General features: G+C 38.8%; 58 protein-coding genes and 1 pseudogene (1 of these 59 running past the window's edge). 28 read left to right on the top strand and 31 right to left on the bottom strand.

Annotation, left to right across the window (positions count from 1 at the left end; genetic code table 11):
* Positions 1-759 carry the 3' portion of a DUF58 domain-containing protein gene (locus tag AC559H_RS10150; protein ID WP_026788934.1) on the top strand. The gene continues 594 nt to the left of window position 1, outside the view, so the window shows 759 of its 1,353 coding nt (coding positions 595-1,353); its start codon lies off the left edge, out of view; it ends in the stop codon at positions 757-759.
* Entirely contained in the window at positions 756-2,747 is a 1,992-nt protein-coding gene (locus AC559H_RS10145) for a transglutaminase-like domain-containing protein (protein WP_036833119.1), read from the top strand. The genes AC559H_RS10150 and AC559H_RS10145 overlap by 4 nt, the downstream gene beginning before the upstream one ends.
* A 17-nt stretch (positions 2,748-2,764) precedes the next feature.
* Here the strand turns inward: AC559H_RS10145 and AC559H_RS10140 are convergent, their stop codons facing one another.
* Entirely contained in the window at positions 2,765-3,142 is a 378-nt protein-coding gene (locus tag AC559H_RS10140) for a PH domain-containing protein (RefSeq protein ID WP_026794488.1), read from the bottom strand.
* Positions 3,143-3,503: 361 nt separating this feature from the next.
* Here AC559H_RS10140 and AC559H_RS10135 point away from each other — a divergent pair, with 361 nt between their 5' ends.
* On the top strand, positions 3,504-4,676 hold the full coding sequence (locus tag AC559H_RS10135; protein WP_339373192.1) for an RNA-guided endonuclease InsQ/TnpB family protein: 1,173 nt from the start codon (positions 3,504-3,506) through the stop codon (positions 4,674-4,676).
* Positions 4,677-4,796: 120 nt separating this feature from the next.
* On the opposite strand, the gene AC559H_RS10130 is transcribed toward AC559H_RS10135, so the two are convergent.
* Together AC559H_RS10130 and AC559H_RS10125 are read right to left on the bottom strand one after the other, a co-directional pair.
* Positions 4,797-6,365: an NAD(P)H-quinone oxidoreductase subunit N gene (locus tag AC559H_RS10130; RefSeq protein ID WP_026794486.1), complete on the bottom strand. Its 1,569-nt coding sequence runs from the start codon at positions 6,363-6,365 to the stop codon at positions 4,797-4,799.
* Positions 6,366-6,691: 326 nt separating this feature from the next.
* Complete coding sequence (locus tag AC559H_RS10125; RefSeq protein WP_081693651.1) at positions 6,692-8,530, bottom strand: WD40 domain-containing protein; 1,839 nt, start codon at positions 8,528-8,530, stop codon at positions 6,692-6,694.
* A 293-nt stretch (positions 8,531-8,823) separates the two neighbouring features.
* Between AC559H_RS10125 and AC559H_RS10120 the strand changes: the two genes are divergently transcribed.
* The 4 genes from AC559H_RS10120 to AC559H_RS10105 all read left to right on the top strand — a co-directional run bounded on the left by AC559H_RS10120 (position 8,824) and on the right by AC559H_RS10105 (position 9,678).
* Complete coding sequence (locus tag AC559H_RS10120) at positions 8,824-9,048, top strand: addiction module protein (protein ID WP_026788938.1); 225 nt, start codon at positions 8,824-8,826, stop codon at positions 9,046-9,048.
* A complete protein-coding gene (locus AC559H_RS10115) occupies positions 9,038-9,214 on the top strand; it encodes a hypothetical protein (RefSeq protein WP_193372509.1) in 177 nt (58 codons plus the stop codon). The genes AC559H_RS10120 and AC559H_RS10115 overlap by 11 nt, the downstream gene beginning before the upstream one ends.
* A 96-nt stretch (positions 9,215-9,310) precedes the next feature.
* Positions 9,311-9,502 carry a type II toxin-antitoxin system HicB family antitoxin gene (locus AC559H_RS10110; RefSeq protein ID WP_026788939.1) on the top strand — a complete coding sequence of 64 codons (192 nt, stop codon included), beginning with the start codon at positions 9,311-9,313 and terminating at the stop codon, positions 9,500-9,502.
* A complete protein-coding gene (locus tag AC559H_RS10105) occupies positions 9,499-9,678 on the top strand; it encodes a type II toxin-antitoxin system HicA family toxin (protein WP_026788940.1) in 180 nt (59 codons plus the stop codon). The genes AC559H_RS10110 and AC559H_RS10105 overlap by 4 nt, the downstream gene beginning before the upstream one ends.
* Positions 9,679-9,740: 62 nt before the next feature.
* Here the strand turns inward: AC559H_RS10105 and AC559H_RS10100 are convergent, their stop codons facing one another.
* From AC559H_RS10100 to AC559H_RS10060, 9 genes are all read right to left on the bottom strand, one after another.
* Positions 9,741-10,064: a hypothetical protein gene (locus AC559H_RS10100; protein ID WP_026794485.1), complete on the bottom strand. Its 324-nt coding sequence runs from the start codon at positions 10,062-10,064 to the stop codon at positions 9,741-9,743.
* Between the two features lie 25 nt (positions 10,065-10,089).
* Positions 10,090-10,881: an SDR family NAD(P)-dependent oxidoreductase gene (locus AC559H_RS10095; protein WP_026794484.1), complete on the bottom strand. Its 792-nt coding sequence runs from the start codon at positions 10,879-10,881 to the stop codon at positions 10,090-10,092.
* 78 nt (positions 10,882-10,959) lie between these two features.
* Positions 10,960-11,487, bottom strand: a complete 528-nt coding sequence (locus AC559H_RS10090) for a pentapeptide repeat-containing protein (RefSeq protein WP_026794483.1) — start codon at positions 11,485-11,487, stop codon at positions 10,960-10,962.
* 54 nt (positions 11,488-11,541) lie between these two features.
* Complete coding sequence (locus AC559H_RS10085) at positions 11,542-11,730, bottom strand: hypothetical protein (protein WP_026794482.1); 189 nt, start codon at positions 11,728-11,730, stop codon at positions 11,542-11,544.
* A complete protein-coding gene (locus AC559H_RS10080; protein ID WP_026794481.1) occupies positions 11,727-12,077 on the bottom strand; it encodes a type II toxin-antitoxin system RelE/ParE family toxin in 351 nt (116 codons plus the stop codon). Before AC559H_RS10080 ends, AC559H_RS10085 begins: the two co-directional genes overlap by 4 nt.
* Positions 12,070-12,378, bottom strand: coding sequence for a UPF0175 family protein (locus tag AC559H_RS10075; protein WP_026788945.1), 309 nt, complete (start codon positions 12,376-12,378; stop codon positions 12,070-12,072). Before AC559H_RS10075 ends, AC559H_RS10080 begins: the two co-directional genes overlap by 8 nt.
* Before the next feature lie 106 nt (positions 12,379-12,484).
* Positions 12,485-13,402, bottom strand: a complete 918-nt coding sequence (locus AC559H_RS10070; RefSeq protein ID WP_026788946.1) for an ABC transporter permease — start codon at positions 13,400-13,402, stop codon at positions 12,485-12,487.
* 9 nt (positions 13,403-13,411) lie between these two features.
* A complete protein-coding gene (locus AC559H_RS10065) occupies positions 13,412-14,368 on the bottom strand; it encodes an ABC transporter permease (protein WP_026794480.1) in 957 nt (318 codons plus the stop codon).
* A gap of 65 nt (positions 14,369-14,433) precedes the next feature.
* Positions 14,434-16,167 (bottom strand): peptide ABC transporter substrate-binding protein, encoded by a 1,734-nt coding sequence (locus AC559H_RS10060; protein WP_026798490.1) that lies wholly within the window; start codon positions 16,165-16,167, stop codon positions 14,434-14,436.
* Between the two features lie 256 nt (positions 16,168-16,423).
* Between AC559H_RS10060 and AC559H_RS10055 the strand changes: the two genes are divergently transcribed.
* The 4 genes from AC559H_RS10055 (at position 16,424) to AC559H_RS10040 (ending at position 19,266) form a co-directional block, all read left to right on the top strand.
* Entirely contained in the window at positions 16,424-16,864 is a 441-nt protein-coding gene (locus AC559H_RS10055; RefSeq protein ID WP_026794479.1) for a cupin domain-containing protein, read from the top strand.
* A gap of 82 nt (positions 16,865-16,946) precedes the next feature.
* A complete protein-coding gene (locus tag AC559H_RS10050) occupies positions 16,947-17,180 on the top strand; it encodes a DUF167 domain-containing protein (RefSeq protein ID WP_026788950.1) in 234 nt (77 codons plus the stop codon).
* Between the two features lie 43 nt (positions 17,181-17,223).
* Positions 17,224-17,487 (top strand): hypothetical protein, encoded by a 264-nt coding sequence (locus AC559H_RS10045; protein WP_026788951.1) that lies wholly within the window; start codon positions 17,224-17,226, stop codon positions 17,485-17,487.
* Between the two features lie 36 nt (positions 17,488-17,523).
* The gene (locus AC559H_RS10040; RefSeq protein ID WP_051319691.1) at positions 17,524-19,266 is read left to right on the top strand and encodes a trypsin-like peptidase domain-containing protein; all 1,743 of its coding nucleotides are present in this window, start codon (positions 17,524-17,526) and stop codon (positions 19,264-19,266) included.
* Positions 19,267-19,492: 226 nt separating this feature from the next.
* Here the strand turns inward: AC559H_RS10040 and AC559H_RS10035 are convergent, their stop codons facing one another.
* A complete protein-coding gene (locus AC559H_RS10035) occupies positions 19,493-21,688 on the bottom strand; it encodes an O-linked N-acetylglucosamine transferase, SPINDLY family protein (protein ID WP_026794477.1) in 2,196 nt (731 codons plus the stop codon).
* Between the two features lie 304 nt (positions 21,689-21,992).
* Between AC559H_RS10035 and AC559H_RS10030 the strand changes: the two genes are divergently transcribed.
* Positions 21,993-23,393: a TldD/PmbA family protein gene (locus AC559H_RS10030; protein WP_026794476.1), complete on the top strand. Its 1,401-nt coding sequence runs from the start codon at positions 21,993-21,995 to the stop codon at positions 23,391-23,393.
* A gap of 16 nt (positions 23,394-23,409) precedes the next feature.
* Here the strand turns inward: AC559H_RS10030 and AC559H_RS10025 are convergent, their stop codons facing one another.
* Together AC559H_RS10025 and patX are read right to left on the bottom strand one after the other, a co-directional pair.
* The gene (locus AC559H_RS10025; RefSeq protein WP_026788955.1) at positions 23,410-23,646 is read right to left on the bottom strand and encodes a hypothetical protein; all 237 of its coding nucleotides are present in this window, start codon (positions 23,644-23,646) and stop codon (positions 23,410-23,412) included.
* A 194-nt stretch (positions 23,647-23,840) separates the two neighbouring features.
* Complete coding sequence (gene patX / locus AC559H_RS10020) at positions 23,841-24,020, bottom strand: heterocyst-inhibiting protein PatX (RefSeq protein ID WP_026788956.1); 180 nt, start codon at positions 24,018-24,020, stop codon at positions 23,841-23,843.
* A gap of 162 nt (positions 24,021-24,182) precedes the next feature.
* Here patX and AC559H_RS10015 point away from each other — a divergent pair, with 162 nt between their 5' ends.
* The gene (locus AC559H_RS10015; protein ID WP_026788957.1) at positions 24,183-24,464 is read left to right on the top strand and encodes a DUF3288 family protein; all 282 of its coding nucleotides are present in this window, start codon (positions 24,183-24,185) and stop codon (positions 24,462-24,464) included.
* 190 nt (positions 24,465-24,654) lie between these two features.
* On the top strand, positions 24,655-24,879 hold the full coding sequence (locus tag AC559H_RS10010) for a ferredoxin-thioredoxin reductase variable chain (RefSeq protein ID WP_026794475.1): 225 nt from the start codon (positions 24,655-24,657) through the stop codon (positions 24,877-24,879).
* Between the two features lie 46 nt (positions 24,880-24,925).
* Here AC559H_RS10010 and AC559H_RS10005 read toward each other — a convergent pair whose 3' ends face one another.
* From AC559H_RS10005 to AC559H_RS09990, 4 genes are all read right to left on the bottom strand, one after another.
* Complete coding sequence (locus AC559H_RS10005) at positions 24,926-25,150, bottom strand: hypothetical protein (protein ID WP_026794474.1); 225 nt, start codon at positions 25,148-25,150, stop codon at positions 24,926-24,928.
* A 141-nt stretch (positions 25,151-25,291) separates the two neighbouring features.
* Positions 25,292-26,086, bottom strand: a complete 795-nt coding sequence (locus AC559H_RS10000) for a YdcF family protein (RefSeq protein WP_026794473.1) — start codon at positions 26,084-26,086, stop codon at positions 25,292-25,294.
* Positions 26,087-26,095: 9 nt separating this feature from the next.
* Positions 26,096-26,419 carry a hypothetical protein gene (locus AC559H_RS09995; RefSeq protein ID WP_026788961.1) on the bottom strand — a complete coding sequence of 108 codons (324 nt, stop codon included), beginning with the start codon at positions 26,417-26,419 and terminating at the stop codon, positions 26,096-26,098.
* A gap of 57 nt (positions 26,420-26,476) precedes the next feature.
* On the bottom strand, positions 26,477-27,367 hold the full coding sequence (locus AC559H_RS09990) for a hypothetical protein (protein ID WP_036831785.1): 891 nt from the start codon (positions 27,365-27,367) through the stop codon (positions 26,477-26,479).
* 444 nt (positions 27,368-27,811) lie between these two features.
* Between AC559H_RS09990 and AC559H_RS09985 the strand changes: the two genes are divergently transcribed.
* Together AC559H_RS09985 and AC559H_RS09980 are read left to right on the top strand one after the other, a co-directional pair.
* Complete coding sequence (locus tag AC559H_RS09985) at positions 27,812-29,482, top strand: AAA-like domain-containing protein (protein ID WP_026794472.1); 1,671 nt, start codon at positions 27,812-27,814, stop codon at positions 29,480-29,482.
* Positions 29,483-29,499: 17 nt separating this feature from the next.
* Complete coding sequence (locus AC559H_RS09980) at positions 29,500-32,982, top strand: GAF domain-containing protein (protein ID WP_036831790.1); 3,483 nt, start codon at positions 29,500-29,502, stop codon at positions 32,980-32,982.
* Positions 32,983-33,203: 221 nt separating this feature from the next.
* Here the strand turns inward: AC559H_RS09980 and AC559H_RS09975 are convergent, their stop codons facing one another.
* Both AC559H_RS09975 and AC559H_RS09970 read right to left on the bottom strand, forming a co-directional pair.
* Positions 33,204-33,518 carry a hypothetical protein gene (locus tag AC559H_RS09975; protein ID WP_026788963.1) on the bottom strand — a complete coding sequence of 105 codons (315 nt, stop codon included), beginning with the start codon at positions 33,516-33,518 and terminating at the stop codon, positions 33,204-33,206.
* Positions 33,519-33,605: 87 nt separating this feature from the next.
* Positions 33,606-34,739 (bottom strand): peptidylprolyl isomerase, encoded by a 1,134-nt coding sequence (locus AC559H_RS09970; RefSeq protein WP_026794470.1) that lies wholly within the window; start codon positions 34,737-34,739, stop codon positions 33,606-33,608.
* A gap of 134 nt (positions 34,740-34,873) precedes the next feature.
* On the opposite strand from AC559H_RS09970, the gene efp reads away from it, so the two are divergent.
* Together efp and accB are read left to right on the top strand one after the other, a co-directional pair.
* Positions 34,874-35,431, top strand: a complete 558-nt coding sequence (gene efp / locus AC559H_RS09965) for an elongation factor P (protein WP_026788965.1) — start codon at positions 34,874-34,876, stop codon at positions 35,429-35,431.
* 118 nt (positions 35,432-35,549) lie between these two features.
* Positions 35,550-36,086 (top strand): acetyl-CoA carboxylase biotin carboxyl carrier protein, encoded by a 537-nt coding sequence (accB, locus tag AC559H_RS09960; protein WP_026788966.1) that lies wholly within the window; start codon positions 35,550-35,552, stop codon positions 36,084-36,086.
* On the opposite strand, the gene AC559H_RS09955 is transcribed toward accB, so the two are convergent.
* From AC559H_RS09955 to AC559H_RS09945, 3 genes are all read right to left on the bottom strand, one after another.
* On the bottom strand, positions 36,083-36,697 hold the full coding sequence (locus AC559H_RS09955; RefSeq protein ID WP_026788967.1) for a GerMN domain-containing protein: 615 nt from the start codon (positions 36,695-36,697) through the stop codon (positions 36,083-36,085). The genes accB and AC559H_RS09955 overlap by 4 nt on opposite strands.
* A gap of 206 nt (positions 36,698-36,903) precedes the next feature.
* On the bottom strand, positions 36,904-37,086 hold the full coding sequence (locus AC559H_RS09950) for a CsbD family protein (protein WP_026788968.1): 183 nt from the start codon (positions 37,084-37,086) through the stop codon (positions 36,904-36,906).
* A 246-nt stretch (positions 37,087-37,332) separates the two neighbouring features.
* Positions 37,333-38,001 carry a class I SAM-dependent methyltransferase gene (locus tag AC559H_RS09945; protein WP_026794469.1) on the bottom strand — a complete coding sequence of 223 codons (669 nt, stop codon included), beginning with the start codon at positions 37,999-38,001 and terminating at the stop codon, positions 37,333-37,335.
* A gap of 483 nt (positions 38,002-38,484) precedes the next feature.
* Here AC559H_RS09945 and AC559H_RS09940 point away from each other — a divergent pair, with 483 nt between their 5' ends.
* Together AC559H_RS09940 and trxB are read left to right on the top strand one after the other, a co-directional pair.
* Entirely contained in the window at positions 38,485-39,048 is a 564-nt protein-coding gene (locus tag AC559H_RS09940) for a Uma2 family endonuclease (RefSeq protein WP_026794468.1), read from the top strand.
* 94 nt (positions 39,049-39,142) lie between these two features.
* On the top strand, positions 39,143-40,504 hold the full coding sequence (gene trxB / locus AC559H_RS09935) for a thioredoxin-disulfide reductase (RefSeq protein WP_026794467.1): 1,362 nt from the start codon (positions 39,143-39,145) through the stop codon (positions 40,502-40,504).
* 140 nt (positions 40,505-40,644) lie between these two features.
* Here trxB and AC559H_RS09930 read toward each other — a convergent pair whose 3' ends face one another.
* The 3 genes from AC559H_RS09930 to upp form a co-directional block, all read right to left on the bottom strand.
* Positions 40,645-40,932: a YggT family protein gene (locus AC559H_RS09930; protein WP_026794466.1), complete on the bottom strand. Its 288-nt coding sequence runs from the start codon at positions 40,930-40,932 to the stop codon at positions 40,645-40,647.
* Positions 40,933-41,034: 102 nt separating this feature from the next.
* Positions 41,035-41,331 carry a ssl2009 family thylakoid membrane protein gene (locus tag AC559H_RS09925; RefSeq protein ID WP_026788972.1) on the bottom strand — a complete coding sequence of 99 codons (297 nt, stop codon included), beginning with the start codon at positions 41,329-41,331 and terminating at the stop codon, positions 41,035-41,037.
* Positions 41,332-41,362: 31 nt separating this feature from the next.
* Positions 41,363-42,040: a uracil phosphoribosyltransferase gene (gene upp / locus AC559H_RS09920; protein WP_026794465.1), complete on the bottom strand. Its 678-nt coding sequence runs from the start codon at positions 42,038-42,040 to the stop codon at positions 41,363-41,365.
* A gap of 115 nt (positions 42,041-42,155) precedes the next feature.
* On the opposite strand from upp, the gene cobQ reads away from it, so the two are divergent.
* Entirely contained in the window at positions 42,156-43,622 is a 1,467-nt protein-coding gene (gene cobQ / locus AC559H_RS09915) for a cobyric acid synthase CobQ (RefSeq protein ID WP_026794464.1), read from the top strand.
* A 36-nt stretch (positions 43,623-43,658) separates the two neighbouring features.
* Entirely contained in the window at positions 43,659-43,892 is a 234-nt protein-coding gene (locus AC559H_RS09910) for a 2Fe-2S iron-sulfur cluster-binding protein (RefSeq protein WP_026794463.1), read from the top strand.
* Between the two features lie 214 nt (positions 43,893-44,106).
* On the opposite strand, the gene AC559H_RS09905 is transcribed toward AC559H_RS09910, so the two are convergent.
* The 4 genes and pseudogenes from AC559H_RS09905 to AC559H_RS09890 form a co-directional block, all read right to left on the bottom strand.
* Positions 44,107-45,105, bottom strand: a complete 999-nt coding sequence (locus AC559H_RS09905) for an RNA polymerase sigma factor, RpoD/SigA family (protein ID WP_036831795.1) — start codon at positions 45,103-45,105, stop codon at positions 44,107-44,109.
* 790 nt (positions 45,106-45,895) lie between these two features.
* Positions 45,896-47,662: a helicase HerA domain-containing protein gene (locus AC559H_RS09900; protein WP_026794462.1), complete on the bottom strand. Its 1,767-nt coding sequence runs from the start codon at positions 47,660-47,662 to the stop codon at positions 45,896-45,898.
* A gap of 251 nt (positions 47,663-47,913) precedes the next feature.
* Entirely contained in the window at positions 47,914-49,641 is a 1,728-nt protein-coding gene (gene ribBA / locus AC559H_RS09895; RefSeq protein WP_237745554.1) for a bifunctional 3,4-dihydroxy-2-butanone-4-phosphate synthase/GTP cyclohydrolase II, read from the bottom strand.
* 135 nt (positions 49,642-49,776) lie between these two features.
* Positions 49,777-49,926, bottom strand: a pseudogene (locus tag AC559H_RS09890) (XRE family transcriptional regulator); the annotation flags it as partial.
* Between the two features lie 146 nt (positions 49,927-50,072).
* Between AC559H_RS09890 and AC559H_RS09885 the strand changes: the two are divergent.
* The 6 genes from AC559H_RS09885 to AC559H_RS09860 all read left to right on the top strand — a co-directional run.
* Positions 50,073-50,321, top strand: coding sequence for a hypothetical protein (locus tag AC559H_RS09885; protein WP_026788979.1), 249 nt, complete (start codon positions 50,073-50,075; stop codon positions 50,319-50,321).
* Positions 50,318-50,737, top strand: a complete 420-nt coding sequence (locus AC559H_RS09880; protein WP_052338637.1) for a type II toxin-antitoxin system VapC family toxin — start codon at positions 50,318-50,320, stop codon at positions 50,735-50,737. The genes AC559H_RS09885 and AC559H_RS09880 overlap by 4 nt, the downstream gene beginning before the upstream one ends.
* Positions 50,738-50,800: 63 nt before the next feature.
* Positions 50,801-51,367 carry a Uma2 family endonuclease gene (locus tag AC559H_RS09875; RefSeq protein WP_026788980.1) on the top strand — a complete coding sequence of 189 codons (567 nt, stop codon included), beginning with the start codon at positions 50,801-50,803 and terminating at the stop codon, positions 51,365-51,367.
* Positions 51,368-51,862: 495 nt separating this feature from the next.
* Complete coding sequence (locus tag AC559H_RS09870) at positions 51,863-55,360, top strand: helicase-related protein (protein WP_026794460.1); 3,498 nt, start codon at positions 51,863-51,865, stop codon at positions 55,358-55,360.
* Entirely contained in the window at positions 55,350-56,003 is a 654-nt protein-coding gene (locus AC559H_RS09865) for a hypothetical protein (protein ID WP_036831800.1), read from the top strand. Before AC559H_RS09870 ends, AC559H_RS09865 begins: the two co-directional genes overlap by 11 nt.
* A gap of 29 nt (positions 56,004-56,032) precedes the next feature.
* Positions 56,033-57,414 (top strand): DUF1156 domain-containing protein (locus AC559H_RS09860; protein WP_193372587.1); only part of this gene is annotated, 1,382 nt, incomplete at its 3' end.

Here is a 57,414-nt window from a genome sequence, read left to right as displayed (position 1 = left end):
TTGGGTCTTATCTATGCTCGAAAGACGATTTTTTTACCTCAATCTTTATTAATTCTTCCTCCATTTTATCAGGTTCCACCGATTAAACTTCCCGGCTCAAAACAATATCAATCCGGTGGTGTTAGCCTCGCTTCTTCCGTTGGAGATTCGGAAGAATTTAGAGCTTTACGAGATTACCGTCCTGGGGATTCTTTAAGGAAAATTCATTGGAAAAGTTGGGCAAAATTAGGCAAACCAATTGTTAAAGAGGAACAGGATGAATTTTTTGTCCGCCATGCTTTAATTTTAGATACCTTTCATCCTTTAAAATATAGTGAATGTTTGGAAGAAGCGATCGCCATTGCTGCTTCTGTTGCCTATGAAATTCAAACTCAAGAATCTTTATTAGATTTAATGTTTGTCGGTCATGAAGCCTATTGTTTTACCTTTGGTCGAGGGTTAAGTCATACAGATAAAATGTTAGAAATTTTAGCCTCTGTTGTTTGTTGTCAGGATAAAACCTTTGATTCTATTATTCCGATTATCATGGATAGGGTTTCCCTATTAAGTGGGTGTATCTGTATTTTTATTGATTGGGATGAACACCGCAAAACCCTAATTAATCATCTTAATAGTATGGGGATTCATACTTTGGTTTTAGTAGTGACAGATGATCAAAATTCTGAACAACAGATTGACTTAGAATCTCTCAATAATAATTTTACGACTTTTTATCCATTACATTTAGGCAAAATTCAAGAGGAGTTAATGAAACTATGAAAACCCCACCCTTGCTGTTAGGTGTAACTTTAATCTTTTGGGGATGGCAAACAGGGCTATTAATTTTTGCCCTACCAATGGCTTTAATTATTGAAGGTTCCCGGTGGATTCAATGGCGGTGGGATCTATCCTCTAAAGATATTAAAAATATAGCCTATTTTTGTTTAATTCTTATAATTTTATTTACCTTTATTTTAATTATTATTAATCGCTCAATTGAATTTATTTATACTCTATTACAATGGCTGCCCATCCTGCTTTTTCCCCTGATCATTGCTCAAATTTATGCCATCAGCGATCGCTTTAATATTCGTTATCTATTTTTATTCTTAAATTCTTTTTTGTCCTCACAAAAACAAGAAAGTTTTTATCTTAATTTAACCTATCCCTATTTTATTCTTTGTATGATCTCGACCAGTGCGGTAAATATTCAAGATATATCGTTTTACGTTGGGATGTTTTTATTGGTAGCAATTACCCTCTTTTCTGGTCGATCTAAACGATTTTCTCCCCTAATTTGGACAGGGTTAATAATCATTTCAGGAAGTTTAGGCATGGTTGGATTTATGGGACTCCACCGTCTCCATTTAACCTTTGAACAAGCCGTAATTGAAAAATTAAGCGGTTTATCTTCCCAAGATGCTGATCCCTTTCAAAGAAGGACAGCCATGGGTGATATCGGAGTTTTAAAACGTTCTAATAATATATTTTTTAGAGTAGCTACGGAGGACAAAAAAACAACACCTATTCTTCTGAGACAATCTAGCTATAATAAATATAATTTATCCAGTTGGTTAGCAGCAGATTCTCAATTTCAGCCGATTCAACCTGCTCAAAATTCAACAACTTGGTTATTAGCAAAACCTCATTTTAACTATTCTCAAATCACAATTTCTGGACAGCTAAAGGATGGAAAAGGGTTATTAAAACTTCCCAATGGAGCATTTCAAATTGATCAATTACCTGTTTTAAGTTTAGAAAAAAATCAATATAGTACAGTTAAAATAGAAAGTAAACCAGATTTAATATCCTATCAAGTTTTATTTAATTCTAGTATTAGTATTGATAGTTCTCCCACGCCAGCCGACTTACAAATTCCTAAATCAGAAAAACCAGCCATTGCTCAAATTGCCCAGGAATTAAATTTAAAAGGAAAACCCCCTCAAGAAATTTTAAAACAGGTTCAAGATTTTTTTAATAATAATTTTGATTATTCTTTGAAATTATTAGGACAAGACCAAAAGACCACACCACTCTCTACTTTTTTACTCAAAAATCGGTCGGGACACTGTGAATATTTTGCCACAGCAACAACACTGTTATTGCGGGAAGTTGGAATTCCAGCCCGTTATGCGATTGGGTTTTCTGTTAGTGAATTTAGCCCCCTAGAGAATCAATTTATTGTTCGAGGTCGGGATAGTCATGCTTGGACTTTAGTTTATTTAGATGGAGTTTGGCAAAATTTTGATACCACTCCGGCGGGATGGTCTGCTTTTGAAGATGGGACGGCATCTAAATGGGAATTTATCACCGATATTGGGTCTTTTTTATGGTTTCAATTGACTCTATTTTTAAAATCTATCCCCACCATAAATCTATTAAAATATAGCGGGTTATTTATCATTCCTATATTGTTAATTGTTGGGTTTCAGGCGAAAAAAAGAGTCCATCGTTTCAAGTCTAAAAAAATCCGATCACAACCTATTTTACCTGATCCAAAACCGGGTACAGATTCAGAATTTTATAGGATTGAGAAATCTCTCAATAATTTAGGTTTTTTTCGTTATCCCTCTGAGTCTTTAAAATCTTGGATGAAACGATTAAAATGGGAGTTACCTCAAAATATGTTAATAGATGATTTATCCTCTATAGTTGAACTTCATTATCGTTATCGTTTTGATCCTCAAAGCATTAATCAAGCCGAAAAACAAAAATTAAAGGAGATGATTGAATCTTGGTTAAATCTTTATCAAAAACTAGATCAATGAAGATATGAAATCGTGGTTTACTTCAATACATAATAGGCTAAAACACTTTGAACTTCATAGATATTTAACCTTCTGTTAAACTCCCTTTCTATGGGTGCAGAACTTCCCGATATCCAGATTTTTAATTCAGCATCGAGGTCAAAGTGTCCCGATGTTTCAATGCTAAAATGAATAATACTGCGGTAAGGAATAGAATGATATTCAATTTTTTTTCCGGTGATTCCTTGTTTATCAACAAAGATTAATCGTTTATTGGTGAATACAATTAAATCCCGAACTAACTGATAAGCCCTTTCTACAGACTCACCCTCTGCTAAAAGTTTCACCAGTCCCGCCTGTAGCTTTTCTGAATCGATTTCAGATGCGTTACCTAACAATCCATCCATTAGTCCCATGATTAACTCCTAACTCAAATTAAAGAATATGTCTTTTAAAGGTTATCTACATGATATCCCTCTTCTGTCACTCTCCAAAAACTTTTGCCATTTCTGAATTATAGAGCTTTTGCAGGCGAGGCGATCGCAAGATTTCTTTCTACCAACAAATACAAACCTGATAGTTTTATCCTTAAACTTTAATTCCTATTATCAGAAAAATGGGTTTAAAACCCCGTCCCTTCGACATGCTCAGGGCAGGCCGTTCCACGACGGCTTTTTATTCAATTGTAGTGTATACTGAAGAAGAAGATTTTAAGCGCAAAGAATGAAGTTAAGGTATCGGTATAGAATCTACCCAACTGACCAACAAAAGAGGCTAATGTCCCAATTGTTTGGTTGTTGTCGTGTGGTTTTTAACGATGCCTTAGCTTACTGTCAAGAACAACATCGTGCTGGTAATAAAAAACCTTCCAGTAATGAACTTTCTAAAAGACTTACAGAACTCAAGAAAACCGAGGAAAAAGAATGGTTAACAGAAGTTTCCTCTGTTCCCTTGCAGCAGTCTTTGAGAGATTTAGAGCAGGCTTATTCAAACTTTTTTAAATCCTATAAAGGGCAAAGAAAAGGCAAGAAAGTTAAGCCGCCTAAATTTAAGAAACGTAAATTTAAGCAATCCGCTAGATTTATGGATAACGGGTTTAAACTCTATCCTAATTCTGATTACATTCACCTAGCTAAAATAGGTGATATCAAAGTGATTTGGAGTAGAGAGTTACCCGCAACGCCTTCTAGTGCTACCCTAATTAAAGATAGTGCCCACAGGTACTTTGTTAGCTTTGTAGTTGAATTTAATCCTCAACAATTAGCAAAGAATGGAAGAAGTGTTGGAATTGACTTAGGGATAACTGATTTTGCTACACTAAGTAATGGCGAAAAAGTTAAATCTCCTAAACCTTTAAAGAAACAGTTAAAGCGTTTAAGGAGATTACAGCAAAATTTGTCAAGAAAACAGAAGGGTAGTAAAAGAAGGGAAGTTGCTAGAAAGAAACTAGCTAAACTTCACGCTAATATTTCTGATACTAGAAACGATTTTTTACATAAATTGTCAACTAAGATTATTCGTGAAAACCAAACAATAGTCTTGGAAGACTTGAATGTTTCAGGGATGGTTAAGAACAGAAAATTATCTCGCGCTATTTCTGATTTAGGTTGGCGTAGTTTTAGAACTATGTTAGAAGCTAAGTCATTGATGTACGGGCGTGATTTTCGAGTGATTAATAGGTGGACTCCAACTTCTCAAATTTGCTCTTGCTGCGGTTTTCGCGGTGGCAAAAAAGAGCTAAATATTAGAGAGTGGATTTGTCTTAATTGTGGCACTTCTCATGATCGAGATGTCAATGCCGCAGTAAATATTTTAGTCGCCGGAGGGCTTTCGGAGACTCTAAACGGACGTGGAGAGAAGGTAAGACTTTCTGCAAAGAAAGCACATCTCGGCGAAGCGTCAACCCTTCCAGAATTTCAACAATTGTCAATCTTTGATTTGTTGAAATAGATGGAATCACCGCCCGTTTTACGGCGGGGTGGATGTCAAAAACCCCCCTAAAATAAAAATAGGGGGGAGGGGGGAAACAAAAGATCAAAGTCCCCATTGTTAATAGGAATTTAAGGGTATCTAATCTCGTTGGGAAATTAACGGAGATTTTGTTAGATGAGCAACGGTTTTTGTTTTCACCAATACACCGTCAAACATGGTGCTGTGGGTAACAGCTTCGGTGGATAAGGTAAATAACGGATTTGATAAAATCCCCGCCAAAGAAGTTGCTACCAAAGTTAAAACTAAACCCACTTGTAGGGGACGCATTCCAGGTAAATTCCACTGAACTGCGGGATAGTTTTTCACCACATCCGACATTTCTTGGGGTTCTTTGACCACCATCATTTTTACGACTCGAATATAGTAATAAATCGAGATCACACTGGTGACTAAACCCAACAATACTAAACTATATAGACCCGCTTGCCAACCTGCCCAAAACAGGTAAATTTTGCCAAAAAATCCAGCTAAGGGGGGAATACCACCCAGGGATAATAGACAAATACTTAAACACAGGGTTAATAGGGGATCTTTTTGATACAATCCACTATATTCACTAATTTGATCGGTTCCGGTTCTCAAGGAGAATAGAATCACACAAATGAAGCCACCCAAGTTCATAAACAGATAAATCAACAGGTAGAATACCATGCTGGAATATCCCGCTTCAGTTCCGGCAATTAACCCAATCATCACAAACCCGGCTTGGGCAATGGAAGAATAGGCTAACATCCGTTTCATGCCCGTTTGCGCCAAGGCTACCACGTTTCCTAAGATCATACTCAGGATGGCTAGGGCGGTGAATACAAACCGCCATTCATCGGCAACGGAGGGGAAGGCGTTAATTAGTAAACGAATGGCTAGGGCAAACCCTGCGGCTTTGGAACCGACGGATAAAAATGCCACCACTGGAGTTGGTGAACCTTCATAAACGTCCGGTGTCCATTGGTGAAAGGGAACCGCAGAAATTTTAAAAGAAATTCCAGCAATTACGAAAACTAAAGCGATAACCACCGCTAAAGATTCGCCATTTGATTGGGCTAAAACCTTGGCAATTTCGGTTAAATTGGTTTGACCGCCCGATAGTCCATATAGTAGGGATAAACCATAAAGAAATACGGCGGAACTGGCGGCTCCAATTAATAAATATTTCAACGCAGCTTCATTGGAACGGGGGTCACGTTTGGTATATCCTGTTAATAAATAAGAGGAGATACTTAAGGTTTCCAAAGCCACAAAAATGGTGACTAATTCATTCGCCCCGGAGAGGAACATTGCCCCTAATGTTGCGGTTAATAGAATGGCGATAAATTCAGCTAAGGCGGTTCCCGTCTGTTCAATGTAGCGAATGGACATCAAAATAGTGACGGCTGAAGTTATGGCAATAATCCCCCGAAACACGATGCTCAGGTCATCGCCATTGAAACTGCCGAGGAAGGCGATGGTATTTCTATTGTCCCATTGAGTGTATAATACGCCGACGGAAATCAGTAAACCCGCGATCGCCGCATAAGGTGTCCACAGAGAAGACCGACTGCGCCCGACAATTAAATCACCCACCAACACCACCAAGAGGGTAATAATCACAATCCCTTCTGGCCAAATAACCCCAGTATTCAACTGGGCTACAAGAGTCGAAAAATCCATAGTCTAACCTAAATGGATAATACCGTTTACAACTAATGGGACTTTGAGAATTCCTCTCAATTCCCAATAATTTGACCACGTTTTAACATCTGTTTAAGGATAGCAGACAGGGGCCTCCGTAGTAAGCCCGACCGGGCTTAATCAGGGGCCTCCGTAGTAAGCCCTTCAGGGCTTAATCCCCTAAACCTAATACTAATAAATTTAATTTCTTGTTATTGGTTTTGGGTTTTGTTACTAATTCTGGGGAATGAAGCCCTAAAGGGCTTACTACTTTTAGGAGTGTGATTTTTTCTCTAAGTTTGGGGAATGAAGCCCTAAAGGGCTTACTACGTTTGTTGCCAAATTTTAATTGTGCCATCTCCATGACTACTAGCAAGAGTATGACCATCTTGGGTAATAAATGTAACTGAATAAATTGCACCGCCTTGAGGGTTTAAACTATCAATTAATTCTCCGGTGTGTAAATTCCATATATTAATGGTTTGATCAGCACTACAACTAGCTATTATATTACCATCGGGACTAATGGCAACAGTATAAATCCAATTTTTATGATGATTTAAGGTGTGGAGGAGTTGACCTTTTTGCAGATTCCAAATAAAGATTTTACCATCATCGCTACTGGTGACAATGAATTGATTATCGGGACTAATTGCTAAGGATCTAATATAAAATCGTTGAATTAAAGTCCGGCAAATTTTCATATTTCTCAAGTCCCAAATAATTACTCGTTTATCCCGGCCTCCACTAACAATAAAATCCCAATTGGAAGTCATATCAACACAATCAACTTCGCCAGAATGTCTATAAAGAGTTCTCAGGTTTTCTCCGGTTGCGACTTTCCATAACTGCACGGTATAATCCCAACTACCACTAATTAAGTTTTCGCCATCGGGAGTGAATTTTAAACTGGTGATATAATGGGAATGAATTGTAATAGTTTTAATTAATTCTCCGGTTTTTAAATTCCAGAGTTTTATGGTATTATCACAACTACCACTGGCAATTAAGGAATTATTCGGACTAATCGCCACGGCATAAATATAATCTCGATGTCCTGTAAAACTGTGTAATATTTCTCCAGTTTTGGGATTTAAAACCTTAACGGTTTTATCTTTACTTCCGGTAACTAAAATTTGACCGTTGGTGCTAATAGTACAGCAAAAAATATGAGCAGAATGGGCTTTTATGGTTTGGATACAATTCCATTTTGGCAAGGAAGGGAGAACTTGATTAATTTTTTGAGCATCTCTAATCATTAAATTAATATTTTGAACTGCGTTAATATTGCCTTGTTTTGAATATAAATCGGAAGCATCTAATAAATCATCAATTGCTTCGGTGTTTTTGCCTAATTTAAAGTAAGCCAAGCCGCGATAGCGATAGGCGTCTGCATAAGTTGGTTGCAGTTTTAGTGCTTTGGTATAGTTTTTAATCGCTGAGGTATAATCTTTCTGTTGTTCGGCACAATTTAAGCCTGATTCTAGGTAAAATTCAGGATTATTAGTTAATCCTTTTAAGAAATTTCTTAGACCATCGCCATAATGTAAGTCACTAATATTCAATTTAACAATACTTTTATTCTGATGATATTCTAAACCGATTTCTTTTTGTTCTATACGTTTCTGAAGTAAACTTGCGGGTATAAACCCGGCAATAATTGCGGAATATTCTGATTGAAACTCATCAAATCTAACAATATTCGGAGAATTAGAATAAATTAATATACAAACAATAGCTTGATTTTTAGTGATTTCTTCCCAACTTACCCACCATTGCGCTGAAGTTGGGAAACTATAGCGAGTTTTAACTTGAATTCCGATAGAATCATCCGTACCAATACGGAGATCAATTCGACCATCACCACTTTCGGGGATAATTTCATAGTTAATATTACTGACAAAATCCCCTAAATATTTCTTAACTATTTCTTCTCCCAATTTTCCCATCATCGTATTCCTGAAAACCACCTGGGGGTCAGCTTTCCTATATTTTCTAACCATATCCCAAGCGTGTTGACGAATGGGGTTTAAGTCTTGACCAGAAAGGGTTTTAATCTCTCCATAGATTCCCTGTCTTTGATAACAGAGTAAACTGCTTAATCCAGTTTTGAGGCGATGAATAAATTCTGCTTGTTTGTCTTTGAGATAATCATTCATGTACATGGGTCTATCAATCCCCTCTGATTTGGTGAAATCACTGATTTTATTTTAATTGATTGGGGTGATAAAATTATTAAAAATATAGATGCTCCATCGCAGCGATCGCACCACCAACTCCCCCACACTAAAGAGCGATCGCACCTCAACCTTCCCTAAATCCTAAAGAGCGATACCTACGGTAAGCTGCGCTAACGCACCACTAACTCCCAAGAGCGATTTGCAATCATTAAAAATGACACAAAATGATAAAAATCAGTTAAGCTAAGGTAAGATTATCAAGTTACATGGTTTAATTTATGAATAGTCTCTTGTCTGAACAAATTTTACCCCTAACTATTCCCGAAAAGATTAAATTAATAGAAGATATTTGGGATAGTATTGTTATTAATGCGGATCAAATTCCTTTAACTCAATCTCAGAAACAAGAATTAGATCGGCGTTTAGCATCCTATCAAAATATTGAAAATCAAGGTGAATCTTGGGAAGTAGTTAAGCAAAGAATTATTAAAAATGATATATAAAATTAAAATTTCAGAGGAGGCTGAATTAGATTTAGATGAGGCTTATCAGTGGTATGAATCACAAATTAGTCAACTGGGATCGGAGTTTATTAGAGTTGTGGAAAAGACGTTTATAGCGATCGCACTTTTAACTCACTTACATCCCAAAAAGCGATCGCACCACTAACTCCCCTTTACCTCAAAAAGCGATCGCAAAAGTTCTTAATTTCATTATTTTGTTGATATAATATTTGGCATAGCTATCAAAATTAACATTAAAGCAATGGATAAGAAAAAATACATTTATTGGCAAGATGAGGATATGTTTATTGGTTACTTAGAAGAATATCCTGATTATTGGACTCAAGGAACTTCTTTAGAAGAATTACAACAAAATTTATTAGACTTGTATCACGAATTTAGTAGCAATAATATTCCTTCTGTCAGAAAAGTTGCAGAATTGGAGTTATTATGAAAAGGAGAGATTTAATTAAACAATTAGAAGAAATGGGCTGTGTTTTTATTAGACATGGTGGAAACCATGATTGGTATCAAAATCCGATGACAAAGATTTCACAACCTATTGCTAGACATCGAGAAATTAATCAGAATTTAGCTAAACATATACTTAAAATGCTTCAAAATCCTTAATAGTGATCGCACCACTAACTCCCCTTTACCCCAAAAAGCGATCGCCCAATCAATTTCAAAGTTTAACTTAATTTTTTGTGAGTGTTTTTACTTAAATACTTATTAGCCCAACTATACCTGCGTGAATCCTTTTTAATTAAATCTCTAATCATTTTATCTCTTTTATCTTTATCTTTCATTCTAGCTACAGATTTCTTAATTTCTACATCAATAGACTCACGAGAAGCACCTCTTTCAATCGCTTTTTCAAACCATTTTTCTCCTTCATAACGATCAAAACAAATTGCACCCATTAAAGTATAAGGATGATGACTTGATGGCTGAACTTCCATACTTGTAATCCTAAAAATATAAGGACTAGCAAAAATTAAATATTTTTTAGCCATTTGATATAATACAATTGGGGTGTTTTTAATTCAAAATTAACTGGATTAATCCAGGAAATAATCGATAGGTTTCTGTTGCTAATAGGGCTGGCCCAACCACCACTTCAGCTTGTTTTTTCTCCACCGCATTCCAAATCGCTTCGGCAATATCTTCCGGTTGACTCACCCAAGTCGAAGCTAAAGCGGAATCCAAGCGTTGACGCAGTTGTTCAATTTCTAACTCATCTTCCCCACGAAATTGCGCTCTTTCCATAAAATTACTATTAATAATCCCCGGATGAACAGCACAGACATGAATTCCTTTTTTTTGCAGTTCTAATCTCAAGGATTCCGTGAGTCCCGTCACCGCATATTTACTCGCACAATAGGCTGCCATTTGGGGCATGGGCATTTTTCCCCCGAAGGAACCAACATTCACAATCGTCCCTTGTTTCTGTTTCAAGAAATGGGGTAATAATGTATGAATCATATTTACATAACCAAAGAAGTTTGTATTCATTAATTTATGCCAATCTTCTAGGGTTGTATGTTCCACCGATGCGGTCAAACAAATTCCAGCATTATTTACTAAAACATCAATACTTTCATAATAATCTAAGGATTGATTGACTAAATATTTAACCTGCTCAATATTAGTTACATCTGTCGGAATCGCTAGGGTAGAAACCCCTAAAGATAAAACTTCATTTGCTAGGGTTTCTAAACGTTCCGATTCCCGGGCAGCTAAAATTACATTATAGCCTTTTTTTGCAAATAATAAAGCTGTTGCTTTACCCGTTCCTTGAGACGCACCTGTAATCAAAACTGTTGATGTCATATAAATAGGTAATAGGTAATAGGTAATGGGTAATAAACTGATGACTGATAACTGATAACTGATGACTGATGACTGATGTTATCTTCTGTTATTGCATTTGACGCGCTGACTTTCTATTGTGTAATCTCGCGGAATTGTACTTAAATCCATTCCGGGTCGGAAAATTGTGGCTGCATCCCAGAGTTTTGCTCCAGTTAAGTTAGCTCCAGAAAAATTAGTTCTTTCATCAATAATTGCTCCACTTAAGTCCGTTCTACTTAAATCTGCGCCACTTAAATCGACTCCACTTAAGTTAGCATCGACAAAATTAGCAAAGGAAAAATTAGTGTTTCTCATGGTGCTATTGGAGAGGTTTGCACAGGTAAAAAATGCTCCTCGGAAGTTGGCATCATTAAAGTTGGCATTGGTCAAATCGGCTTGTCTCAGTTGAGCATTAACTCGGCTTTGCTTGCTTAAATCTGCCCCTTGTAAATTACATCCTTGACAGGAGCGAGCATTACCTTTTAAAAAAACAGCCGGATCAGTTGTATTAGATTGAGCCACCGTTGGGGCCACAAAAATAACGGGTGTAAACATGGCTAAAATTGCCAATAATTTATATTTCATGGTTGACTATGTTTAATTTTATAACTTAATTAATAACACATAAAATCCATCATGTCAATTCTTAGGTAAAACTTGATTTTCTTGAAATTGAAAGGGGGGACAAGCGGGATCGGTGGCAACTTTAAGAATATTAGAATTTTTCTTGTCGGGTGCAAATATTGAATTACAAGCTATAATTAAACCTAGACTAATTAAAATTAGGCTAAATTGACGCAAGATTTGACCGAGAGTTAAGTTAATCATTGGTAAAATTTATTGATTACATCTCGAATTTGGTTAGTTGAAATGTCTGTTTGGTCAGATTTTGCATAGATGAGCAGCATCAGGATACAAGTATTATCTTTAAGTTGATAAATAACACGATATCCGCTACTTTTACCCTTTGAAATGTCATTATTTTTGAGGCGAACCTTAAAGACAGTGTAGCCCGTTCCTTGAATTTGATCGCCGATAAAGTTGCCCGATTGAAGGTCATTAATTAAGGGTTGTAGGTCATTGCGAATACTACGATAGCGTTTCGCAAGGGCGCGAATTCTGGTCTTGAAATCATCGGAGAAAAAAATTTTAATGTAGGGGATTTGTTCAGACATCAATGTTATCCCACAGTTCAGATATAGGTTGTACTTTACCTTCTTTAGCTTGTTGAAGGGAAGTGCGAAGACTGGCGAGAATAAGTTCGTTGGGTTCGTCGTCGGGGTCAGTGGGTGGCGTGATCAGATTGCGATCAACGAGCAGTTGGTAGAAATCATGGATGGTCATTTCGGTGATTTTTGCAGCTTGTTCTAAGTAAATACGCTGCTGCTGATAAAGCATAATGGCAATTTCCTGAAGCATTTCTGCTTCAGTCATTTGGGCGGTTTGCAGGAGTTCAGTGGGGAGAGTCAAGTTCATGGATTTTATTAGATAGTTATGGTTTTATTGTACTTTTTAAATATAACTAATTTCTCCATTATTAATTTCCAATTAGAAAAAATTGTGTATTTTACATAACAATAAATTAATGGGATTGGGGATCTAAAGCATCCCTTAAACCATCCCCCACAGCATTGATACTCAAAACCGTTAAAAAAATCGCTAACCCGGGAAATAAAGCTAAATAGGGGGCGGTTTCTAAATAGTTTTGAGCATCATAAAGCATTCTTCCCCAGGTAGGAACGTCGGGGGGAAATCCTAATCCTAAAAAACTTAATGTCGATTCTGTAATAATAGCAGTTCCCACCGCTAAAGTCGCTGCTACAATTACCGGACTCAAAACATTCGGGAGAATATGTACCCAAATTAATCGCCGAGAAGACGCACCAATAGCTTTAGCTGCGGTGACAAAATCCTGTTCTCTTGTGGTTAGAAAACTCGCCCTAACTAATCGCGCTACCGACATCCAATTTAACCCGCCAACTACTATAATAATTAATAGGAAAATTCCCACTTCTGGCCCGACAATTTGTTTGATAGATTCTCGAAATAAATAGATTACTAATAATAATACAGGTAATTGGGGTAAAGAAATAAATAAATCTGTTAATCGCATTAGCAAACTATCAATAATTCCCCCATAAAATCCGGCGATCGCCCCTACTAATGTTCCGAATAAAATTGCTACCGCCATGGCTGCGACACCAACGGTTAAAGAAACTCGTCCTCCTATTAATAAACGGGCTAATTGATCCTGTCCTAAATCATTAGTTCCAAAAAAATGTTTTCCCGTTGGCGGAGAAAGGGAATTAACAAAATCAATTTCTGTCGGAGAAATTCCATAAATCCCAGGGCCAATAATTACAGATAAAATCATTAATCCTAAAATAATTAATCCTAAAAGGGCGATTTTATCCCGTTTAAACTGTCGCCAAGCAGTCTGAATTAGGCTTCTGGGTTGGCGGTTTTTGGAAGTTGTTTCTGAAGGTTTAATTACAGTCATATTTAATAATTAATATTGAACTCTAGGATCTAAAAATCCATATAAAATATCAGCAAATAAGTTGAAAATTACCACTAAAATTGCATAAACCATCGTAATTCCCATGATTACCGGGGTATCACTGCGAAAAATTGAATCAATTAATAACGCTCCAATACCGGGAATCCTAAACACCTGTTCGGTGACTAATGATCCAGCAAATAAACCGGGAATTTGTAAAGCAATTAAGGTTACGACCGGAATTAAGGCATTTCTTAAAATATGACCATTAATTACATTCAATTTTGGTAAACCTTTAGCATAAGCGGTACGAACATAATTTTGATTCAACTGTTCTAAAAAAGAAGAACGAATAAACCGCATTAAAATTGCAGCTTGATAGAATCCTAACACACAAACGGGCATAATAGACTGTTGGATTTGTTGCCAAAATGTTTGTAAATTTGTCACTTCTAAGGTACTATTATAAATAAAAGGAAGCCATTTAAGTTGAACACTGAAAATAATAATAAATAGTAACCCGGTAAAAAATGTGGGTAAGGAAAACCCAATAAAGGAAACCGTTGTGATAATTTGATCCCAAAAAGAATAGCGTTTTAATGCCGAAATAATCCCCAAAGGAAAGGCGATTAAAACCGCTAAACTATAAGCCGCGCCCATAATCCAAAGAGTTGTCGGTAAACGTTGGAAAATTAAATCCAAAACCGGGCTACGACTGGTAAAGGAATAGCCTAGATCTCCTTGTAAAAATGCCCAAATCCATTTTAAATACCTGATCGGAATCGGTTGATCTAAACCTAGCGATCGCTTAATATTTTCTCTAACTTCGGGTGTAATTGAAGGATTATTAGCAAATTCTCCCATCGGATTACCGGGAGCTAATGCTAGGATTAAAAACACTACCATACTAATAGCTATTAGGGTGGGAATGGAGGTTAAAATCCGGTTAATTAGGTATCGGGTCATGGTGGGTTAATTAAGAAATAATAATAAAATAAAAGATAGCCCTGAAGGGCTTACTACGGGGCTTACTATGGGGTCTTTTTCCAATCTTTGATATTCCAGACGGTTAAATCCCAAGGGGTTAATTCTACGCCCGTTAAATTTTTATTGACTCCTTCAACTTCCGCCCGATGAATTAAGGGAATCACAATATAATTATTAACTAACATATCATTCATTTTAATCCAGATTTTTTTTTGTTTTTCGGGGTTAATTTCAGTGGTCGCTTGTTTCCAAAGTGCATCATATTCTGGGTTACAATAGCGAGAATAATTATTCCCTATCCAATTATTCGCTTTTTGCGGAATTTGATCACAGGTATAGGTTTTTAAATAGGCGGTGGGATCGGGATTCGTATTTCCGGTACTAAATAATTGTAAATCTGCCGCAAATCTTTCTGTAGTATCGGGATTAGCAGGATCACCGGAAAAATATACACTGGGATCAATACTTTTGAGTTCTACTTTCATTCCTAATTGTTCTAAAGATTGTTTAATCACTTCTTGGGTTTTTTGCCGTAAAGGATTAACGGAAGTTTGAAAAACTAAGTTCATTTCTACCCCATTTTTATCTCGAATCCCATTATTATTTGTATCTTTCCATCCCGCTTCATCTAATAGTTTTGCGGCTTTTTCTAAATTAAATTGATAGGTGGTATTAGGAGAAACAACTTGAGCCGGATTAACTACAAAATTAGAAGTAGATTTGCCTAAAATTCCATAGAGTTGATTAGCAATAATCTCTCGATTGATTGCTAAACTTAAAGCCTGACGTACTTTAGGATCACTAAAGAAAGGATGGGGGAATTTTAAACTCGATCTTTCTCCATCGGGTGTAGTTTTATTCGGATCGGTTTGATTAATCAAAATTCGTTCCATTAATGCTCCAAAATTAGAAACAATCTTACCTTTTCCCGTCGCTTCTAAGGGTTTTAAAACATTAGATTCTACCTGAAGATTATAGGCATAATCCGCATCTCCTGTCTGCAAAACTGCCCTGGCTGCTGATGCTGCATCCCCTCCCCCTTTTAACTCTAAGCGTTCAAATTCTAACTGTTTGGCTTCTCGAAAATTGGGGTTAGCTTCATAAACAACCACATCCCCAGGTTTAAATTCTACTACTCGATATGGCCCAGTTCCTATGGGTTTTAAATTACCAGGTGCTTGTCGAGCATTTTCTCCATTATAGGCTTGAAAAATATGACGAGGTAAGATCATTCCTTCGGTTCCTACAAACACAGAATACCATCCAGGGGTTACGGATTTAAAGTTAATTTTGATGGTGTGATCATCAATTTTTTCAATATTTTTAATAATCTCATACGTCCCAGATGTCGTAGTTCCAACTTTGGGATTACTAATAAATTCATAAGTAAAAATTACATCATCTGCTGTAAAGGGTTTACCATCAGACCAGTTAACATTTTTTTTCAGTTTCCATGTCACTGATTTACCATCTTTAGCAATTCCTCCATTTTCTAAGGTCGGAATTTCTGCGGCTAAGAAAGGCACTAATTCTAATTCATTGTTGAAACTGGCTAAGGGTTCTAAAGTAATCCGACTAGCTTCGGAATCTTTGAACCCGGTTGATAAATGGGGATTCAGAATAGTTGGTGCTTGCCAATATAATAATTTTAGGGTTTTTTCTGTGGGTTGCTGATTGGAATTAGTTGGGTTTGTTGAGGTAGAATTTGGAGAAGACCCACAGGAACTTAGGGTTAAACTAATCAGAGAAATCAACAGAGAACATTTATAAAAATTCATAGAAATTGTAGAAAAGGGCGATCGCATTCTGTACTGAGTGTGTTTTATTACCGTAGTGAGGCATTTATGCCTCCATTCATGGAAAACCCGTAGTGAGGCATTTATGCCTCTATTCTCGAATTTCGTTAATTCTATTACCGTAGTGAGGCATTTATGCCTCGATTCTCGAATTTCGTTAATTTTATTACAAAATTTTACAAAAACACCGCTTATACTTGACAAAAGCATAACATTTTGCATTGTGAGGACTATCAATATGGGTCTGATCCACCAAGTTGAAGTTCGCAGACTCAACTCAATGAGGTCTGGGATGGTTGAATTTTTCACTCCTCAAACCAGCGATGAAACGATGACAGTACAGGTTGAAGCGGGCGCGGTAGAGAAGTTATTTGTCCATCGTTTTCAAACTGATCAATTGTTAGTTGTCCGGGGTCAATTTGTCCTGGTAATTTTACAGAATCGTCAATATCGTTATATTCCCTTGAGTGATCGGGTTCCAACTGTGGTTAAAATTCCCCCAGGGGTTCCTCACGGTGCAGTTAATTTGGGTACAGAAGACTGTTTAATGGTGAATGCGGTATTGCGCCATGGAGAACCCCATGAACGAGATTATCGGCCTTTAAAACCGCCTTTTCCCTATAATTTAGTCGCGGTAAAACAATCTTTAGAAAGTTTAGATTATCCCCTAACGGCTTAATTTTAAAATCATCTTATATTAATATAGGATACAAAATTACTGTATCCTATATTAATGTCAGCGATCGCAATTTTTTTAACCTTTGGCACTCTTAAAAATTAAAGTTAAACCCAATTCTAAACAGCAAGCTTTCCATGAAGAAACTGATGGAAGTTTTACAGTACATCTGAAATCTCCCCCAGTCGAAGGAAAAGCCAATCAAGAATTAATTAAATTTTTAGCCAAACACTTAGGAGTTCCCAAATCCCAAATTACCATTAAATCGGGCCTATTCTCCCGTCATAAATTTGTAGAAGTTCCTGATCTTAATTCCTAGTATAATCGGTGAGTAGACATCATTAATTTCAGTATTTTTGCCAATGGATGCGTTTCAACCCACCCCTCCAGATTGGACAACCGATGCAATTCACGCTTCTGAATTTTGTTGTCCTGAATGTTCCGCGAGTAGTTTAGAAGCCCAAAAGGTTTGGATTAATCGTCGTTCTCCAGTGTACAGCGAAAATAACCATCGCAAATGGCAGGAATTTTATACTTGTCAATGTGGCTGTGTTTGGTGGGCTTGGAGTAGCGATCGCCCCCCGTCTAATTTGCTTCCTCAACCTGAAGATTCTGATATTTTTTGATCCTCTCAAATCAATAATTTAATCTCAAAAACTAGAATGAATCTAAATTTACTGTCCCAATACTTTAAAATTTCTCCTAAAAATTTATTGGCGATCGCTTTAAATATTCCTTTACTAACAATTCCGGTTCTATTTCTACCCCATTTGTCATCTTTCCCCTTACAAATTGCCGAAAAAATTGCCCTATCTCCCACCGACATTAACACCATTGCTGGAGAAATTACCGTTAGAATTGACGGGCCAAAAGGCGGATCGGGATTTATTGTAGAAAAACAAGGAAATACCTATTATGTTTTGACAAATTGGCACGTTGTTGATCGCGTGGGAGACTATGAAATCGTCACCCCCGATGGTGAACGCCACTTTGTTTATTATAGTTTAATTCAACAACTTCCCAACCTAGATTTAGCCCTAGTTCCCTTTAGTAGTTCCCAACGATATCGAGTAGCAATTCCCGCCGATGCTAATAATATTCAGTCGGGAAGTCCTTTATATGTAGCCGGATGGCCCCGTTCTGGAAGTTCCCTAGGACAACGACTTTTTTTAAGTACCAGTGGAACCTTTAGCCAACGTCAACAACCTCGGTTGGGATATAGTTTAGTTTACACAAATTTAGTCAGAAGTGGGATGAGTGGCGGCCCAATTTTAGATGGGGAAGGAAAGGTTATTGGAGTCAATGGAATTGTCCAGCTAGGCACTAATCCTGATAAAATTGTTTCTGCGGGAATCCCGATCAATTATTTTTTTAATTGGCGAAAAACAGCAACATTATCTTCAATTATTTCCTCCCCTAATCCCTCTGCACCGATTACCAATAATCCCGATCTTAATACTTCAAATTCACCCGCAAAACCCCCTATTAATATCGCTGCGGTCACTAATTCCTTTTCTTTAGCTACGACTTTAACCGAAGAATCAGGAGAAATATTATCCATAGCTTTAGCCTTTCCCTATGCTATTATTGGCAATAGTAATGGAAATATTTCGATTTGGAATATTACCACCAGTGGACTAACTCGAACTTTACCCGCTCATCAAGGATCAATTTATAGTATTAGCCTCAGTCAAGATAACAAATATTTAGTTACAGGAGGGGAAGATGGATTAATTAAAATTTGGGATTTAGCCACGGGTTTACAATCTTCAACTTTGCCCTTACTTCAAACAATTCAAGCCCATAATAATCCCATTTTAGCAGTAAAAATTAGCCCTGATGGTAAAATGATTGCCAGTGGAGGTTGGGATAAAACCATTAAACTTTGGAATCTGCAAACAGGTCAACTTTTAAAAACCTTTATCGGACATGAACAGTTAGTTGGCGCGATCGCATTTAGTCCCGACAGTCAAATTTTAGCCAGTGGAAGTAAAGATAGTAGTATCAAATTATGGAATATTCAAACTGGAGAATTAATTCGTACCTTAAAAGGTCATGAATTATCGGTTTTATCCTTAGCAATTAGTCCCGACGGAGAGACTTTAGCCAGTAGCAGCGCCGATGGAACAATTGGATTATGGAAATTAAAAACAGGTCAACCCATTCGTAAGTTAAGTGGTCATACCGATGGCGTTTGGTCAATCGTAATTACCAAGGATGGGAAAACATTAATTAGTGGAAGTTGGGATAAAACCGTCAAACTTTGGGACTTAGCCACGGGTCAATTAAAAGGGAATTTAAGAGGTCACTCCGGTTATATAAATGCAGTTGGGATTAGTCCCGATGGTAATACCCTAGTTAGTGGGGGATGGGATGGACAAGTAAAGGTTTGGAAGCATCCCTAATCTAAGTAGTTGCACAAAATAAATTACCTAGTTGAGAGAGGGAACACCGGAACAGCCCCCCCAAACCCCCCGTGCACGGTGGGCTAGGGGGGGAGGGAACAGGGTAGAGGATGTGTAATTAATTTTGTTTAGGTACTTAAATATTTATTCTGTTTAATACGGATAAACAAGAGAACGTTTCAATTATTTACAATCCGTCGGAGGAATTCATCAATTCCCCCCATATTTAGGCAGTTTTCTGCTTAATTAATTGTTGGAAAATCCCATATAAATTTTGAGCAAATTGTTGAGGATTCCATAGAGGAGCCAAAGATTCAGATTGCTTAGATTTAATCAATTTTTCTTGAACTAAAGTTCTCAAAACCTGATCCTGACCTAAACGCACCCCCCAGTTAATATAGTCCTTCCAAGACTCAGAAATTCCTTCTTCAATTGATAATCCTTGTAAAAAAGAATAACCCATCCGCGATAAAAATTGTTCCCCTTTATAAGTCACCACAGGAACATTAAACCAGAGGGCTTCTAAAGTGTGAGTCCCACCATTATAGGGGTAGGAATCCAAGAAAACATCCGTAATCCCATACACTTGACGGTGTTCTTCTTCCCTGGGAAAACGGGGGAGAAATTTAATCCGATGTTTCCCCACACCCAAGCCATCACAAACTTGACGATAGGTTGAAATTACCACATCTTGATCCGCCAAACCCTTATAAATTAAAATACTATCGGGAACTTGTTTAAGAATTTCGACTTGAGCTTTAACTAATTCCAGATTGAATTTCCGACCCGACGCCACACATAAATAAACAATTTGATCCGAACTAATTCGATAGGTTTTTCGCAATTGAATTGGATTAGTTTCAACTCGCTCAAACCCAGAAACCGCCATAAAAGACTGCGGCATTTTTAATAATTGTTCCGTGTAGTATTTTTCCGTCCCTTTGGGATGGGTATATTCATCCCCTAAAAAATAAGTTTGATTAGAGACTTGCAAGGCATCAAACCCCAGCCAAGAAATACAAATAGGGGCAGGTTTGTAATAAAAAATATCGCTGTGAATAGGTAAACTTAACGCATCTAAATCTAAAATAATATCAATTTGATCATTAGTAATTTCTTGAATAATTTCTTCCGGTGTGGGTAATCCATTGGGATAGTGTTTAGGAATAAAAAACTTATTTGCGATCGCTTCAAATAATGGGGTACGATCATCCGCCTGGAGGCGATCAGTACAATAAAGATAGAGCTTAACGGGTAAATTTGATAATTCGCGTAAAACATCCAAACTACACCAACCCACCGAATGACGATTAAAATGGCTAGATAAGATGCCAATTCTTAACGGAGAATGGGGAAATGTAGCGGGAATAGTATCGGAAATTGATTGATATTTAGGCTTGAGAATTTTCTCAATATATTTTTTAGTAATTCGATGATGGAGCTTAATGTTTTTATCCAAATCATCTCTTAAATAGGGCATACTAAAGAGTAAATTAGAATACAGGGATTTAATTTCTACTAAAGTCGTCCGATCTAATTTAGAATAAAGTTGAGATTCTAACTTTAAAAACCGATCCTTAGCGATATGGTTTAACCCCGATACCTGATAGGTGCTAATCCCATAAATTGCCGCCATAATCGGGTCAATTTCATGACAACATTCGATATAGCGATCCACCGCTTTACGGGCAGCAGCTAAATTACTACTATCGCGATAAATGCCACATAAATGTTGATGGGCTAGGGGTAAATTAGGTTTAATTTCAATTGCTTTTTCTAATAAAGGAATTGCCTCTTTATATTTTCCCTGATGTCGTAAAACCATCCCCATTTGACCATAGGCTTCAGCAAAATCTGGCTTCAACTCCACAACTTTTTGCCAAAGGGCGATCGCTTCTTCAACCTTGCCTTGGAGCGCTAATTGATTCCCTTGATTAAATAGAACATCCGCCCCTCCCAATTGGGGATTCAAAGCTAAAGCCCGTTGCTCTGAAATCTGGGCTTCCCCGTCCTGTCCTAAGTGTTTTAAAACCTGCGCCAAATTCCAATGGACAGCAGCTAAATCCGGCTGTAAATTCACCGCTTGGCGATAACTATTAATCGCGGATTCCAGTTGTCCTTGTCGGTAAAACATACTCCCCAAATTAACATGGGCTTGGGGTAAATTCGGGTTAATTGCTAATGCTTGTTGATAGGATCGAATCGCCTCTTGTATTTGACCCTGGGCTTGATAAATATTCCCCATGGTCACATAGGCTAATGGCTCATTCGGCTCAAGGGCGATCGCGTTTTGGCAGGCTGCGATCGCCTCAGAATACAATTTCTGAACATAGTAAGTTTCCGCCAATTGTGTCCACCCTTGAGGACTATCAGGCTGTATTGCGGTAGAGGGATCAGAGAATTGATTCGGATTCACGGACATTAGGACAGTGCAATGAAGGTATCACCTATAATTTTAACGGCTAACGGGAGCAGGGGAAAGGGGGAAGTAGGGGAGCAGGAAAAGAAGGGGAAAATTATCTCCATCCTTGAATCTTCAATATCCGAATAAGTACCTAAACAAAATTAATTACACATCCTCTACCCTGTTCCCTCCCCCCCTAGCCCCCCGTGCACGGGGGGTTTGGGGGGGCTGTTCCGGTGTTCCCTCTCTCAACTAGGTAATTTATTTTGTGCAACTACTTATAAGGCAAAATAGGGAAATACAGTCAACCTTGCCGACCCCTATGCCTAGTTTGCTTGCTGATGTGAAGAATCTGTTGGCCGATTTAATGGGGCGTTACCAGTCCCAAGTTGATTATTTAGCCATTCGTCTGGAAGAAGCCGAAGAAACAGATATATTATTACGCGGAGATCGAATTGAAACCTTAAGTGAAGGACTTTCCATCGGCGGTCAAGTTCGGGCTTGCTATCGAGGCGGATGGGGATTTTCTAGTTTTAATCGTCTCTCAACCCTAGAAGATCGCATTGGTGAAGCCATCACCGCCGCCAAACTTATTGGTACAGAAACAACTATTCTCGCTCCAATTCCGATTATTCAAGATAGCTGTAACTTACCCCTAACTGGAACCGATCCCCGTCAAATTCCCTTAGCTGAAAAAAAAGAATTATGCGATCGCTACGGCCAAATTCTTCGCAGTGTTGACCCCTGTATTGCTACAATTGCCGTCCGCTACAACGATAGTACCCAAAGAATAATTCTGATCACCTCCGAAGGAACTCTATTAGAACAATCTTGGGTCGATATGGAAATGCGTTTTGCAGCCACAGCCAGAAATGGGGAAACCGTACAAACCGGACGGGAAACCACAGGTTCCCGCAAAGCATACCAAGACCTGACAAATCTCGATCAGCAGGTTCGTAGTGCGGCGTTGCGGGCGGTGAATTCCCTAGCCCTTCCCCCCGTTAAGGGGAATGTTTATACCGTTGTGATTGACCCCATTTTGTCGGGTTTATTTGTCCATGAAGCCTTCGGTCATTTGTCTGAAGCGGATATGACCTACCAAAATCCTGATTTATTAGAAGTCATGACCTTGGGCCGTCAATTTGGCCCGAAAAATCTGCAAATCTTTGATGGTGCAGCCCCGACCGGACATCGGGGAAGCTATTTTTATGATGATGAAGGAACTCCAGCAACCACTACCCAACTGATCAGAGATGGGGCCTTAGTCGGTCGCCTTCATTCCCGTGAAACCGCAGGTAAATTAGGAGAAGTCCCCACCGGAAATGCCCGTTGTTTGAATTATCATTTTCCGCCCTTAGTTAGAATGACAAATACCTGGATCGAACGGGGTGATACTTCTGTTGAGGACTTATTAAGTGATGTGAAAGAAGGGGTTTATGCTCGTAATTGGTTGGGAGGAATGACCAATGGTGAAATGTTTACATTCACTGCTGGGGAGGCGTGGATGATTAGAAATGGCAAATTGGAAGAACCAGTCCGAGATGTGACGTTATCGGGAAATGTCTTTACCACCCTAGCAGATATCGAAGCGATTGGTGATGACTTTTATTGGGATGAATCGGGGGGTTGTGGAAAGGGAGGACAAAATGGTTTACCTGTTGGTTGCGGAGGCCCAAGTTTACGCCTTCGCAATGTCGTTGTCGGAGGGGAAGCAATAGATTGAGGATGTCACTAGGTGATCAGTTTTCCCGTCGTCCATCACCACGTTTAGGAGAAATATCATCGGTATTTTGATCATCATAGTTGTGGTGTGTAACTTTTATGGGATCGGGGTTCAGAGATATGAAGACTGATCCGGACTGGGAAGACTGAATTTGTTCTGGATCACGCTGTTGCATAATTTGAGGTTGAGGGTCAAAACTCTGAGGCAAACCCACAATGGTACTAATCATTAAGACGGTAATAAAGTTAGACATTTTTGGCTGAGTATTGGGACGACTACCCTTGAATACCAATGCTTTAATTACTGATCCGGATCATCAATAAAATCCTGATTGATCATCCCCTTATCAAAGGTAAAAAAAATGGAGTGAGTCTCAAATTCCAAGAAATATATAGATATGATTCTATTTTTTCTTGACTCACTCCTCTGTAGTTTTAATCATGATAATTAACGTCCACTTCCCCGATGAGGAAGTCCTTGTGTGTCAATATCTGTACTAGTTTCAGTTGCAAGAAAAGCCACAACTTCACTTTTTGAAGATAAATTAATGTTAATAGGATTAAGACATTGACGAGTCATGGCAGAGACTAACAAAGTCGATAATAAAATGGTGCTGTAGATTCGCATAAGAGTTGTCCGTATTAGAGTGTCCATTCTCTAATACAAGTTGAATGAAATTGATCCGGTAAAAAAGACAAACTTTCCCTAGATTGCTTTTGAGTCCTGTAATAGTGTTATAATAAAAGGGATAAATCTTGTGATCAAGAATCAAGTAAGCGATCGCTAGTTATGACAACTCAAGAACAAAAACATCCTCAATACAATACTGATCGAAAGATTGTTCTAAGTCTTTTAGAGCAAGAAGCAACGGACTATAATCTAGTAGAATTAGCCCGTTTAAAAATTCGCTATCGAGGTTTTCCGGGTGCAAAGGATATTCAAAGCGATTTAGAAAGAATTTTACAAATGTGGGGATATACCGACGAAACTTTATTTGAAAAAACTCGTCCAATTCACGCCACAGGTCAAATTTATCGAAGCAAAAAAAACGATCAAGAAGATTGGATTTGAAGGGTGTATTCTTTCTTCTTCAAGGTCAAGATCAGATTCTCCGGCTAAATCCAGAACAAAATTTTCCTGTGCTACTGCGAGTTTTGTGGCGATTTTGTGCAAATATGGAAAGACTGTCTGATAAGAGTACCAGTGACACTTACAGGTGCTATTACCGGGGAGTTAGAGAGGAAATACTAGGTTACAATTTATGAAGGCTGGCGATCGCGTTTCGGTTAAAACATCTGTTGTCGTTTATGTCCATCCCAAACATCGGAATCAGGAATTTGATGCTCAGGGACTCGAAGGAAATGTTCTATCTGTGATTACTGATTGGCAGGGAAGACCCATAAGCCCGAATTTGCCTATTGTTGTGGATTTTGGCGATAAATTTAAGGCCCATTTCCGAGAAGACGAGTTAGAATTGATAGAATAGTTTGAGAAGCTAGGAGAATATTAGATAAATAATTTCTCCTAGTCTCCTATTTTCTGCCCAAAAACCAACCTAAAATATTAATATCTCCTCGCATTTTTTCGATTTCTTGACGGTGGCGTGCGGCGGTTTGATAATACCAGGAACAATATTGAGCAAATTCATCCCGATATTCAACTTCTTGATGGAATTCCCGCGTAAGTTGATGAGCTTGGAGCGCAGCCACCACAGCCTGATCAGGTTGTTTAACAGTCTGTTCCCATTCAAATGGCATGATTACACAATCCTAGATTAAGGAATGCTTTTACCTTAACACAGTTATCAGTTATCAGTCATCAGTTATCAGTTATCAGTCATCAGTGTAAGAATTGATTTATTACCCATTCCCTATTCGTAATTCGTAATTCGTAATTCCCTACAACCAACCTCGCAACCGATAAACTCCTAATCCAATATATTCTTTTAAGGCTTGAGTTGTTTGATGCAAAGACAGAGTATCGGGTATCCAACTGAGTAAAACTCCTTGCCAAGTTTTTTGAGCTTGATTAATTTCAGAAGGAATCATTAAAAAATCCGTGGGTGCTGGAATTACATCCATTCCTAGATGTTTAAAAATTAATAGCGATCGCGGCGTATGTAAGGCAGAAGTAACTAATAAAATCTGTCCTTGAATCTTATTTTCTTTTAAAATATTCTGTACATTCACCGCATTTTCATAAGTATTTAATGAAGTCGGATCTTGTAAAATTGCCGAGGGAGAAACACCCATAGCTTCAGCAATTTTAGCCATATCTTGAGATTCGGGATCTCCCCCACCTTGCCAATTAATTCTACCCCCACTTAAGATTAACCAAGGGGCTTTTTTCTGACGATGTAATAATGATCCATATAAAATCCGATCGCCTGCTTCCCCCACATCTACCCAAGGACGTGGCGGTAAAGCGGGTTTAGTCCCACCTCCTAAAACAACGATCGCCGCAGCATTAGGAAGTTCAGTATTAGGCACATTTTGAGATTCAAGAGATCCGACTAATAATTGAGCAACTCCTCGACTACTTCCTAATAATAAAATTACTAGGGCGCAACTAATTACTGCCCCTGTCCATCGCGGATATTTCCACAGGGTAAATAGAGCCACAAACATTAATAAACAACTCAATCCCAAGGGATAAATAAATAGAGGTAAAAGTTTAGATAAGAATAGAAACATGGTAAAAAATCAATTTTTATTCCGTTTAAAAATCCAACCTAAAAGGGTTGTAGCTTCGGTGGGACGAGGAGTAGATTTAGAAGCAGTTGGTAATAGTTTTGATTTAGCCAGAATACCGGAAAGATTATCGGCGATCGCTTCAATTTCAAAAATTTCCGTTGATTCTGGTTTTTGATCAATTTGCCACCATTTGACTAAACAACCTACAGACCATCCCGATACAATCCCTAACTCTAAACTGCTTAATACTGAATTATTTAATCCGATAAAACAGAGGGTAAAAAATAATCCTGATCCTAATCCTGTACGAAACACTATTGATGATTTTAACATAGATTTTGTCAAATTTGTGGAGCCTATTTCCTAGTTCAGAAATCAGATTGAGTAATTTTAAGCAATCGAAGAATTTTGATGAGAAATAGGACAATAGTTAATTGGTTTATCTTCAGGATAATTTAGGGCAAATTCAACATTTTGATACAGGTGATTGATCATTTGATTCCCTTCCATAGTAAAAGTTAAATAATGCAATCCGGTTTGAATGTATTGGGCGACAACATTTTTAAAGAAATTGGGATAAGCCTGTCTAATATGATCGGGATGGTGATAGCCAAACTGTCGATTTGATCCGGTTTCTTCAAACTCTTGAAATAAATCGGGCATTTTATGAATATACCTTGGATCAGCTAACTGACCAATTAAATCCGCAGCCCGAATTAAACCAGGATAATCACTGGTACCTCGATGTTCTTCATCATTAGGAACCGGAAAACGAGTTAACTCAATATAGTGTTGAATTGTGTTAATATTAACCAAGGGATTATGCTTAAAATATTCTTGAATAAACTGTTTTCCCCGATCAACATGATAAGGAGTTAAACTTGCATCCGTTGTTTCTGGTAAAAGTTGAATTATTTCTCCATTTTTTCCGGTGGAATAGATTCTATCTTCAATCCTATCTTCACTACAAATGCCTTTAACATAGCCAATATCATGGCAGAGTAAAGCAATAATTGTATATAGCCATTCTTGAGGGGAAACATTTTTTTCACTGAGATATTTTCCCCGCAAAATTGCTTGTCCAGTTAAAGTTACTAGAATCGTGTGTTCAACATTGTGGTAGGGTGCATTACTTTGTAAAATTTGATGCAAAGTAAAGTTAGCTACTTCAACCATCAAGTTTGCATAATCAAGTTGTTGCTGGCCATAAACTTGATAGTAACATAAGTATAAACGATGAATGCAGTCTTGAATCATCAGAGTTTGAGTTCGGTGGCACATATAGAGGGTTTTCCTTAAAGATAGAGGGGATTTTCCATTCAATTGTGATCAAGAATGGATTTACTTATATTTTGATTCAATTTGAACTGAATGAAAACCAGAAAAGCTCATTAGTTTTGCCAAATTTTTACCGACCTGTAAAATCCCCCCTGGCTAAGTTGATATTTTATCCTGAATTGTCTCCTTAAAACCCCATAAAACCTCAGAAATATTCAGGAATTACCAAGATTTGATTGACTTTTATCACAATTCTCTATACACTTTCAGTGATTTGACTCACACGGGGATCAAAATAAATACTTACAATTAAAATATACCTGTTCGTAAAGGGTATAATGGTCACGGATGAGAAAGGTTTGTGCAAAAATCTTGATTAAAATTGTAACATCATCAGTTTGATCACGGTATTTTTTATGAATAAACTAAATATATTATAACTAGACTATGGATGCTAAAGCAGCATTAGAATGGATTGACCAATTGATTTTTGAACATCAGGGTAAGCATCTCAATGATTTAGAAAGGGAGGTTTTTATTGGCTCTTGGGAAGGAAAAAGTTACCATGAAATTTATCCTTTAAATCCTAGCTATATTGAGAAATATGTGGGATATAAACTTTGGCAGAAAATCTCTCAAACCTTCGGAGAAAAAGTCACAAAAAAAACGATTAAAGGAGCAGTAGAACGCTATCAAAATCAAGATAATTTTGTTCAGTTGAGTCAAATTTCTGGGGACTTGCTGCAACTCTCTCCCCATTGTTATCGAGTATTTATCAGTCACGGAAATACTGAGTTAAATATTAATTTTGCACAGCAGTTAGAAGCGATTTTAATTCAAGTTGGACATTCTGTATTCTTAGCAGCTTGGGAAGTCACCCGCTCTCAAATCAATCAACAGGAAACCGATTTTTTAGCTGAAATTGATACAGAATTAAAACACTGTGACTATTTTATTTTACTATTATCCCCTCAATCAACCCTTAGTGAAATGGTGATTGAAGAATTGCGTCAAGTCCGAGAATTACAAGATACTCATTCTCACCGTTTACCAATAATTATTCCAATTTGGGTGAATTGTCCGGCAAATTTAGCCTTAAATCATGATCTAAGAAGTTATTTATTGGGAACCGTTCAACGCACCTGGACAGGTCAACAAGATACAGCTTTAATTATACAAGAAATTCTCTGTCTTTTGCAAGATTCTATTCCTGAATCTCCACCGCAAAATTTACAGTTAAATTGGGATGAATCGGAACTCGAAAAACCCGATAATTTAGCCATAGAATCCCATCAACTATCCTCGGTTTCTGCCATTTCAATTAAACCCATTTATTCCTCGGAAATTCCCTCTCCCCTTCCCGTAGCAGAACCGGAATTACCCAGTGGACAAGTCCGTTTAGAATCGGTTTTTTATATTAAACGGGTTCCCCATGAAGATCAATGTTATCACGAAATGACCCATCCGGGGGCATTAATTCGTTTAAAAGCACCCCGTCAGATGGGGAAAACTTCACTAATGGCGCGAATTTTAGAACAGGGACGGAAACAGGGTTATCGCACGGTTCCTTTGAGTTTTCAACACGCGGATAAATCTATTTTTACTAACTTAAATCATCTGTTACAATGGTTATGTTCTAAAGTAACTCGCAAATTAAAATTAGCCCATCACGTTCCCGATTATTGGAGTAATACTTTTGGAAGTAAAGATAATTGTACAGCTTATTTTGAGGATTATTTATTATCAGAAAGTGATACCCCTTTAGTCCTAGGATTAGATGAAGTAGATCGAGTGTTTCAATATCCAAATATTGCCGATGATTTCTTTAGTTTACTTCGAGATTCCATGAGTTTAGAACAATTCGCAGAAATAGCACCCACAGAAGCCGGAATTTATGGCGACCATCTTCGCCGACATTTATGGAATTTGCAACAACATCCTGAATTAGCTCAAGCTTTTTATCAGGTGGTTTGTTCTCCTCAACCTGTAGAATTAGAATCAATTTTGGCGTTTAAATTACATAGTTTAGGTTTAGTTCATTTGCAAGGAAATGAAGTCACTCCTCGTTTTGAACTTTATCAAAACTATTTTGGTCATCGTTTAATGATTAAAACCTAATAATTTACTTTAATTATATGAATTTAACATCTACTCCAACCTATCATTATAAAGTCGGTGGACATCTATCTTTAGATACTCCTAGTTATGTAATTCGACAAGCCGACCGGGACTTATATGAAGCCTTAAAAGCGGGAGAATTTTGTTATGTTTTGAATGCGCGTCAAATGGGAAAAACCAGTTTACGAGTCAGAACTTTACATCAACTACAAGATGAAGGTTTTGCTTGTGCGGCGGTAGATTTAACAAAAATTGGTTCCCAAGATATTACACCCGATCAATGGTATGCGGGAATTATGAGGCGTTTAGTCACCAGTTTTCGGCTTCCCATTCATTTAAAAGCTTGGTTACAGGAACGAGAATTTTTACCCCCAATTCAACGGTTAAGCGAGTTAATTGAACAGGTATTATTAGACTGCATTCAACAACCAATTATTATTTTTATTGATGAAGTTGATAGTATTCTTAGCCTGAATTTTTGTGCGGATGATTTTTTTGCATTTATTAGAACCTGTGACGAATATCCCTTATTAACTTTTGCCTTATTAGGGGTCGCCACACCCAATGATTTAATGCAGGATAAAAGCTGTAATCCCTTTAATGTCGGTCGTCCGATTCAACTAAATGGATTTTGTTATCAAGAAGTGCAACCCTTAATTAATGGATTAGTCGGGAAAATTAGTCAGCCTGAATTAGTTCTAAAAACTATTTTAGAGTGGACAGGAGGACAACCTTTTTTAACTCAAAAATTGTGTTATCTAATTCATCAAAAAGTAATTGAGAATACTCAACCTTTGGATATTCCTAGTTTTCAAGTATCGAGTTGGGTTGAACAGTTAATCTATACCCATTTTATTAAAAATTGGGAATCTCAAGATGAACCTCCCCATTTAAAAACCATTCGAGATCGGATTCTAAAAGCCGATAATCGGATTACATCTCGCTTAACTTTATATCAAAATATTTTGCAAAAAGGTAGTATTTCTACGGATATTACTGTGGAACAAATGGAATTGAGATTATCGGGATTAGTGGTTAAACAGGGAACCGATTTAAAAGTCTATAACCGAATTTATGAAACGGTTTTTAACGAAAATTGGTTGCAAAAAACTTTAGCCAGTCAAGAGCCGAATTTTAATCAAATTATTGGGGAAAAAGAACAAAAACTCCTATCCATGTTGCGAGAAATGGAAGGAAAAGAATTTGATGATATTTTAAGCGAAATTTTAGGTTCAATTGCCTTAAAACTGGTAGAATTAATGTGTGTGGATCGGATGACGATTTATTTTATTGATAAAGAAAAAAACGAAATTTGGTCAATTAGTACCAGATTCACCGGAAATCAAACCACAAAAATTTCAATTTTAGCTAATAATCAAACCGCCGGACGAGTCACAATTTATAAAAAAGCGATTCCCAGGACTTCAGATTATTCTGCGGATTGGTATTCGATTTTTGCCGAAACCCAAAATCCTAGAATTGGGTATCAAATTTATAATCAGTTAACACTTCCTCTAGGAGAAGATAATCAAACAATTTTTGCTTTTGTGCATTTAGTTAATAAACTTAAAAAAACTCATCTTTTAGCCGATTCTTTTCAAGATAAAATTGATAAAGCTGGATTTACTGAAATCGAACCTCAGCAATTTTTACAATATGCTCCCGGTTTACAACGCATTTTAGCAAGCTGTTATGAAAGTTATAAACTAACCCAAAGAATACAAGCCTCTGAAGCCTTAACAGAAGCCACTAGAACGGTTCATCAAAGTAGTTTAGACTGTGAAGAAATTATTCAACGGGTGATGAAAGCCGCTAAAAAATTGATGAATGCAGATCGAAGTACCCTATGGTTATTAGATAAAATTACCCAGGAACTTTGGACACAAATTCCCTTTGAAGATGGATCTATCCGAGAACTGCGATTAAAAATCGGACAAGGATTTGCGGGAAAAGTTGCAGAAACGGGAAATACTTTAAATATTCCCTTTGATTTATATGCTCATCCTGAGTCGGAAATATCGCAAAAAACCGATCAAAAAACTGGATATCGTACCTGTAGTTTATTGTGTATGCCTGTTTTGAATCCCGATGGTGAATTAATTGGTGTAACTCAATTAATTAATAAACGTAAACAGGGTGAATTTGCCGAATATGAACCCGATGACTGGCCGACAGCACCGGAATGTTTTGAAGCGAGTTTTGATGCTAATAGTCAAAAATATATGCAGATTTTTAATTCCCAAGTCGGGGTAGCTTTATATAATGCCAGACAATATGAAGCTATGAAAGAACACGCAGAAAATACTCCCCAAGGCGTGATTAGCCAAACCTTAGCTATGTTAAATCAAGTTATGGATGGACAGGGGTTTGATGAAATTTTAGATGCCACATTACGGTCAATTACTTTAAAAACAGGAAAGTTATTAAATGCAGATCGCACGACTATTTTTATGTTAGATGAAGAACGGAATGAATTTTGGTCAATGATTGCTGAAAGTGAAGGAAATTGTCCCTTGGAAATTCGAGTTCCGGCTGATAAAGGTATTGTAGGAGAAGTTGCTAAATTAAAAAAATTAGTGAATATTCCTTATGATTTTTATGATGATCCTAGATCAAAAACGGCTCAAGAACAAGATCGGAAAAATGGTTATCGAACTTATTCAATGTTGGCTTTTCCATTATTAAATGAACAGGGAATTTTAGTGACGGTTGTACAAGCGATTAATAAGTTAAAATCAGGATGCGATCGCAGTCTTTCCTTATCAGAAAAAATCGATCATCAAGGATTTACAACTGATGATGAACAACAATTTTTAGAAAATGCTCCCTTAATTCGGATGATTTTAGAAAGTTTTTGTTCCTATCATAAAACCGCCAGAGGACAAAGAGTTGCAGCCGCCCTAATGGCCGCGACTCGTTCTGTAAGTCAAAGTAGTTTAGAATTCGATGAAATCCTCAAACGAGTCATGGCTGCTGCCAAGGATTTAATGATGGCAGATCGCAGTACATTATGGTTATTAGATCGGCAAAATCATCAACTTTGGACTAAAATTACTTTTAATGATGGTTCCGAGCATGAAATTAGAATTAAAGTCGGTCAAGGGTATGCGGGAAAAGTTGCGGAAATGGGAGTTTCTTTGAATATTCCCTTTGATTTATATGATTATCCTGACTCAGAAACTGCTAAAAAAACCGATCAAAAAACGGGATATCGTACCTGTAGTTTATTGTGTATGCCTGTTTGGAACCCCGATGGCGAGTTAATTGGTGTGACTCAATTAGTTAATAAAAAGAAACCGCTTGAAGATGATGATCAAGTATTAAGTTATGATACGGAAGTTCCCGAAGCATTTCGAGTTAGTTTTGATAGCAATGATCAGAAATATATGCAAGTTTTTAATAATCAAGTTGGGGTAATATTACAAAATGCCGAACTTTTAGCAGCCGTTAAACACCAGGAGAAAAGTTTCCGCGAGAAATTTAATCAAGGGAATGGGTAATTACGAATTACGAATTACGAATTACGAATTGGTAAGTACCTAAACAAAATTAATTACACATCCTCCACCCTGTTCCCTCCCCCCCTAGCCCCCCGTGCACGGGGGGTTTGGGGGGGCTGTTCCGGTGTTCCCTCTCTCAACTAGGTAATTTATTTTGTGTAACTACTTAATAGAAAAAGTTTACTCCCCCTGCTCCCCCTGCCTCCCCTGCCCATTACCTATTACCATTCCCTCTCTAAACGAGGGGGTAAACGCAATTTAGGAAACTGATAAAAGGTGTTTCCCTCGTCATCAATTTCGGGAAAGGCTAAAAAAACTTGAACTTGATGATCTAAATATTTTTGAGCGACTTCGGGGCTAACTCCGGCTAAAGCTGATAGTTGAATTAGGGATACTTTGCCTCCTTGGGCGGCAACTAATCTATAAAACGCCGAATCTAATTGACGTTGTTGTTCTCGATTATTTCCTAAATTGACAATTAATAAAGTCATCAATACACCCAAACCAGCAACAGAAATTAACTCTAGGATAGCCATAATTAATAATAGATAAATTACACAAAATAAGAGATTAACAATTAACAGTTTACGGTCTTCTGTTAATTGTTAATAATTTACCCTAAATTAAGAGGGTTGAACAAGATTATCGGCCCCTCGAATCACTTTTGCTGATTCAATCACATCTCCTTTTCGCAGTTCTTCTAATACTTCTTTCCCCTCGGTGACATAGCCAAAGACAGCATAACGACCATCTAATAAATTAAGTCCAGCCGGAGTTAATTCCGGTTGAAAAAGGAAGAAGAAAATTTGAGAAGATCCACCGTCAGGAATCGCTTCTGGACGGGCTAAAGCTAAGGTTCCAAAAGCAGAAAAAGGTAAAACTGGATGATCTTGATAACGACCAATTTCTTCAAAAGTGGTGTTATAAATCGGTTCTTGATCTCCTTGAGCTAAAATTTCCAGAGGAATGCCCCGATATTTTCCAGTTTTAGGATCAATAAAACCATCATCTGCACCTTCAGGATCTCCAACTTGTAGGGCATAGGATTCTTCTGAACGAATGAATTTTAAGCCATCATAAAATCCCCGTTGCACTAAATCAACAAAATTACCCGCCGTCACCGGGGCACTATAACCATCCACGACAACAGTTAAGTTACCTTTATTGGTTTTGATTTCAACGGTAGCCCGACCTTTCAATTGAGGCAAATTAGAATATTCTGCCGGAACTTCAAAGGGAAATTCCTTAACCATTAATTCTTCTAATGTGCCAATGTTATCTAATATTTTACCCTGGGTTAATAAAAGCGTTTGCGGATCTTTGACTTCCACCGCTGCCCGCAAGCTATCAATATCTTGTTTAATTTGTTCAACTAAAACTTGAGCTTGGGGTTGGCGTTCTTCGGGAATATTGGCCAATAATTCCGCCTCTTTGGTGCTCAAAACCCGAGAAGCGGTGGTGATATTACCGCTAATATTACTCCAACGTTTTCCTCGCAGTTGGGACTTAATTCCTTCTAAACTCAATTGGATTTTTCTCGCCGCTTCGTTATCAATGGGCAGAGCATAGCGTAAGAGGGCTTGACCATCGGTGATGGCATTGCCTTGGGGGAGGATACTTTCCCGTTTTGGGGAACTGTCACCGTCCCACCAAGCGGCGCTCAGACCCACGGATAGGGAAAATAGCAGCACAGCCACTAAACCCGTTTTCAACCAATGTTTATAGGTGTTTCTCATGGAATTGGAAAAATGCAACATAAATCTTAACTTTTGTTCTCTATACTGATCTTGCCACTATTTAGCCCGTTGTCGCAGGAAAAAAATTAATCCCCTGTTCCCCATTCTGGGGTAAAATAGGATGCCGATTATTCTGCCCAGGTATTAGTGTTTGCATGATTTCCAGTAACGACTTTCGCACAGGTGTCACGATTGTATTAGATGGTTCAGTCTGGCGTGTAATAGAATTTCTGCACGTTAAGCCCGGAAAAGGTTCTGCTTTTGTGCGGACAAAACTCAAAAACTCACAGACGGGTAGTGTGGTAGAACGCACTTTCAGGGCGGGAGAGACTGTTCCTCAAGCGACCCTGGAAAAAAGCGAAATGCAACATACCTATAAAGAAGGGGAAGACTTCGTTTTCATGGATATGGAAACCTATGAAGAAGCCCATTTGAAGGAATCTGAAATTGGCGACCGGGTTAAATACCTCAAAGATGGCATGACCGTTAACGTGGTTCGTTGGGGAGAACAGGTTTTGGAAGTGGAACTCCCGAACTCTGTCACCTTAGAAGTAGTCGAAACCGATCCCGGAGTCAAAGGAGATACCGCCACGGGGGGTACAAAACCCGCTATTGTGGAAACAGGTGCTCAAGTGATGGTTCCCTTATTTATTACTAAAGGGGAACGAATTCGGATTGATACCCGTACCGACAGCTACCAAGGTCGAGAGTGAAAACTCGCCGAACTATGATTTCATATTTAAGCGGTTTAGACTGTTGGGCGATGGGTCAAACATACACCCAACGGACTGAATCAAGATAGACTGCAAATTTAGGGGAGACATACCAACTGTGCAACTAGATTTGAACCAGCTTCGTGAACTGCTGGCTGATCTCGATAAAACTAATATTTCAGAGCTAACACTCAAAAGCGCAGATTTTGAACTGACCGTTCGTAAAGAAGTTTCGCCCGGATCTCAGGCTTTATCCTCGGTTGAAACTCTGTTAACGGCTGCGGGGGTTGGTTCACAGTTGGTGTCGTCTCCGGTGGTGCCCACTGCGATTGTTCCTCCAGTTGGGGAAAATCTCACTACAGCGACCCCAGCAACGCCAGTGGCTGCTCCTCCACCTCTTTCGCCGGAATCGAAGTGGGTCGAAATTACTTCCCCAATGGTGGGAACCTTTTATCGTTCTCCCGCACCGGATGAAGTGCCTTTTGTGGAAATTGGCGATCGCATTTCTACGGGTCAGAGCGTTTGCATTATTGAAGCCATGAAGTTGATGAATGAAATTGAGGCCGAATTTTCTGGCCAAGTCATGGAAATTTTAATTCAGAATGGTTCCCCCGTTGAATATGGCCAGCCGTTAATTAAAATTAAGCCGGATTAAAACCGAAATTCCCGATCAAAAATTGAGCGAGTGATTGGTTGAGGAATTTCTAAACCTTCGCCCCCCAATACCGTTAAAGGTTTTCCGGCAACGGACAGCCAAACTTTGCTGTTGGGGTTAAGGGTCGTAGAAGTATAAACGATTTGTCCTAAGCGTCCAGTCATGGATGCACTCCCCCCGCCTTGGGTAAATTCTGGGGATAAGTCCACATAAACTTCATCATTTTTGGTGGTTAAGTTCAGAAGTTTTGTTCCTTTAGGAATTTCACTAAATTGATTCGGGTCAGAAACCCCGGCTAATAATCGATCCAGGGCGATATTTAAAAATACCGTCGGGTCATTTTGGGCTTGAATTTGTACAGGTTGAGAAATAATCGCCAACTTACCGCTTTTATTATCTACCCAATAAATAGCCAGGGTTTTCTCAACGGTTTCCGATGGCGAGGGAGTGGGCTGTGGTAAGGTTAGGGTTGGGGAGGAAACAACGGGTTCTTTGGGAGAACGGGAGCTTAATGTCCACCAGCTTAACCCTGCGCCCACAGCAATTAAGCAGGCGGCAATTCCTGCCATAATTCCAACGGGAATAACACGAGTCTTTTGGGGATCTTCCATTGATTTTAAATTTTATTTTCGTAGCAACTGAAATTCTGATCAAGGTCTAACATCAAAAAACCTGACCAGGGATAAACCAAGCCAGTCTCAAAAATAATATACTATAATTACCCTTAAAATATTAACATCAAAAATATCCAACAGAATGATAACTTCTTCACTGATGACTGATAACTGATGACTGATGACTGATAACTGATAACTGATTAGTTAATGGCGTCTTTGGTTGCGTCCTTTACATCTTCAACCGTATGACGGACTTTTGCTTCGGCTTGCTTGGCTTTTCCTTCCGCTTGAGTTTCGGGATCTCCAGTTATATCCCCCACGGTTTCTTGAATTTTACCTTCAATATTTTTGGCAGTTGCTTTAACGCGATTTTCTAAACTCATGATATCCTCCGTATTGGCTTGATTACAGCTAAATAAACCGAATTGAACTATACTAATTTTTTACAGTTGGCTTAGTTATCTGTATAAATATTAATAGCAAGCACACCGAAAAAGAGTCTTCCTTAAGACAGATATCTATTCAATTAATCCAAAATATAATGAATGAGTTCGGATTAAGATTTTAGGTTTTCAGCATTCTCATGTTTTCCTAAAGGTTAAGTTCAGTACAAGTTTAGCCAATGTTTTCTAATTTTGGGAAGAAGGATAGGAGCGTTCGGCTGTCCAATGGCGATCAGAAGACTGATAAATTCTTATCTTCTCTAAACCCACAGACTCGACAAAATTAATAATTTCATCTAAGGTATAGGCAGCTTGTAAGGAATCTCTAAATAGTTTTTTCTGATGGTCATTACAATTTCCAGCATACTGTTCAACTAAAGTATTAAGTTCAGTTTCACTACTCGGACGAGTTAAATCTCTCAGAAATATTCCCCCCTGGGGTTTTAACACGCGCTGAATTTCTTGAAAAAATAGTAGAGGATCTGCTAAATGGTGAACAATACTATTGGAAATTACCATATCAAATTGATCATCCGTATAGAGTAACTGTTTCGCATCCACTTGTTCTAATTTAATTTGTTCCTCTAACCCCGCTTGTTCAATATTTTGATTGCCAATAAATAGCATATTTGCCGATAAATCAATTCCGGTAATTTGCCATTGGGGTTGCTTTTGAGTTATTAAAATTGGAATTCGGGCTGTCCCGGTTCCCACATCTAATATTAATCCGGTTTCTGGCCCTAATTCTAGGGCTAATTCGGCAAATTCTTGGTTAACTTGGCTAAAGTCCATCGCATCATATTCGCTGGCTTCTTCCCAAGTATCCATAACTTCTGCTTCGGGAATACGTTCTATCATTATTACTCTTAATTAACCTGATCTCAAAATATAGTATGGTTAATTGGGGGAAGTGGGAAGTCCCTGGAGCTAATGCACAAAATTGCTTTTTTGTCAACCTCCTCAAAATTACCCCTTCAGTTTTTAGAAAAACTCGTGCGTCGTCGCGCCTAAATTACGTCAGGGTTTTATAACTTTTTACGAATTTACTGGGTTTGAGGATAGGGTTTTGAGGTCAAGTTATACTTCCCCAGATGTTCATTTTCCCCATCATACCCCAAACCCCATGATTCCGTCAAGTAATTGCAAGTAATTAGCAATAATCTCTGGGCAAAAATCTGGCTTTTGGGCTAAATCTTTTAAAATTTAAAACCAATTCTCTGGAACTATAATTAATTCTTATATTAACTTGCTTTTGACCCGATCTTTGAGCAATAGTTCAAAAAGGCTTATAATTAAAAAATGTAAACTGTCAAAAATATTAAAATTATCAACGTTAAAATGACACAATTAGCACAAAAAACTTATACTCCGGTAGAATATCTGGAATTAGAAGCAAAAGCAGAAATTCGTCATGAATTGGTCAATGGAGATATGATACCAATGGCAGGAGGAACAACTAATCATAATGAAGTAGTGACAAATTTATGTTTGTTACTTAAACCCCATTTACGTCAAATAAAAGGAAAAGTTTATACGGAAAATGTTCGGTTATGGATACCGGAGTTTAATCTTTTTACCTATCCTGATCTTATGTTAATAGCAGGAGAACCGATTTATTACACTGAAAGTCAAACAACTGTAACAAATCCAGTCGCTATTATTGAGGTTTTATCTGATTCGACCAGGGATTATGATCAAGGGCGGAAGTTTGGTTTTTATCGCTCTGTAGAAAGTTTACAGGAATATATATTAGTTGAACCGGAACAACTGTTAGTTATGATTTACCGTCGGGGAAATGATAAACAATGGTTTTTACACATATTAGAAACTGAGACTGATCTACTAAAATTAGAGTCCGTGAAAGTGGAAATGTGTTTACAAGAGATTTATGAAGGCGTTTAAGGATTCTTTAAAAACCCCTATTATTACCTCGCCAGATTAGGAAATAAATTGCTATAATCCGATTATATGAAGTCGTTATGAGTTTGAAATAAAAATGACCAACCCAACCGTTGAAAACCTTGTAGTTATTGGTTCTGGGCCTGCGGGCTATACCGCCGCCATCTATGCAGGACGGGCGAATTTGAAACCCGTGGTCTTTGAAGGCTATCAAATTGGGGGGATACCGGGGGGACAGTTAATGACCACTACAGAAGTTGAGAACTTCCCAGGTTTTCCCGAAGGCATTACCGGGCCAGAACTCATGGATAGAATCAAAGCCCAAGCCCAACGGTGGGGGGCGGAACTCTTTACCGAGGATGTGATTTCCGTTGATTTGAGTCAACGTCCGTTTACGGTTAAATCGGAAGACAGGGAAATCAAAACCCATACTATTGTAATTGCTACCGGGGCAACGGCGAAACGGTTAAATTTACCCCAGGAAGAAACCTTTTGGAATGCGGGAATTTCCGCCTGTGCTATTTGTGATGGGGCGAGTCCAATTTTCAAAGGAGTCGAATTAGCGGTAATTGGGGGAGGAGATACGGCTGCGGAGGAAGCGGTTTATTTAACTAAATATGCCACCCATGTTCATTTATTAGTTAGACGGGATGAACTACGGGCGAGTAAAACTATGCAGCAACGGGTGATTACCCATCCTAAAATTACCGTACATTGGCATACCGAGGCGCTTGATGTGTATGGGAATGGCAAATTAGGCGGAATTAAAATTAAGAATAATCAGACGGGAGAACAGCAAGATTTACCTGTACAGGGTTTATTTTATGCTATCGGTCATACTCCTAATACCCAAGTTTTCCAAGGACAGTTAGAACTCGATGAGGTAGGATATATTGTTACGAAACACGGGACTCCTGAAACTAGCGTGGAAGGAGTTTATGCGGTGGGGGATGTCCAGGATCATGAGTTTCGTCAGGCAATTACGGCGGCGGGAAGTGGTTGTATGGGGGCGATGTTAGCAGAACGTTGGTTATCGCTAAATGGGTTAGGGGAGGAATTTCAACAGACGGAAACCCCGGAAGTGGAAACCCCGAAGTCAACTCCACCTCAAAATACTACTTCCGAGAATTTCGATATCCAGAATACTCGCCATACCGGGGGTTATGCGTTGCGGAAACTTTACCATGATAGCGATCGCTTAATTATGGTAAAATATTCTTCGCCAACCTGCGGGCCTTGTCATGCCCTCAAACCGATTTTAGATAAAGTCGTGGCTGAATTTGAGGGTAAGATTCATTATATTGAAATTGACATTGAAGAAGATCCTGACATTGCCCAAAATGCCGGGGTAGTTGGGACTCCAACGGTGCAGTTTTTCAAAAATAAGGATTTAATTGAAAACCTCAAAGGCGTTAAACCCAAGAGTTTATATCGAGAATTAATTGAGAAAAATTCATAAAACAATGTAGTGAGTCCTTCAGGACTCCTAACTCAATTAGGAAAAGACAGCCCTGAAGGGCTTACTACCGTAGTGAGTCCTTTAGGACTCCTAACTTAAATTGGGAAGAAATAAGCCCTGAAGGGCTTACTACGTTTGAGTTAAAATACTTGCTGCATACTTCCTAATAAAGCAATAATGACTTGGGAACCAAATTGTAAGGCAAAAATAGCAATAATCGCAGAAAAATCAATTCCACCTAAAGGGGGAATAAAAGACCGGAATAGGTTGAGGTAGGGATCAGTTAATTGGCTTAAGATAGAAAAGGGCGGATCATACCAATTAATTGTCGGAAACCAGCTTAATAGAATCCTAACAAATAGGATCAACATATAAATGTTCAGGAACTGTGCCAGGGTACTAGCGAGTAAACCTAAAGGAAGTGCCATAAAATTTTTTGGATGTTTGACTGAAATTTGACATAAAGTTATGTTCCCCAGTGTACCACATTGGAAACCAGGGGATAGATTCAAACCAGCAGCTAGAATCAATTAATTTTCGGTTTCCGACCCACCATTGCCATTGACACTGCCTAACTGTTGACGAACATCATCAATAGCCTGATTGAGTTGAGCTATTTTATCCTCCAAACCCAACCGGGAAGTTTCCATATTTTCCCCCGTCAATTTAGTCGCCTTCCCCGATTTTCCCTGTGCTTCTAACAGAGGTTCAACCCGATCTTGATTACTGATGCGGTTGGCAAGTACCACCCCTAATACCCCCCCAACCAAACCTCCTAACGTTGCACCGAGGAAGAATCCACTCGTAAAGCCGTCTCGATTACCCATAATTTAACCACTATGTCAGAATAGCTTGATTTTACTCCGATTGGGTAGGCAGACGGTCGAAGGTGCCAAAGGTGCGATCGCCCGCATCCCCTAATCCTGGTATAATGAATCCCTGTGCATTAACTTCCGAATCAATAATAGCGGTATATACTTGCAAACTGGGATAGGCTTGACTTAACTTTTGTAACGCTGGGGGGGCGGCGACAATGGAAATAATTCTAATTAAAGCCGGGTCAAGATGACGTTGGGTAAGTTCGGCCATCACCGCCATAATTGTTCCCCCGGTTGCTAACATGGGTTCACTGATGATCACCCGGGTTTGGGGGTCAAATTGGGCGGGTAATTTATTTAAGTAGCAAGTAGGCTCTAGGGTTTCTTCGTTGCGTACCATGCCTAAATGATATACCGAAGATAGAGGTACAACGCTTTGAATTCCCTCCATTAAGGCTAAACCCGCCCGTAATATTGGAATTACAATTAGGGGAACTTCAGGATTAACAAAAGTTGCATTACATTCGGCTAAGGGTGATTGTACCGTTGTTTCCAGGGTCGGTAACCAGTCCCTCGCCGCTTCATAGGTCAGCCAACGTCCTAACTCCGTCATCGCCGTCCGAAATAAACCCGGAGGCGTCGCCTGGTCACGAGCAACCCCTAACCAATGTTTAATCAGAGGATGGGGTGGGACATAAATACGCAGTTGAGGAGCCATATCAAAACTGTTGGAAATTCTCAACTATCATCCCATAACATTGCTAGGCTATTGTTAAAGGTTTTTAAGTTATCCTTACGGATTAAAATATTGTTTTGCCTTTAGAATTATCTTTATGAAAGCAATTATGATTGTGGGAACGACTTCCCACGCCGGAAAATCAATGATGGTTACGGCCATTTGTCGGATTTTACACCGTCGCGGGGTGAAAGTGGCACCGTTTAAAGGGCAAAATATGGCCCTCAATTCCTATGTTTCTCCGGGGGGATCGGAAATGGGTTATGCTCAAGCGGTACAGGCTTGGGCGGCAGGAGTTACTCCTTCGGTGACGATGAACCCAATTTTATTGAAACCCCAAGGGAATATGACCTCTCAGGTGATTTTGAAAGGTAAACCTGTGGGGGTGGTGAAAGCTAGTGATTATTATGAACAATATTTTGATCGGGGTTGGAAAGCAATTACTGAATGTTTAGAATATTTAACCCAAGAATTTGATATTTTAGTCTGTGAAGGCGCGGGAAGTCCGGCGGAAATTAATCTCAAACATCGAGATTTAACTAATATGCGGGTGGCTAAATACTTAAATGCGAAAACCTTATTAGTAGTTGATATTGATCGGGGTGGCGCCTTTGCCCATGTTGTGGGAACTTTACAATTATTAGAACCCGATGAACGGGCGTTAATTTGCGGTATTGTGATCAATAAATTTAGGGGACAGCGATCGCTCTTAGAATCTGGGATTATCTGGTTAGAGGAATATACAAAAATTCCGGTAGTTGCGGTGATTCCTTGGATTGATAATCCGTTTCCCGCAGAGGATTCTTTAAGTTTATTAGATCGTCCTTCTAGTTCTCCCCAAACGGAATTAACCATTGCCGTGATCCGTTTTCCTCGCATTTCTAATTTCACCGATTTTGATCCTTTGGATTCGGAATCAACGGTTAGTATTAAGTATGTTAACCCGGCTGAATATTTAGGACATCCCGATGCTGTAATTCTTCCCGGTTCTAAAACTACTATATCAGATTTGCAAGTATTAAAAGAATCGGGAATGGCTGATCAAATTAAAAATTATATACAAGCCGGGGGTCAAGTTATGGGAATTTGTGGCGGTTATCAAATGTTAGGAAAAGTTGTATCTGATCCCTATGGTTTAGAAGGCGAGCAAGGAGATTATGAAGGGTTAGGATTATTAGCTCTAAAAACAGTAATTTCTAATCAAAAAACCTCCCGTCAACGGTTAGTAACTTCTAATTATCCCCAGAAAAATTTACCCGTTGAAGGCTATGAAATTCATCAGGGACGAACTCAACTCTTAGATGCTAATGATATTTTTCCTTTATTTGATGACCAAAATTTAGGATATGTCAATGGTCAAAAATCTATTTGGGGGCATTATTTACATGGAATTTTTGATAATGGATCTTGGAGACGAACTTGGCTAAATCATCTGCGAAAAGCCAGGGGTTTAAATCCTTTACCTACTGGTATTGCTAATTATCGAGAACAGCGAGAAATATTATTAGATGTATTAGCAGATACGGTAGAAGCTCATTTGGATCTTAAATCTATTCTGGGTTAAGTTTAAAAATCTGATTTTTAGCGGTTAAAACTAATTATGAAAATACATTTTTTACCCGACGAAGTTACTATTGAAGCCCAACCAGGAGAACCCTTATTAGACGTCGCAAAACGGGCAGGTGTGGTGATTCCTACCGGGTGTTTAATGGGGTCTTGTCATGCTTGTGAAGTAGAAATAGACGAAGATAATTTTATCTGTGCTTGTATTTCTGCTGTTCCCCCCGGAAAAACTGAAATGACTATTAATATTTATAGTGACCCGAGTTGGTAGGATGTTGGGTAATGGGTAATGGGGATCACGGATTTCAGAGGATTTCACGGATTTCACGGATTTTAATCTGTGTTAATCTGCGTAATCCGCTTAAATCCGTGATCGGTAATGGGTTTGACGTTATTGTTAATATCCTAACTGTTTGAATTACTGCTATATAAAAAAATAGGGATTGGGAAACCCAACCCCTACAGGTGTTTTTTTTAACTAATGACTAACTAGCTAAATATTCTCGAACTTGAGCTTTACGACGGCGCAGGTGGTTCAACGCTTGGCTTTCCAGTTGACGAACCCGTTCACGACTGATGCTCATTTGCACCCCCACTTTAGACAGGGACATCTCCTTACCATCTTCCAACCCGTAGCGCAGGGTAATAACTTCCCGTTGTTGGGCTGTTAAGTCCGCCAGTAAATTTTTCAAGTCCTGACGCAGTAACTCTTGGGTGACAAAAGCATCGGCGGAGGTATTATGATCTTCGAGGAGATCTTGCAATTCCGTATCTTGATTATCCCCCACCCGCAAATCCAAAGAAACCGGATGACGAGACGCCAACAGATAATCCCGAATTTGAGCCGGGTCTAACTCTAACGCCTGAGCAATCTCCCCCGGAGTGGCGTTGCGGCCTAATTTCTGTACTAACTCCCGTTGAACTTTTTTAATTTTGTTCAGTTTTTCGGTAATATGGATCGGCAGACGAATGGTGCGAGAAGTTTGGGCAATGGCGCGGGTAATAGCTTGACGAATCCACCAGTAAGCATAGGTCGAGAATTTATATCCCCGCATGGGATCAAATTTTTCCACACCCCGTTCTAAACCCAGGGTTCCTTCTTGGATTAAATCCAAAAATTCCATGTTGCGTTTTTGATATTTCTTAGCAATGGAGACCACTAAACGCAGGTTGGCCTCGATCATTTTTCCCTTAGCCCGACGTCCTTGCTTCAAGATGGTTTGAAGTTCATCTTGACTCATTTCTACCGCATCAGACCACTCTTGCTGACTCGGTTCCCGACCCAGTTGTTCTGCGAGAGTATTTTTCGCTTCCAACTGTTGCATCATGGTCTGTACCTGCTTACCGTAGGTAATCTCCTGTTCTCGGGTCAGTAAGGGAACGCGCCCAATTTCATGCAAATAGGTACGAACTGCGTCGGTAGTTGCAGGTCGAGTGCTTCTGGAAGCCATTTGCTCTTTGTATGTAGTATTGACAGTTGGCATGACTATGAATTACACTCCTAAAAACAGAATTTACAGGGGCAGCAAATTTTTTTCATCTCTCTACAGGAACTTATACCGGAATCGACAACAAAGGCTCCCCCGCACTTTGATTCTGGGAAGGATTCCGAATTCTGTCTGTCTCCGTAAAGACTAATTCTGTCCTATCTTGATTTTTCGTTAGGATTAAATAGAGGATTCCTCTCCAGAGCCTAGGGCTAATAAACGTCCTGACAAGATTATGACATATAACTAGGGTTAAAAGTCAAGGGTTTCATGGCGCAACCTCCCATCGTAGCCAATTTTATTAACATATTTTCATCATGCCCTGATTGTTTTGATAGTACAACTGTAGTAATTGAGTAATAACCGAACTTTCAGGTATCGGTTTCAGGGTGTATGGGTTCTCCCATGCCCATGCAAACAAATTTTGACAGCCAATAAATTAGACTACAGCGAGATTGGGACTGATTACTGAGAAAGTTTCATTAAATTGACTCCCGCTAAATAGTGGTGGTGTATAAGAAGTAATTCCAATGGGTCGATTTAAGCGGGAATCTGGGCCAACAAAGATATTAGAATTGGGGTTATTAGGATTAGGAATAGGAACACCTGTTAGGGGATTATAAGCTAAAACTGCCCCGATATTATTAGAATCTTTTCGAGTATCAAAACCGACGGTATAAAACAGAGAAAATATGAACTGTTTTTTTGTATAATAACACTATAAGCTATAAGGTTTTATTTTTCAATAGGAAATATTAAAATCATCTTAATTTTTGGTTTCCAAATTTTAAAATCCTAAATCATCCTTAGCTAAAGCCGCTGCTTTTAATACCTTTTCATCGGATTGTTGTGTCCAGTCCGTTTCTCCAATTTCTTCATAGAATGTTTGATCATAGGGACGGGTGCGAACTACAACGGGCATCGGGACAGCATGACCTAAGACTAATGCTTGTTGTTTGGAATCTAATTTTGATAACACCGACCGCAAGCTTTGTCCTCCAGAAACCCCGGTAAAAATTGCATCAATATCTTTATCATCGTTTAATAAAGCTGTAATTCTGGTTCCAACTTGAGACATGACTTCCGCATCAATACCAGAGGGACGTTGATCAACAATTAATAGAGTCACAAAATATTTTCGCATCTCTCGCGCAATAGTTCCAAAAATAGTAGAACGTACAATAGCTGGATCTAAAAAACGGTGAGCTTCTTCAATAGTAATTACTAATTGTGTCGGACGGTCTACGGGATTTTTAGAGGCTAAAAAATTCTCGGCTTTTTTCACATAGGCGTGATGAATACGACGAGTGATCATATTAGTTACTAACATATAGGATAGCATATCTGATTGCGATCCAAACTCCACTACAACATTTTTTCCCGCGTCCAAAGATTGTAATATTCTATCGACATAATTAAACGGACAAGTAGGACGCATATATTTTAAATTATCCATCCGTAGTAATTTCCGTTGGAGCGCCATAATTGAACCTTTATGTCCCCGGCGTTCATCACAAAATAGTTGAATTTCTTCGTTAGTCATGGATAACAATTGAGAAATCCAAGATGAGCCAAATTCACTACGGAGAATATTAGCATTATCAATACTAGCTTCGGAAAGATTTAATTCCCGTTGCACTAACATAATATCTTCTACCTCAATTTGAGCATAGCTTAGATATAATTCCTGTGCATCTTTAATCCCTCGGCGTCGGCTAGATTCAGGATCAAGCGTATAGACTTCTACTTGACCAGGAAACAGTTGTCTTAACCCTTTAACCGTACTAAATTGTTTGCCCTCCGATACCGCTTCCCAGCCGTATTCTGAGTGCATATCAAAGATTAAATTAACGGCGGCTTTCTTCTTAATAATTCCCGATAATAATAACCGGGTTAAAAAGGATTTTCCGGTTCCCGATTTTCCGAAAACTCCATTACTGCGTTCTACAAACCGATCTAAATCTAAACAAACTGGCACATCCATATCCAGGGGTTTACCGATGGCAAAATTGCGCCGAGTGGGGTCATCTTCCCAACCAAAAATGATTCTAAAATCCCGTTCACTGGCTTCATAAACCTGGGAAAAATGTACGGGAATGGTTTTTACTGGTAAGAGTTCAATTTCGGTGTTATTGGTTTGGGTTTGGAATGAAGCGATCGCAGATTTTCCATTATTAAGAGGGCGAGAAGACCTCGCCCCTACGGTTTTTTCTTGTTGGGCGATAACACGAATAATTTCTTCTTCTCGTTCTGAGACTTCCCGACTTAACATCAACATCGGGCTGAGTTCAATAGTTCCGTAGGTGCTATTTCCGGCTAAAATTGCTTGTAAAAAATCATCATCGGGGTGAGGTGGGTTGGCGATAATTCGCAAGCTGGATGTTCCTAAAGAGACATCAGTTAATAAACAGAAAAAATGCGATCGCTTTCCTCGCACGACTAAAAATTTTCCTACCCGCATTTCTTCTACAGACACATCGGGATGTAAGCGAACTTCTAAACCTTTGGTCAGGGAACCTTGAATGACAGAACCTAGAGGTTTTTCAGTAGTCATAGTGAAGTTTTTTGGGGGTGAGCAATGGGTAACTTTGGTTACGCATTGGGGGTTTATAGCTGGTTGTTGTATTGTTCATACTTCAACATTTTGCCATAAAATTAATTACAACTTACATTTTACAATAAGAATGTTTATTGTTTTTCGTCAAGAGATTGAAAGAACTTCGTTGTTGGGCTTTAGCCCTAACAGGATGGGCTAAAGCCCAACAACGGGGGATTTTTTGATATTTGTTTATTTTTTCCTATTATTTAGGATGAAAAACTATAAATGGTTTGGGGTTGTAATTGTTGACAAATGGAAGAAGGAAGTTGAGTTAGGGGAAATTGTTCCCGATGGAGTTGTACCTGTAAATTGGTTAGGGGATCAACCCCGGAAGAAATGATAAATTGTAGTTTTTGGAGATGGGGCCATTGAGTAATTTGATCTAAAATTTGGGTAATGGCTTTCAGGTAGGGATGATCTAGTTGTTGATACCAATGGGGATCGGCGACTCCGGCTTGATCAAAGCCTAAATTAACAATTAATTGTGCTTGATCAAATAAAGCGGTTGTTACGGGTCGAGCTTCTTCTTGTAATAGTAAATCATTGGTTTTAGCTAAAAATCTCAACTTTTCTAACCGTTCATAACTGCTGAGAATTGAGGTTTTATTGCGTTTTGACTCCATATATTCTGCTTCTGGATTTTCAACTAAAGGTTGAGATTCATCCCAATTAATAGCCACAGTAATTAAGTAGGTTTGTAATAATAAATGCCCTAATTTTTCTGCTTTTGTAGCCAAATAAACCGTATTATAATCCGTGGCTTCAATAATTAAGGGAACCCGATCCACAATTTCAATCCCATAGCCTTTTAACCCGGCAATTTTACGGGGATTATTAGTAATTAAACGAATTTTACGCACCCCTAAATCATTCAGCATTTGCGCCCCCATGCCATAATCCCGTAGGTCAGGAGCAAAACCTAATCTTTCATTAGCTTCAACGGTATCAAATCCAATATCCTGCAAAGAATAGGCTTTAATCTTATTAATTAATCCAATACCGCGTCCTTCTTGGCGGAGATAAATAATCACTCCTGATCCGGCATAATCAATCATTTTCATCGCTGTTTGTAACTGCATTCGACAGTCACAACGCAAAGATCCGAAGGAATCTCCGGTTAAACATTCGGAGTGAACCCGCACCATTACGGGCATTTCTTTTAATTTTTCCAGATCACCTTTAACTAATGCAATATGTTCCGTATTATCTAAGGAATTACGATAGGCATAAATTTTAAAATCCCCAAATTGTGTCGGTAATTGAGCCACGGTTTCTCGATACACAAAACGGTCATGTTGGAGGCGATAACTAATTAAATCCGCAATAGTAATTAATTTTAAATTGTGAACTTTAGCATATTCAATTAATTCGGGAAGTCGCGCCATTGACCCATCGGGATTTTGAATTTCACAAATCACGCCCCCAGGATATAACCCCGCTAACCGAGATAAATCCACGGCGGCTTCCGTATGTCCGGCTCGTTTTAATACCCCGCCATCTTTAGCGCGCAGGGGGAAAATATGGCCCGGACGTCGTAAATCTTCGGGACGAGTCCCTGGGTTAATCGTTATTTGAATGGTGCGGGCGCGGTCATCGGCGGAAATTCCGGTAGAAACGCCCATTTGAGGGGACGCATCAATACTAACGGTGAAGGCGGTTTGGTTGGCGTCGGTGTTTTTAGTCACCATTAAGGGCAAGTCTAACTGATCCAGACGCTCTCCAGTTAGGGCCAAACAAATTAATCCCCGGGCGTACACCGCCATGAAGTTAATCATATCGGGGGTAGCAAATTGGGCGGCACAAATTAAGTCGCCTTCGTTTTCGCGGTGTTCATCATCCACCACGACAACACAGCGCCCGGCTTTGAGATCGGCTAGGGCGGCTTCTATAGTATCGAATTGGTAGGGGTTTGTCGGTAGCACGGACTCGTTCAAAATCGTTTTCTCATCAACGCTTATTGATTAATTGTAACGCTGTTGATCAATTGAGATCCTATTCTAACTGAAAGGGATTTGATTTTGCCGGGGTAGTTGCAGAAAAATATCTCAACTGACGAATTCAAAACACTTTTAGGCTACTTTTATATTTACCTCAACGTGAATATCCATACCCGCTTGAGCTATCATTATTACTAATTTATTAATACTAAATCTTTCGATATCACCGTTGATCAAATCGCTAATCCGAGGTTGAGTTTCGCCAAAAAATACAGCAGCCTGCTTTTGAGTCCATAATCATAGCGTGATCGCTCCTTTAAAAAAAAGGTGATCGCTTTTCTGACTGGGTTCATGTGTTGGAATGCGATCGCATCTGATACAATTTACTAAGATGGTATAATTAACTTACATTAATTACTAAAAACACTATGACAACCAAAGAAATAATTCTACAGGAATTAGAACAAATTCCTAGTTCTCAACTGGATGAGGTCTTAGATTTCATTCGATCTCTTAAGCAAGCCGTTAAACCGACAGAAAAACCGTATAAACCCATTTGGGAAGTAGCAGATGATATTATTAAAGATATTCCTGAAGAAGTTTTAAGTCAATTGCCAAAAGACGGGGCGGAAAATCATGATTTTTACCTGTCTAAAAACCTCCATCAAGAATTATGAAAACTCTTTTTGTCAATACATTTTATTGGGTCGCTTTAATTAATGTGGCTGACTCATGGCATCAGTCCGTTAGGGATTATAGTCGCAATCTTAATAATATTCAATTGGTAACAACAGAAGAAGTATTAACAGAAACAATTAATTTTTTTGCCTCCTTTCCATCACCTATGAAAAAAGCTGTTTTTCAGTTACTTACTCAAGTGGTGACTGATAGCCATATCAATGTTATTCCTCAAAGCCATGAATCTTTTACATTTAAAATCGCTCAAAGCGAAGAAACTTACCAAGAATTCAAACACCCCCCCCAAACCCCCCGTGCACGGGGGCTTGGGGGGGAGGGAACACCGGAGGAAAAGACTTCACCGTCTAGCTTTGCTGCATCACTAACTCAGAATGGTGATCGCAGAAGAAACTGAAAAACGAGAACCTCAAATTATTTGTTCTTTAGGATTATTTGAATCAAAGGATTAATGATTACCATGACATCAGTTCAATTAACTACAAATTTTTCCCTAGAAGAGTTCCTGCAATTGCCGGAAACTAAACCCGCTTGCGAGTACATTGACGGTCAAATTTATCAAAAACCAATGCCCCAAGGAAAACACAGTATTCTGCAAACTCGCTTAGTAACCATTATTAATCAAGTTGGCGAACCGCAGCAATTAATTTATGGACTTACAGAATTACGATGCACGTTTGCTGGGCGTTCTCTTGTCCCAGATATTGCCGTATTCGAGTGGTCGCGCATTCCTGTTGATGAAGATGGAGAAATTTCAAACCGAGTGGAAATTGCCCCAGATTGGATCATTGAAATTCTTTCCCCCGAACAGTCTCCTAACCGCGTGATTAACAAGATTATTTTCTCTCTTAAACAGGGAACAAAGTTAGGTTGGTTCATTGACCCAGATGATAAATCTGTGATGGTTTTTCAACCCAATCAATTACCAGAAGTTAAATATGATGCCGATATTTTACCTGTTCTCAGTGTGATAGAAAGTTGGCAAATTTCAGCAGCCGATGTTTTGGGGTTGTTAAAATTTCAATAAAGATTTTATAACATAAGTCTGGGAGCTTGAAAACTGAGTGTCTTCAGACCACCAGATGAAAAGCGACTCAGGGGGTTTTAACCCCCGTGAATATTTCTTCAATCTATGTTAATATATCCAGTAACAGGAAAAGGTAAACAACCTGTATAAAAACCTAGTCGCCTAACGGCAAAACGCTGAACCCTTCGACTGCGCTCAGGAGAGCCCTTGACAATTGAATCTATAGGGTTCTACTGCAAAGTTCTAGTTTTCCCCCAGCAGTTGGTAAAAGATTCATGGGAGCTAGACGAACAGTTTTTAAGCAAAAAAGAACTCGCATTAATGCGAATAGGGTAGGGCATACCCGCTCTTTAGCTTGGGGAGAATCCCACCTCTGGTTAAAGCACTGCAAGGTACTTTGATTAAGTGGTTTCGTTGAACCAAGAATCGAGCGCGTCTTCAGACCTGAGAGTGTCAAAGTAATCTTCCTTTTATTTTGTGAAGTAGAGCGAGATAGTGAAACCAGAACAACTGAAGCAAGGTATGATCATTCGCGGTTCAATATTCTCTGAACCAGTAAAAGTGATAACTGTCCAACCGATGATGGATGGAGTCAAACTGTTTGGGCAAGGAATTAATACAAATCAAGTACACCAACCATTCTTAACCTCTGAACAGATTGCCCAGCTTGAAGCTACCCCAGAACAAGAACCCTTTGATGGCGATGCCCAGAAGTTTCGCTATGGGATTGAGGCAATGCGCTTAGGTTTAGCTTATGAATACGATCCATTTTTCGCCCTTACCGTTGCACGAGTTGATCCCCTACCCCACCAACTTGAAGCCGTTTACGACTATTTTTTGAAGCAACCGCGAATCCGTTTTTTATTGGCCGATGATCCAGGTGCGGGTAAAACGATTATGGCAGGTTTACTACTTAAAGAATTGAAGGCTAGAGGATTAGTTAAGCGCGTCCTGATTGTTACACCTGCAAACCTGACATTTCAGTGGCAACGCGAAATGAAAGACAAGTTTCGTGAAGATTTTGAAGTAGTGCGCGGTGATATTCTGCGTGCTAATTATGGTGCAAATCCCTGGCAAGATAAAAATCAAGTTGTTACTTCAGTTTCTTGGATTTCGCGGGTTGATGATGCTAAGGAAAGCCTGTTGCGTAGCCATTGGGATTTAATCATTGTTGATGAAGCCCATAAGATGAGTGCCTATAGTTCTGATCAAAAAACACTAGCTTATCAACTCGGTGAGAAGTTGTCAGAAATGACCGATCACTATTTACTGATGACTGCTACCCCCCACAAGGGCGATCCGAAAAACTTTTGTTTGTTTTTAGCCTTACTGGATCGTGATGTTTATGGGGATGTAAGCAGCTTAGAAGAGGCGATGAAACGTAATCATGCTCCTTTCTATCTACGTCGAACTAAGGAAGCACTGGTCACATTTCCTGACCCGGAAACTGGAGAAGTAAAAAAGCTTTTTACTCGTCGCATTGTCCAAACTGCCGATTTTCAAATTAATAACGATGAGCTAGATTTTTACGATGAATTGACACGCTATGTTGAAGATCAGTCAATTAAGGCAGCAATGGATGACTCCAATCGTGGACGAGCTTTAGGGTTTACGATGGCGATGTTACAGAGGCGTTTTGCCTCAAGTGTTTATGCTGTGCGCCGCAGTCTGGAACGGATGTGTGAAAAGCGTAAGTATATCCTCGAAAATCCAGCAGCATACCGTCAGGAATTAATTGAACGGAAATTACCTGATGATTTTGACGAACTAACCGAAGAAGCTCAAGAAAAGATTTTAGGTGATCTCGAAAATGTAATAGCCAATATTGATCCGATTGCCTTACAAGATGAAATTAGAATACTTAATAAGCTGATTAAATTAGCGAAAGATTTAGAACATCGTGAAATTGAATCAAAATTACAACGACTGAAGCAGTTATTGGTAGAAAAAGGCTTTTTTAACGATCCCAAAATGAAGCTGCTGATTTTTACTGAACATAAGGATACCCTTGACTTTTTAGCAGGTGATGGTAAAAATGAACGTCCTCTAGGCAAGCTTAAACAGTGGGGTTTGAGTGTTACCCAAATTCATGGAGGGATGAATATAGGCGATCGCAATACCCCCAATACCCGCATTTATGCCGAGCGTGAGTTTAAAGAAGATTGTCAAGTATTAGTAGCAACGGAAGCGGCGGGTGAGGGGATTAACCTTCAGTTTTGCTGGCTAATGATTAACTATGACATTCCTTGGAATCCTGTTCGTTTAGAACAACGCATGGGCAGAATTCATCGTTATGGACAGGAAAAAGACTGTTTGATTTTTAATTTTGTTTCTACAAATACCCGTGAAGGGAGCGTATTTTGGAAACTATTTGAACGTCTTCAAAAAATTGAGGCTGATCTTGATCCTGAAAATACGGGCAAAGTTTTCAATGTTTTAGGCGATGTTTTTCCGGCAAATCAAATTGAAAAAATGCTCAGGGAGATGTATGCTCGTAATCTCACCGAAGATGTGATTAAAGATCGGATTGTCAGTCAGGTAGATACGGAACATTTTCGCAGAATTACCAAATCGGCATTAGAGGGACTAGCAAAACGCGAACTAAATTTATCTAATTTGATTGGCAGATCTACTGATGCTAAGGAAAAGCGATTAGTGCCTGAAGTAGTCGAAAATTTCTTTGTTGAAGCATCTTCTATTGTTGGTATTCATCCTAAAGCTATCACCTCCAACCCGAATCCCAAAGGACGAGGGGGGGAGATGGGCAAAAGCTATCGCATTGGACGTATCCCGCGCCATCTTTGGGCAACAGGGGATGATCAAGAATCGCGTTTTGGTAAACTGGGACGGGAATATAAGCAGATTGCTTTTGATAAAAAAGTTCTCGATTTAGATCCTACGGTGGAATGGGTGACACCAGGACATCCTCTGTTTGAGTGTGTGCGAAAAGAGGTACTAAAACAAACAGAACAAGACTTGCAACATGGCGCGGTATTTTATGACTTGCATCGCAACCAACCCGCAAGATTAGATGTTTATTTGGTGGTATTTCAAGATGGGCGTGGTAATAAACTCCATGAGCGTTTATATGTGGTGCAAACTGAATTAGACCAAACTTTATCGCTCAAACAACCAACGATTTTTCTTGACTTAATACCTGCAACGGAAACAAGTGAATTTCCTGATCATCTTAATTTACCAGATAGTCTACAGCTTGAACAGTTTTTGATTGAATCTGAGTTAAACGGATTTCTGTTAGAAATGCAGCGCGAAAGAGAGCGAGAAATTAAAATAATCTCTGACCATACGGAAATTAGTTTATTGGCAATTATTGATCGTTTACAGATTCAATATGGTGAATTATTTGTTAAAAAGGAATCAGGGTCAGAAGAAACGGGTTTAGATGGGCGTTTGAAACAAGCTGAAGATCGTCTGGATGAATTAAATACAAGATTCGATCGGCGCAGGATAGAATTAACACAGGAGGGTAACTGTATGATAGCTGCCATTGAGCCAAAAGGTAGGGCATGGGTGTTACCTCATCCTGAGCGTTACGCGCCTGATATTGCACCAATGGTTAGTAATGCTGAAATTGAGCGCATTGCTGTTAATGCGGTGATCGCGTATGAAGAAGCACAGGGTTGGCAAGTTGAAACTGTAGAGTCTGAAAATCGTGGTTTTGACTTGATTTCGCGCCAACTTCACCCAGAAGATCCCAAGACGGCGATCGCGGTCAAGTTTATTGAGGTTAAAGGGCGATCTCAGGTTGGACGGGTCGCTTTAAGTGATAATGAATACCGTACCGCCGAGCGTCTTAAACAAGATTATTGGTTGTATGTGGTGTTTAATTGTGCAACCAAGCCAGAAGTTCACCCCATTCAAGACCCATCTCAATTAGAGTGGGAAGCAGTGGTAAAAGTGAAACATTATCAAATTGGGGCAAATCTAATTCTGGCGACTGAAAATCAGGAGGAAAATAGTAATGATTCGTAATATTACCTTACCAGATTCGTTGAGTTTTTCAGATTACTTTAAGCTAAATTTTTATCCAGAAGAAATTCTCAACTATTTTGGTTATTCCTTTGAAATGAAATTATTAACTTTTGTGAAAAGTGTTTGTGATTTAGTAGAATTTGATGCTTTAGAAAAAAGACTAAACAAGAGTTTACCTTATATCACTTTTGACAACGAAATGGCAAGGCGTGAGTTTTTAATTGCCCCGGTTTTGATGGATTTAATTGACTATACCAAATCTTATTTGAAGGTTGCTTATACTTTAACTGTGAATAATCAATTGAGGGGAGAGTTAGATTATTTCATCGAATCTAATATCAAATCTAATGGTGAGGTAAATCATCAATTTTTAGTAATTGAGGCAAAAGATGAAAATTTAGAGCGTGGCTTTAAGCAATTAGCCGTAGAAATGGTGGCATTAGCTCATATTATTGAAGATGGACAAAGATATATTTATGGGGCTGTATCAATTGGTAAAGTCTGGCAATTCGGTTTGTTAGATCGTCAGACTAAGAGTGTAATTCAAGATTTGCATTTATACCGTGTACCTGATGATCTAAAAGATTTAATGAGTATTCTGGTGGCAATTTTAAATGGTAAAAATTTATATTTATTAACCTAATCCAACTTAAATTTACTAACTCCTAAATTATGATCTATCCCAAACGCCTAATCGAAGTTGACCTACCTATTAAACGTATTTCTGCCCATGCCAGACGGGAGAAATCAATTAGACATGGACATATTTCAACTCTACATATATGGTGGGCGCGGCGACCATTAGCAGCTTGTCGGGCGGTGATTTGTGCTTCATTGTGGATTGATCCGGTTGATAGTTTATGTCCCCAAAGATTTCGAGATCAAGCGGTAGAAATTATTACTAAGTTTGCTCAGAAAGCAGCCGCAGATGGATGCTGTTCGCCAGAAAATTGGAGTAAATGGAAAATATTAGTTAAACCTGAAAATGCACTAGATCCGCAGAATCCAAAGCATTTAAACAGTTTGCGCTATTTATTGCTAGATTTTATTGCGGATTTTGCTAATTGGGATAATTCAACTCAGTCTGATTATCTGGAAACAGCGAGGGCTTTGACTCAAGCAGCCCATGAAGCGTTAGGTGGGGAAGTGGGGACGCGCCCTCTTGTGGTTGACCCCTTTGCGGGTGGTGGTTCGATACCCTTAGAGGCTTTACGAGTGGGGGCGGATGCTTTTGCCAGTGACCTCAATCCGGTGGCAGTGTTGTTAAATAAGGTGGTTTTGGAATATATCCCCAAATATGGGCAACGTTTAGCTGATGAGGTGAGAAAATGGGGACAATGGGTGAAGGAGGAGGCTGAGAAGGAGTTAGCAGAGTTTTATCCTAAAGATGAGGATGGTAGTACCCCTATTGCTTATTTATGGGCTAGGACGATTATTTCAGAAGCTCCCGATGATGGTACGGGGATTCCTGTGGAAGTGCCTTTGATGCGGTCTTTGTGGTTAGCGAAGAAGGCTGGGAGAAATAAGGCTTTGCGATGGGTAAGGGATGCTTCGGGTGTGGTGCAAACTGAGACGTTAGAAGTAACTTATGCCGATGGAGTAACGCGCAAGGTGCGCCGTCCTTTATTGGAGATTTTTGAGCCGAAAAGTGAGAAGGAAGTTGAAAAGGGAACGGTGGCCAGGGGTTCGGGAACTTGTCCTGTAACGGGTTTTACTACTCCTGTGGTATCGACAAGAAGGCAACTAAAAATAAGAAAAGGTGGAGCTAATGATGCTCGTTTATTTTGTGTAGTGTTATTAAAGCCAAGTACACAGGGAAGATTTTATCGGTTGCCAAGTTTACAGGATTTAGAAGCAAATGAGAAAGCAGTTACAGCATTAAGAGAGTTTACAAGTTTAGATTTGATTCCAAATGAACCATTACCACCACAAGGCTCACTTGGTTTTCGAGTACAACTTTATGGCATGGAACACTGGGGCGATTTATTCACCCCTAGACAATTACTGGCATTAGTGACACTAACAAGACTGGTGAAGACCCTCACCCCTAGCCC

The sequence above is a fragment of the Planktothrix prolifica NIVA-CYA 540 genome (assembly GCF_963864145.1).
GTDB classification, from domain to species: Bacteria; Cyanobacteriota; Cyanobacteriia; order Cyanobacteriales; family Microcoleaceae; genus Planktothrix; species Planktothrix agardhii.
Note: the sequence above shows the minus strand (reverse complement) of the source record. Positions and strands in the feature narration are given on the sequence as shown.

Excerpts from the sequence above, each read along its gene's own strand:
- AC559H_RS09980 (WP_036831790.1), top strand. The coding sequence starts at position 29,500 with ATGAATTTAACATCTACTCCAACCTATCATTATAAAGTCGGTGGACAT.
- AC559H_RS10125 (WP_081693651.1), bottom strand. The coding sequence starts at position 8,530 with ATGTACATGAATGATTATCTCAAAGACAAACAAGCAGAATTTATTCAT.
- AC559H_RS10015 (WP_026788957.1), top strand. The coding sequence starts at position 24,183 with ATGACAACTCAAGAACAAAAACATCCTCAATACAATACTGATCGAAAG.
- AC559H_RS09975 (WP_026788963.1), bottom strand. The coding sequence starts at position 33,518 with ATGGCTATCCTAGAGTTAATTTCTGTTGCTGGTTTGGGTGTATTGATG.
- AC559H_RS10030 (WP_026794476.1), top strand. The coding sequence starts at position 21,993 with ATGCCTAGTTTGCTTGCTGATGTGAAGAATCTGTTGGCCGATTTAATG.
- AC559H_RS10090 (WP_026794483.1), bottom strand. The coding sequence starts at position 11,487 with ATGAAATATAAATTATTGGCAATTTTAGCCATGTTTACACCCGTTATT.
- AC559H_RS10130 (WP_026794486.1), bottom strand. The coding sequence starts at position 6,365 with ATGGATTTTTCGACTCTTGTAGCCCAGTTGAATACTGGGGTTATTTGG.
- AC559H_RS09865 (WP_036831800.1), top strand. The coding sequence starts at position 55,350 with ATGATTCGTAATATTACCTTACCAGATTCGTTGAGTTTTTCAGATTAC.
- AC559H_RS09925 (WP_026788972.1), bottom strand. The coding sequence starts at position 41,331 with ATGGGTAATCGAGACGGCTTTACGAGTGGATTCTTCCTCGGTGCAACG.
- AC559H_RS09995 (WP_026788961.1), bottom strand. The coding sequence starts at position 26,419 with ATGTTAAAATCATCAATAGTGTTTCGTACAGGATTAGGATCAGGATTA.
- AC559H_RS10145 (WP_036833119.1), top strand. The coding sequence starts at position 756 with ATGAAAACCCCACCCTTGCTGTTAGGTGTAACTTTAATCTTTTGGGGA.
- AC559H_RS09950 (WP_026788968.1), bottom strand. The coding sequence starts at position 37,086 with ATGAGTTTAGAAAATCGCGTTAAAGCAACTGCCAAAAATATTGAAGGT.
- AC559H_RS09900 (WP_026794462.1), bottom strand. The coding sequence starts at position 47,662 with ATGACTACTGAAAAACCTCTAGGTTCTGTCATTCAAGGTTCCCTGACC.
- AC559H_RS09905 (WP_036831795.1), bottom strand. The coding sequence starts at position 45,105 with ATGCCAACTGTCAATACTACATACAAAGAGCAAATGGCTTCCAGAAGC.
- AC559H_RS10060 (WP_026798490.1), bottom strand. The coding sequence starts at position 16,167 with ATGAATTTTTATAAATGTTCTCTGTTGATTTCTCTGATTAGTTTAACC.
- AC559H_RS10115 (WP_193372509.1), top strand. The coding sequence starts at position 9,038 with ATGATATATAAAATTAAAATTTCAGAGGAGGCTGAATTAGATTTAGAT.
- cobQ (WP_026794464.1), top strand. The coding sequence starts at position 42,156 with ATGAAAGCAATTATGATTGTGGGAACGACTTCCCACGCCGGAAAATCA.
- AC559H_RS10075 (WP_026788945.1), bottom strand. The coding sequence starts at position 12,378 with ATGAACTTGACTCTCCCCACTGAACTCCTGCAAACCGCCCAAATGACT.
- AC559H_RS10025 (WP_026788955.1), bottom strand. The coding sequence starts at position 23,646 with ATGTCTAACTTTATTACCGTCTTAATGATTAGTACCATTGTGGGTTTG.
- AC559H_RS09880 (WP_052338637.1), top strand. The coding sequence starts at position 50,318 with ATGAAAACTCTTTTTGTCAATACATTTTATTGGGTCGCTTTAATTAAT.
- AC559H_RS09970 (WP_026794470.1), bottom strand. The coding sequence starts at position 34,739 with ATGTTGCATTTTTCCAATTCCATGAGAAACACCTATAAACATTGGTTG.
- AC559H_RS10065 (WP_026794480.1), bottom strand. The coding sequence starts at position 14,368 with ATGACCCGATACCTAATTAACCGGATTTTAACCTCCATTCCCACCCTA.
- AC559H_RS10120 (WP_026788938.1), top strand. The coding sequence starts at position 8,824 with ATGAATAGTCTCTTGTCTGAACAAATTTTACCCCTAACTATTCCCGAA.
- AC559H_RS10035 (WP_026794477.1), bottom strand. The coding sequence starts at position 21,688 with ATGTCCGTGAATCCGAATCAATTCTCTGATCCCTCTACCGCAATACAG.
- AC559H_RS10100 (WP_026794485.1), bottom strand. The coding sequence starts at position 10,064 with ATGGCTAAAAAATATTTAATTTTTGCTAGTCCTTATATTTTTAGGATT.
- AC559H_RS09910 (WP_026794463.1), top strand. The coding sequence starts at position 43,659 with ATGAAAATACATTTTTTACCCGACGAAGTTACTATTGAAGCCCAACCA.
- AC559H_RS09885 (WP_026788979.1), top strand. The coding sequence starts at position 50,073 with ATGACAACCAAAGAAATAATTCTACAGGAATTAGAACAAATTCCTAGT.
- AC559H_RS10110 (WP_026788939.1), top strand. The coding sequence starts at position 9,311 with ATGGATAAGAAAAAATACATTTATTGGCAAGATGAGGATATGTTTATT.
- AC559H_RS10095 (WP_026794484.1), bottom strand. The coding sequence starts at position 10,881 with ATGACATCAACAGTTTTGATTACAGGTGCGTCTCAAGGAACGGGTAAA.
- efp (WP_026788965.1), top strand. The coding sequence starts at position 34,874 with ATGATTTCCAGTAACGACTTTCGCACAGGTGTCACGATTGTATTAGAT.
- AC559H_RS09940 (WP_026794468.1), top strand. The coding sequence starts at position 38,485 with ATGACACAATTAGCACAAAAAACTTATACTCCGGTAGAATATCTGGAA.
- upp (WP_026794465.1), bottom strand. The coding sequence starts at position 42,040 with ATGGCTCCTCAACTGCGTATTTATGTCCCACCCCATCCTCTGATTAAA.
- AC559H_RS10055 (WP_026794479.1), top strand. The coding sequence starts at position 16,424 with ATGGGTCTGATCCACCAAGTTGAAGTTCGCAGACTCAACTCAATGAGG.
- AC559H_RS09990 (WP_036831785.1), bottom strand. The coding sequence starts at position 27,367 with ATGTGCCACCGAACTCAAACTCTGATGATTCAAGACTGCATTCATCGT.
- AC559H_RS10040 (WP_051319691.1), top strand. The coding sequence starts at position 17,524 with ATGAATCTAAATTTACTGTCCCAATACTTTAAAATTTCTCCTAAAAAT.
- trxB (WP_026794467.1), top strand. The coding sequence starts at position 39,143 with ATGACCAACCCAACCGTTGAAAACCTTGTAGTTATTGGTTCTGGGCCT.
- AC559H_RS10070 (WP_026788946.1), bottom strand. The coding sequence starts at position 13,402 with ATGACTGTAATTAAACCTTCAGAAACAACTTCCAAAAACCGCCAACCC.
- AC559H_RS09955 (WP_026788967.1), bottom strand. The coding sequence starts at position 36,697 with ATGGAAGATCCCCAAAAGACTCGTGTTATTCCCGTTGGAATTATGGCA.
- AC559H_RS10080 (WP_026794481.1), bottom strand. The coding sequence starts at position 12,077 with ATGTCTGAACAAATCCCCTACATTAAAATTTTTTTCTCCGATGATTTC.
- AC559H_RS10105 (WP_026788940.1), top strand. The coding sequence starts at position 9,499 with ATGAAAAGGAGAGATTTAATTAAACAATTAGAAGAAATGGGCTGTGTT.
- AC559H_RS10010 (WP_026794475.1), top strand. The coding sequence starts at position 24,655 with ATGAAGGCTGGCGATCGCGTTTCGGTTAAAACATCTGTTGTCGTTTAT.
- AC559H_RS09930 (WP_026794466.1), bottom strand. The coding sequence starts at position 40,932 with ATGGCACTTCCTTTAGGTTTACTCGCTAGTACCCTGGCACAGTTCCTG.
- patX (WP_026788956.1), bottom strand. The coding sequence starts at position 24,020 with ATGCGAATCTACAGCACCATTTTATTATCGACTTTGTTAGTCTCTGCC.
- AC559H_RS09875 (WP_026788980.1), top strand. The coding sequence starts at position 50,801 with ATGACATCAGTTCAATTAACTACAAATTTTTCCCTAGAAGAGTTCCTG.
- AC559H_RS10085 (WP_026794482.1), bottom strand. The coding sequence starts at position 11,730 with ATGATTAACTTAACTCTCGGTCAAATCTTGCGTCAATTTAGCCTAATT.
- AC559H_RS10140 (WP_026794488.1), bottom strand. The coding sequence starts at position 3,142 with ATGGGACTAATGGATGGATTGTTAGGTAACGCATCTGAAATCGATTCA.
- AC559H_RS09985 (WP_026794472.1), top strand. The coding sequence starts at position 27,812 with ATGGATGCTAAAGCAGCATTAGAATGGATTGACCAATTGATTTTTGAA.
- AC559H_RS10045 (WP_026788951.1), top strand. The coding sequence starts at position 17,224 with ATGGATGCGTTTCAACCCACCCCTCCAGATTGGACAACCGATGCAATT.
- AC559H_RS10005 (WP_026794474.1), bottom strand. The coding sequence starts at position 25,150 with ATGCCATTTGAATGGGAACAGACTGTTAAACAACCTGATCAGGCTGTG.
- AC559H_RS10000 (WP_026794473.1), bottom strand. The coding sequence starts at position 26,086 with ATGTTTCTATTCTTATCTAAACTTTTACCTCTATTTATTTATCCCTTG.
- AC559H_RS10135 (WP_339373192.1), top strand. The coding sequence starts at position 3,504 with ATGTCCCAATTGTTTGGTTGTTGTCGTGTGGTTTTTAACGATGCCTTA.